This window comes from Stenotrophomonas sp. YJH_SMC_91 (assembly GCF_059368495.1).
In genome coordinates this window covers 513,711-571,381 of the sequence record NZ_JCAFRT010000001.1, presented here as the reverse complement: position 1 = coordinate 571,381, position 57,671 = coordinate 513,711, and the positions used below count along the sequence as shown (strand labels likewise).

43 protein-coding genes (2 of these 43 cut by a window edge) are annotated in these 57,671 nt (G+C 65.7%); 24 read left to right on the top strand and 19 right to left on the bottom strand.

The features are described from left to right. Positions 1–1,366, top strand: partial view of a helicase HerA-like domain-containing protein gene (locus AC5P5X_RS02455; protein ID WP_005410492.1) — the 3' portion only. The gene continues 140 nt to the left of window position 1, outside the view; only the last 1,366 of its 1,506 coding nucleotides appear in the window; the start codon falls outside the window, past its left edge; it ends in the stop codon at positions 1,364–1,366. A gap of 79 nt (positions 1,367–1,445) precedes the next feature. Further along, on the top strand, positions 1,446–1,952 hold the full coding sequence (gene greB, locus AC5P5X_RS02450; RefSeq protein ID WP_012480898.1) for a transcription elongation factor GreB: 507 nt from the start codon (positions 1,446–1,448) through the stop codon (positions 1,950–1,952). A 157-nt stretch (positions 1,953–2,109) separates the two neighbouring features. Here greB and AC5P5X_RS02445 read toward each other — a convergent pair whose 3' ends face one another. Together AC5P5X_RS02445 and rimO are read right to left on the bottom strand one after the other, a co-directional pair. Continuing rightward, complete coding sequence (locus tag AC5P5X_RS02445; RefSeq protein WP_111189604.1) at positions 2,110–2,946, bottom strand: DUF3025 domain-containing protein; 837 nt, start codon at positions 2,944–2,946, stop codon at positions 2,110–2,112. After that, positions 2,943–4,304 carry a 30S ribosomal protein S12 methylthiotransferase RimO gene (rimO, locus tag AC5P5X_RS02440; RefSeq protein WP_062606164.1) on the bottom strand — a complete coding sequence of 454 codons (1,362 nt, stop codon included), beginning with the start codon at positions 4,302–4,304 and terminating at the stop codon, positions 2,943–2,945. The genes AC5P5X_RS02445 and rimO overlap by 4 nt, the downstream gene beginning before the upstream one ends. Before the next feature lie 204 nt (positions 4,305–4,508). On the opposite strand from rimO, the gene AC5P5X_RS02435 reads away from it, so the two are divergent. From AC5P5X_RS02435 to AC5P5X_RS02425, 3 genes are read left to right on the top strand one after another with little or no spacing between them, the layout of a single operon-like run. Continuing rightward, entirely contained in the window at positions 4,509–5,180 is a 672-nt protein-coding gene (locus AC5P5X_RS02435) for a dienelactone hydrolase family protein (protein ID WP_024956336.1), read from the top strand. Beyond that, complete coding sequence (locus AC5P5X_RS02430; RefSeq protein ID WP_005410497.1) at positions 5,177–5,599, top strand: HIT domain-containing protein; 423 nt, start codon at positions 5,177–5,179, stop codon at positions 5,597–5,599. The genes AC5P5X_RS02435 and AC5P5X_RS02430 overlap by 4 nt, the downstream gene beginning before the upstream one ends. Positions 5,600–5,614: 15 nt before the next feature. Next, on the top strand, positions 5,615–5,782 hold the full coding sequence (locus tag AC5P5X_RS02425) for a LiaI-LiaF-like domain-containing protein (RefSeq protein ID WP_005410498.1): 168 nt from the start codon (positions 5,615–5,617) through the stop codon (positions 5,780–5,782). A gap of 106 nt (positions 5,783–5,888) precedes the next feature. On the opposite strand, the gene dcd is transcribed toward AC5P5X_RS02425, so the two are convergent. Further along, a complete protein-coding gene (dcd, locus tag AC5P5X_RS02420) occupies positions 5,889–6,461 on the bottom strand; it encodes a dCTP deaminase (RefSeq protein WP_005410499.1) in 573 nt (190 codons plus the stop codon). A 78-nt stretch (positions 6,462–6,539) separates the two neighbouring features. After that, entirely contained in the window at positions 6,540–7,394 is an 855-nt protein-coding gene (gene apbC, locus AC5P5X_RS02415) for an iron-sulfur cluster carrier protein ApbC (RefSeq protein WP_111189603.1), read from the bottom strand. Between the two features lie 213 nt (positions 7,395–7,607). Between apbC and AC5P5X_RS02410 the strand changes: the two genes are divergently transcribed. The 5 genes from AC5P5X_RS02410 (at position 7,608) to AC5P5X_RS02390 (ending at position 21,625) form a co-directional block, all read left to right on the top strand. Beyond that, positions 7,608–10,415 (top strand): TonB-dependent receptor plug domain-containing protein, encoded by a 2,808-nt coding sequence (locus tag AC5P5X_RS02410; RefSeq protein ID WP_005410501.1) that lies wholly within the window; start codon positions 7,608–7,610, stop codon positions 10,413–10,415. A gap of 361 nt (positions 10,416–10,776) precedes the next feature. Next, a complete protein-coding gene (locus tag AC5P5X_RS02405) occupies positions 10,777–13,599 on the top strand; it encodes a TonB-dependent receptor domain-containing protein (protein ID WP_005410502.1) in 2,823 nt (940 codons plus the stop codon). Between the two features lie 402 nt (positions 13,600–14,001). Further along, positions 14,002–17,088: a TonB-dependent receptor gene (locus AC5P5X_RS02400; RefSeq protein WP_005414103.1), complete on the top strand. Its 3,087-nt coding sequence runs from the start codon at positions 14,002–14,004 to the stop codon at positions 17,086–17,088. Between the two features lie 202 nt (positions 17,089–17,290). Continuing rightward, on the top strand, positions 17,291–19,393 hold the full coding sequence (locus AC5P5X_RS02395; protein WP_111189608.1) for a M13 family metallopeptidase: 2,103 nt from the start codon (positions 17,291–17,293) through the stop codon (positions 19,391–19,393). 222 nt (positions 19,394–19,615) lie between these two features. Continuing rightward, on the top strand, positions 19,616–21,625 hold the full coding sequence (locus tag AC5P5X_RS02390; protein WP_111189602.1) for a M13 family metallopeptidase: 2,010 nt from the start codon (positions 19,616–19,618) through the stop codon (positions 21,623–21,625). 130 nt (positions 21,626–21,755) lie between these two features. Here the strand turns inward: AC5P5X_RS02390 and AC5P5X_RS02385 are convergent, their stop codons facing one another. Beyond that, positions 21,756–24,779 carry a TonB-dependent receptor gene (locus AC5P5X_RS02385; protein ID WP_005410506.1) on the bottom strand — a complete coding sequence of 1,008 codons (3,024 nt, stop codon included), beginning with the start codon at positions 24,777–24,779 and terminating at the stop codon, positions 21,756–21,758. 316 nt (positions 24,780–25,095) lie between these two features. Here AC5P5X_RS02385 and AC5P5X_RS02380 point away from each other — a divergent pair, with 316 nt between their 5' ends. Together AC5P5X_RS02380 and AC5P5X_RS02375 are read left to right on the top strand one after the other, a co-directional pair. Next, entirely contained in the window at positions 25,096–25,590 is a 495-nt protein-coding gene (locus AC5P5X_RS02380) for a VOC family protein (protein ID WP_005414106.1), read from the top strand. Between the two features lie 76 nt (positions 25,591–25,666). After that, a complete protein-coding gene (locus AC5P5X_RS02375) occupies positions 25,667–27,250 on the top strand; it encodes a phytoene desaturase family protein (protein WP_062606189.1) in 1,584 nt (527 codons plus the stop codon). 139 nt (positions 27,251–27,389) lie between these two features. Here AC5P5X_RS02375 and AC5P5X_RS02370 read toward each other — a convergent pair whose 3' ends face one another. The 7 genes from AC5P5X_RS02370 to AC5P5X_RS02340 form a co-directional block, all read right to left on the bottom strand. After that, entirely contained in the window at positions 27,390–28,064 is a 675-nt protein-coding gene (locus tag AC5P5X_RS02370; protein ID WP_005410509.1) for a rhomboid family intramembrane serine protease, read from the bottom strand. A gap of 93 nt (positions 28,065–28,157) precedes the next feature. Next, positions 28,158–28,586 carry an MGMT family protein gene (locus AC5P5X_RS02365; RefSeq protein WP_371105605.1) on the bottom strand — a complete coding sequence of 143 codons (429 nt, stop codon included), beginning with the start codon at positions 28,584–28,586 and terminating at the stop codon, positions 28,158–28,160. Next, positions 28,493–29,413 (bottom strand): DMT family transporter, encoded by a 921-nt coding sequence (locus AC5P5X_RS02360; protein ID WP_012480911.1) that lies wholly within the window; start codon positions 29,411–29,413, stop codon positions 28,493–28,495. Before AC5P5X_RS02360 ends, AC5P5X_RS02365 begins: the two co-directional genes overlap by 94 nt. 118 nt (positions 29,414–29,531) lie before the next feature. Then, positions 29,532–30,890: a glutathione-disulfide reductase gene (gene gorA, locus AC5P5X_RS02355; RefSeq protein ID WP_005410512.1), complete on the bottom strand. Its 1,359-nt coding sequence runs from the start codon at positions 30,888–30,890 to the stop codon at positions 29,532–29,534. Next, positions 30,887–32,137: an NAD(P)/FAD-dependent oxidoreductase gene (locus AC5P5X_RS02350; RefSeq protein WP_012480913.1), complete on the bottom strand. Its 1,251-nt coding sequence runs from the start codon at positions 32,135–32,137 to the stop codon at positions 30,887–30,889. Before AC5P5X_RS02350 ends, gorA begins: the two co-directional genes overlap by 4 nt. A gap of 3 nt (positions 32,138–32,140) precedes the next feature. After that, positions 32,141–33,385: a DUF418 domain-containing protein gene (locus tag AC5P5X_RS02345; RefSeq protein WP_024956344.1), complete on the bottom strand. Its 1,245-nt coding sequence runs from the start codon at positions 33,383–33,385 to the stop codon at positions 32,141–32,143. Between the two features lie 99 nt (positions 33,386–33,484). Next, positions 33,485–33,967: an FKBP-type peptidyl-prolyl cis-trans isomerase gene (locus tag AC5P5X_RS02340; RefSeq protein ID WP_012480915.1), complete on the bottom strand. Its 483-nt coding sequence runs from the start codon at positions 33,965–33,967 to the stop codon at positions 33,485–33,487. A 73-nt stretch (positions 33,968–34,040) separates the two neighbouring features. Here AC5P5X_RS02340 and AC5P5X_RS02335 point away from each other — a divergent pair, with 73 nt between their 5' ends. Further along, positions 34,041–34,619: a C40 family peptidase gene (locus AC5P5X_RS02335; protein WP_012480916.1), complete on the top strand. Its 579-nt coding sequence runs from the start codon at positions 34,041–34,043 to the stop codon at positions 34,617–34,619. Positions 34,620–34,750: 131 nt separating this feature from the next. After that, entirely contained in the window at positions 34,751–35,524 is a 774-nt protein-coding gene (locus tag AC5P5X_RS02330; RefSeq protein ID WP_005410517.1) for a C40 family peptidase, read from the top strand. A 313-nt stretch (positions 35,525–35,837) separates the two neighbouring features. Here AC5P5X_RS02330 and AC5P5X_RS02325 read toward each other — a convergent pair whose 3' ends face one another. Beyond that, positions 35,838–37,172, bottom strand: coding sequence for a dicarboxylate/amino acid:cation symporter (locus tag AC5P5X_RS02325; RefSeq protein ID WP_005410518.1), 1,335 nt, complete (start codon positions 37,170–37,172; stop codon positions 35,838–35,840). Between the two features lie 153 nt (positions 37,173–37,325). On the opposite strand from AC5P5X_RS02325, the gene AC5P5X_RS02320 reads away from it, so the two are divergent. The 5 genes from AC5P5X_RS02320 (at position 37,326) to AC5P5X_RS02300 (ending at position 42,566) form a co-directional block, all read left to right on the top strand. Further along, entirely contained in the window at positions 37,326–39,032 is a 1,707-nt protein-coding gene (locus AC5P5X_RS02320; protein WP_062606158.1) for an alkaline phosphatase, read from the top strand. Then, positions 39,029–39,574, top strand: a complete 546-nt coding sequence (locus AC5P5X_RS02315) for a WG repeat-containing protein (RefSeq protein WP_062606151.1) — start codon at positions 39,029–39,031, stop codon at positions 39,572–39,574. Before AC5P5X_RS02320 ends, AC5P5X_RS02315 begins: the two co-directional genes overlap by 4 nt. A 540-nt stretch (positions 39,575–40,114) precedes the next feature. Then, positions 40,115–41,401 carry a tRNA lysidine(34) synthetase TilS gene (tilS, locus tag AC5P5X_RS02310; RefSeq protein ID WP_172711823.1) on the top strand — a complete coding sequence of 429 codons (1,287 nt, stop codon included), beginning with the start codon at positions 40,115–40,117 and terminating at the stop codon, positions 41,399–41,401. A gap of 36 nt (positions 41,402–41,437) precedes the next feature. Further along, a complete protein-coding gene (locus tag AC5P5X_RS02305) occupies positions 41,438–41,698 on the top strand; it encodes an exodeoxyribonuclease VII small subunit (RefSeq protein WP_005410522.1) in 261 nt (86 codons plus the stop codon). Then, the gene (locus AC5P5X_RS02300; protein ID WP_033835318.1) at positions 41,688–42,566 is read left to right on the top strand and encodes a polyprenyl synthetase family protein; all 879 of its coding nucleotides are present in this window, start codon (positions 41,688–41,690) and stop codon (positions 42,564–42,566) included. Before AC5P5X_RS02305 ends, AC5P5X_RS02300 begins: the two co-directional genes overlap by 11 nt. A gap of 81 nt (positions 42,567–42,647) precedes the next feature. Here AC5P5X_RS02300 and AC5P5X_RS02295 read toward each other — a convergent pair whose 3' ends face one another. Continuing rightward, entirely contained in the window at positions 42,648–43,022 is a 375-nt protein-coding gene (locus AC5P5X_RS02295; RefSeq protein ID WP_005410524.1) for a DUF4870 domain-containing protein, read from the bottom strand. Positions 43,023–43,109: 87 nt separating this feature from the next. Continuing rightward, entirely contained in the window at positions 43,110–44,477 is a 1,368-nt protein-coding gene (gene pmbA, locus AC5P5X_RS02290) for a metalloprotease PmbA (protein ID WP_099484059.1), read from the bottom strand. A gap of 68 nt (positions 44,478–44,545) precedes the next feature. On the opposite strand from pmbA, the gene yjgA reads away from it, so the two are divergent. Then, on the top strand, positions 44,546–45,133 hold the full coding sequence (yjgA, locus tag AC5P5X_RS02285; RefSeq protein WP_005414121.1) for a ribosome biogenesis factor YjgA: 588 nt from the start codon (positions 44,546–44,548) through the stop codon (positions 45,131–45,133). Between the two features lie 41 nt (positions 45,134–45,174). Here yjgA and tldD read toward each other — a convergent pair whose 3' ends face one another. From tldD to AC5P5X_RS02265, 4 genes are read right to left on the bottom strand one after another with little or no spacing between them, the layout of a single operon-like run. Next, entirely contained in the window at positions 45,175–46,620 is a 1,446-nt protein-coding gene (gene tldD, locus AC5P5X_RS02280; RefSeq protein WP_005410527.1) for a metalloprotease TldD, read from the bottom strand. Positions 46,621–46,680: 60 nt separating this feature from the next. Beyond that, entirely contained in the window at positions 46,681–50,535 is a 3,855-nt protein-coding gene (locus AC5P5X_RS02275; RefSeq protein WP_111189438.1) for a YhdP family protein, read from the bottom strand. A 30-nt stretch (positions 50,536–50,565) separates the two neighbouring features. Continuing rightward, positions 50,566–52,053 carry a ribonuclease G gene (rng, locus tag AC5P5X_RS02270; protein WP_005410529.1) on the bottom strand — a complete coding sequence of 496 codons (1,488 nt, stop codon included), beginning with the start codon at positions 52,051–52,053 and terminating at the stop codon, positions 50,566–50,568. Next, positions 52,046–52,654, bottom strand: a complete 609-nt coding sequence (locus tag AC5P5X_RS02265) for a Maf family nucleotide pyrophosphatase (RefSeq protein ID WP_005410530.1) — start codon at positions 52,652–52,654, stop codon at positions 52,046–52,048. Before AC5P5X_RS02265 ends, rng begins: the two co-directional genes overlap by 8 nt. A 131-nt stretch (positions 52,655–52,785) precedes the next feature. Between AC5P5X_RS02265 and AC5P5X_RS02260 the strand changes: the two genes are divergently transcribed. From AC5P5X_RS02260 to AC5P5X_RS02245, 4 genes are all read left to right on the top strand, one after another. Next, positions 52,786–53,523 carry an SIMPL domain-containing protein gene (locus AC5P5X_RS02260; protein WP_005410531.1) on the top strand — a complete coding sequence of 246 codons (738 nt, stop codon included), beginning with the start codon at positions 52,786–52,788 and terminating at the stop codon, positions 53,521–53,523. 213 nt (positions 53,524–53,736) lie between these two features. Then, the gene (locus tag AC5P5X_RS02255; RefSeq protein WP_062606139.1) at positions 53,737–54,387 is read left to right on the top strand and encodes an energy transducer TonB; all 651 of its coding nucleotides are present in this window, start codon (positions 53,737–53,739) and stop codon (positions 54,385–54,387) included. Between the two features lie 197 nt (positions 54,388–54,584). After that, on the top strand, positions 54,585–57,422 hold the full coding sequence (locus tag AC5P5X_RS02250; RefSeq protein ID WP_005410533.1) for a TonB-dependent receptor: 2,838 nt from the start codon (positions 54,585–54,587) through the stop codon (positions 57,420–57,422). 129 nt (positions 57,423–57,551) lie between these two features. Then, a protein-coding gene (locus AC5P5X_RS02245; RefSeq protein ID WP_329762636.1) for a basic amino acid/polyamine antiporter crosses the window boundary here: on the top strand, positions 57,552–57,671 show its start. The gene runs 1,302 nt beyond the window's last position; only the first 120 of its 1,422 coding nucleotides appear in the window; its start codon is at positions 57,552–57,554; the stop codon falls past the right edge of the window.

Below are 57,671 nucleotides of genomic sequence, written 5' to 3'. Positions count from 1 at the left end.
CTTCTCGCGGCTGGGCGTGCCGGTGTTCCTGGCCGATGTGAAGGGCGATGTGTCCGGCCTGGCGGTGCCCGGCACCGGCGCCGAGAACCTGCTCAAGCGCGCCGCCGAGATCGGCGTGGCCGACTACGCACCGGCCGCCAGCCCGACCATTTTCTGGGACCTGTACGGCAAGCTGGGTCACCCGGTGCGCACCACGGTCAGCGAGATGGGCCCGACCCTGCTGGCGCGCATCCTCGAGTTGAACGACACCCAGTCCGGCGTGCTCGACATCGTGTTCAAGCTGGCCGACGACCGTGGCCTGCTGCTGCTGGACATGGACGACCTGCGCGCCCTGCTCGGCCTGGTGGCCGAGGAGCGCAAGGACATCTCCACCGAGTACGGCCTGGTCAGCGCGCAGTCCATCGCTGCGATCCAGCGGTCGGTGCTGCGCCTGGCGCAGGATGGCGGCGAGAACTTCTTCGGTGAGCCGGCCCTGGAACTGGCCGACATCATGCGGGTCAATCACGACGGCCGCGGCATGATCGGCATCCTTGCCGCCGACCAGCTGGTGCTCAAGCCGAAGCTCTATTCCACCTTCCTGTTGTGGCTGCTGTCGGAGCTGTTCGAGCAGCTGCCGGAGGTGGGCGACCTGGACAAGCCGAAGCTGGTCTTCATCTTCGACGAAGCGCACCTGCTGTTCGACGATGCACCGCCGTCGCTGGTGCAGCGCATCGAGCAGGTAGTGCGCCTGATCCGCTCCAAGGGCGTGGGCGTGTACTTCTGCTCGCAGTTCCCTGATGACGTGCCGGGCAACATCCTCGGCCAGCTCGGCAACCGCGTGCAGCATGCGCTGCGTGCATTCACTCCGCGCGACCAGAAGGCAGTGAAGACTGCTGCCGAGACCTTCGTGCCGAACCCGAAGCTGGACGTGGCCAAGGTGCTCAGCCAGCTCGGTACCGGCGAAGCGCTGGTGTCCACGCTGCAGGACAAGGGTGTGCCGATGCCGGTGCAGCAGACGATGATCGCGCCGCCGCGCTGCCGGATGGGGCCGATCACCGAGGCCGAGCGTGCCCAGGTGCGTGCCGGCAGCCCGGTCGGCAGCCGCTACGACACCGCGATCAACCGCGAATCGGCCGCCGAACTGCTGGCCCAGCGTGCGCAGAAGACCGTCGAACAGGCGCAGGCACCGGCCGCGCGCAGCCGCGAGCAGGACGAAGCGCAGGAAGGCGGTTTCGGCCAGGCGATCAAGGACGCGATCTTCGGCACCAAGCGCCGCCAGGGCATGATCGAAACCATGGCCAAGCAGACCACGCGCACCGTCGGCACCAAGCTGGGCAACCAGATCGTGCGTGGCATCCTGGGTGGCATCTTCGGCGGCAAGCGCTGATCTGCCACTACTGGGGTCGGATCCCTTTCCTGCGGAAAGGATCCGACCCCATCGTCCCCCTGAAAAGAAGTCGCACCACATGTCGCGTTGGCGTCCCCCTGCAGAAAAGAGTACCGCCCTGATCACCGCCTCCGGCCACGCCCGGCTGAAGGCCGAGCTGGATGACCTATGGCGTGTGCGCCGCCCCGAGGTGGTGAAGGCACTGGCCGCGGCCGCTGCGGAAGGCGACCGTTCGGAAAACGCCGAGTACACCTATCGCAAGAAGCAGCTGGGCGAGATCGACCGTCGTGTGCGCTACCTGACCAAGCGGTTGGAATCGCTACGCGTGGTCGATACCACGCCGACCGATCCGCTGGCGGTGTTCTTCGGCGCATGGGTGGAACTGGAGAACGTGGACAGCGGTGAGACCAGCCGCTATCGCATTGTCGGGCCGGATGAGACCGATGCCGGGCTGGGTTGGATCAGCATCGATTCCCCCCTGGCGCGTGCGCTGCTGAAGAAGCGGCTGGATGATGAATTTTCGGTGGAACTGCCCGGCGGCCAGTTCACCTTCGCGGTGATCAGCGTGGAATACGAACCGCTGTAGCGTCGACTGTCAGTCGACTACCGCGCCAAGCGCGGCACAAACCTCCGCAGCCGGACGGCAAACGCACCGCGCTCCTCATCGCGGTTGATGACTCGCCGAAGCCATCTGTCGGGCGTTCACGGCCTCGGAACGAAGAGCAGTCGACTGACAGTCGACTCTACATAGCCCCGTGCAACGGCGGCGGGTACTGGCGGCCGGCACGCAGCGGGCGGAAGTACGCGGCATCTGCATAGAAGGCGGCATCCTGTCCCTGGTGCCAGCCCGGGATTCCCGCCAGCGGCAGCGGACGCAACTGCAGGGGATCGGTCACTGCCCTGCCCTCGGCGATGGCCGCGGTCACTGCGTCAACGCAGGCATCATCGACTTCACCGTGCACCACCACGCACTTGCCGACCAGCAGGCGCCCCGGTAGCAGCGCCTGCTCCATCAGCGCGTGCCCGAATATCGCAGCGATAGCGATGTCACCACTCTGCCAGCGCGCAGGCTCGAACAACGCCGGCCAATCATGCACGTCCCATGCGGCCAACACGTCCTCATCGCGCACACGCACGATCACACCGGTTTCGTCGAACTGGGTCAGCGCGGCCTGCGCGCGATTGCGCTGCCCCGGCGGCATGGATGCGATATGCCTGCACTGCTGCACATTGAGCACCTGCTTGAGCTGCGGGTAACGGGCCCACACCAGTGCATTGAACAGGTCATGCCAGTTGTCGGCGCGGGTGGCGATGCGCCCCTGTGCGATGCGGGCTTCGTAGTGCAGGCCGTCGGCCAGCAGCGCGGCATCCTGCTCGACCAGGTGCTTGCCGGGCAGCGTGAGGCGTGTCTCGAGCGCTGCAATGGACGGCCACTCAGGGCTGGCCAGCAGTTCATGGACGTCGCGCAACCCGGCAAACACCGGGTGCGCGAACACCTGCGGATCGACCGCCGCACGCGGCGGCGGCACGAAGCGGCGCACACCGCTGCCGTCACCGGCGGCGGTCGTCGCTGCGGTCACAGCATCTTGAGATCGAATGCCGGGCGGGTAGCGGCCGGCAGCGCATCACCGTACAGGTCGTGCTCATCGCTCTCGGTGATTTCCACGTCGACGAACTCACCCACGCGCAGCGGCACCTGGTCGGCATTCTGGATGTGCACCAGGCCGTCGATCTCCGGCGCATCGGCCTTGGAACGGGCCACGGCGATGTCACCTTCGATGGCATCGACCAGGCACTGCTGCACGGTACCGATCTTGGCTTCCAGGCGCGCGGCGGAAATCTGCGCCTGCTTCTCCATGAAACGGGCCAGGCGTTCCTGCTTCACTTCTTCCGGCACGGCATCGGGCAAGTCATTGGCGGTGGCGCCCTCGACCGGCGAGTAGGCGAACGCACCGACGCGATCCAGCTGTGCCTCGTCCAGGAACGACAGCAGTTCTTCGAACTCGGCCTCGGTCTCGCCCGGGAAGCCGACGATGAAAGTCGAACGCACGGTGATGTCCGGCGCGATGCGGCGCCAGTTCTGCACACGCTCCAGGGTCTTCTCGACCGCACCCGGACGCTTCATCAGGCGCAGGATGCGCGGGCTGGCATGCTGGAACGGAATGTCCAGGTACGGCAGGATGCGGTTCTCGGCCATCAGCGGCACCACCTCGTCCACGTGCGGGTACGGGTAGACGTAGTGCATGCGAACCCACGCATCCAGCTCGGACAGACCTTCGCACAGTGCCTTCAGGCGGGTCTGGTAGGCCTTGTTGCGCCACATCTTCTCGGCGTACTTCACGTCCACGCCATAGGCCGAGGTGTCCTGCGACACCACCAGCAGCTCGCGCACGCCACCACGCACCAGGCGCTCGGCCTCACGCAGCACCTCGTCGACCGGGCGCGAGACCAGCTTGCCGCGCATCGACGGGATGATGCAGAAGCTGCACTTGTGGTTGCAGCCTTCGGAAATCTTCAGGTAGGCATAGTGGCGCGGGGTCAGCTTGATGCCGTAGTCAGGCACCAGGTCCACGAACGGATCGTGCTTGGGCGGCAGTGCTTCATGCACCGCTTCCATCACGCTGTGGTAGTCCTGCGGGCCGGACACCGCCAGCACGTTCGGATACGCCTCGCGGATCTGCTCCGGGCGCTTGCCCAGGCAGCCGGTGACGATGACCTTGCCGTTCTGGTTCATCGCCTCGCCAATCGCGTCCAGCGACTCGGTCACCGCCGAATCGATGAAGCCGCAGGTGTTGACCACCACCACATCGGCCGAATCGTAGGACGGGACGATGTCGTAACCTTCCGAGCGGAGCTGGGTGAGGATGCGCTCGGAATCGACAAGGGCCTTCGGGCAGCCAAGGCTGACGAAGCCGACTTTGGGGTTCAGCTGGGACATGGAATCGCGGGACTCTGGGGGCCTGGGCCCCTGCCGGCATGGCAGGGGTTCCTGGGGGCCGGGGCCTGAAAGGGCGCCAGTATACCGGGGTTGGCGGCCGGGCTCTGAATGGCCAGCCGCCCGATCACGCACAGCCGCTGACACCGCGCTAACCCGCGCAGCACCGACAATGCAGTCCTGTCCCTGCAACGAGAGTAGATGACGATGGCCGAGTGGATCACCCTGGATACGCACCACGGCGCGGTACGGGCCTGGCAGGCACTCCCCGAGGGCACCGCGCGAGGCGGGCTGGTGGTGGTGCAGGAAATCTTCGGCGCGAACCCGCACATCCGCGGCGTGGCCGAACGCTTCGCCGCCGAGGGCTATGCGGTGCTGGCACCGTCGTTCTTTGACCTGATTGATGGCCCCGATGCCGACCCGGATGCCCTGCCCTACGACGCCGACGGCGTGAAGCAGGGCCTGGAACGGGTCAGCGCGCTGGGCATGGAGAAGGCGCTGGAAGTGGTCCGCGCGGCAGCCACCCGGCTGGCCCCCTACGGCAAGGTCGGCACCGTCGGCTACTGCTGGGGCGGTACGGTAGCGATGCTGTCCGCAGTGCGCCTGGGCCTGCCCTCTGTCAGCTACTACGGCGCGCGCAACGTCCAGTTCCTCGATGAGACGCCGAAGGCGCCGGTGATCTTCCACTTCGGCGCCCAGGACCGCAGCATCCCGCCGGAAGCGGTCCAGGCCCATCGCGAGAAGCTGCCGCAGATGGCCACCTTCGTCTATCCGGCCGACCACGCCTTCAACCGGGAGGTCGGACATGCGTATGATCCAGACAGCGCCGCCCTGGCGCTGCAACGCACCCTGGACTTCTTCTCGGAGCATCTTGGATGAGCGAATTCGAACTCGATTCACGCCTGGCCACCGATAGCGTGCTGGTGGCCGAAGGACCGTTGTCGCAAGTGCGGCTGATGAACGACGAACGATTCCCGTGGCTGGTACTGGTACCGCGCCTGGCCGGGGTCACCGAGTGGATCGAGCTGGACGGCGAGCAGCAGGACAAGCTGCGCACCGAGCTCAATCGTGCCTGCAAGGCCCTGAAGGGCGCCGACGGGGTGGAGAAGATCAACATCGGCGCGTTGGGCAACATCGTGCGCCAGCTGCACTTCCACGTGATCGGCCGCCATGACGGTGATCCGGCCTGGCCGGGCCCGGTCTGGGGCAGCGGTCCCGCGCACCGCTACGAAGCGGCGGCACTGGACCAGCATGTCGCCTACTGGAAGGAACGGCTAGGATATCCGGCCCACACCTGAGCCTTCGCCGACCCGATGCGATTCAACCTCGTTGCCGCCATCCTGCTGATCCTGATCGGCCTGTTCATGCTCGCCAGCAACCTCGGCTGGACGCACCTGAACCTGTCAAAGCTGCTGCTGACCTGGTGGCCGGTGGCGCTGGTGGGTGTCGGGATCGCGATGCTGTTCGGGCGCGGAAAATAACGAAGGCGGCGCATTGCGCCGCCCTCGTTCATGCAGAGCCGAGCCATGCTCGGCTGCCCCGCCTTGAAGCCGAGCATGGCTCGGCTCCACAAACCGCCTGCAATCTTCAGGTCCGCGGCAGGGTCACACCGGTCTGGCCCTGGTACTTGCCGCCACGATCGCGGTACGACGTCTCGCAGATATCATCAGCCGCGGCCTGGAAGAACAGCATCTGTGCAACGCCTTCGTTGGCGTAGATGCGCGCCGGCAGCGGCGTGGTGTTGCTGAATTCCAGGGTGACGTGGCCTTCCCATTCCGGCTCCAGCGGCGTCACGTTGACGATGATGCCGCAGCGCGCATAGGTGCTCTTGCCCAGGCACACCACCAGGGTGTCGCGGGGGATGCGGAAATACTCCACGGTACGCGCCAGCGCGAAGCTGTTCGGCGGAATGATGCACTCGTCGGCGGTGATGTCGACGAAGCTGCCCGAGTCGAAATGCTTGGGATCGACGATGGTCGAGTTGATGTTGGTGAACACCTTGAACTCGCGCGAGCAGCGCACGTCGTAGCCATAGCTGGACGTGCCGTAGCTGACGATGCGCTCGCCGTTGGCCTGCTTGACCTGCCCTGCCTCGAACGGCTCGATCATGCCGTGCTGCTCGGACATGCGGCGGATCCAACGGTCACTCTTGATGCTCATGCTTTGTCCTGGGGGATACGAGGGGCGCGAGGATTCTAGCAGGGGGCCGGGCATCGCCGACGGACCCGGCCGAGGTGCTTACAGCAGCGAAGACAGGATCGGAATCGACGCCCGCGGGCGCTTGCCCACTTCCTCGATCAGGCGCTGCGCGGCATGGCGGTAGGCCTGCGCCGGCACCGAATCGGGCTGCGCCACGGTGATCGGGGTACCGCTATCGCCCTGCTCGCGGATGCCGATCTGCAGCGGCAGCGATCCCAGCAGCGGCACGCCGTACTGCGCGGCCATGCGCTCGCCACCGCCCTCGCCGAACAGATGCTCGACATGCCCGCAGTTGCTGCAGGTGTGCACGGCCATGTTCTCGACAATGCCCAGCACCGGCACCTCGACCTTCTCGAACATCTTCAGCGCCTTCTTCGCATCCAGCGTGGCGATGTCCTGCGGCGTGGTGACGATCACCGCACCGGCCAGCGGGATCTTCTGGGTCAGAGTCAGCTGGATGTCGCCGGTGCCCGGCGGCAGGTCGATCAGCAGGAAATCCAGGTCATCCCACAGCGTGTCGTTGAACAGCTGGGTCATTGCCGAGGTGGCCATCGGACCGCGCCAGATCATCGGCGTGTCCTCTTCGATCAGGTAACCGATCGACATCGTGTCCACGCCGAACGCGCGCAGGGGCTCGATGCTCTTGTTGTCGGGACTTTCCGGCCGCCCGGACAAGCCCAGCATGGCGGGCACGCTGGGGCCGTAGATGTCCGCGTCCAGCACGCCGACACGTGCGCCCAGCTGCTGCAGCGCCACGGCCAGATTGACCGCGGTGGTCGACTTGCCCACGCCGCCCTTGCCGGAGCCGACCGCGATGACATTGCGGATGCGGGCATGTGGCGTCAGTCCCTTCCGGACCTGGCTGGCATGGGGGCGGCGGGGGGAACTGTTCACAACGGGCACCAGCTGTATCAGGGGGAATAACCCAACATCATACAAGCTGGACGTAGCCTGACTGAAATTCAGGATTGCTACAGATTCGTGCACAGATTGTTAAGTCCATGTTACGTTCCTGAAGCACTGTTTTGGGCTGCGGAGCTGGTTTCCAGCGCGCACGATGGCGCATGCGCAGTGCCGATTTTTGTTTTTGCTCTCTATTGGAACTACATGAAATACGCAAGCAACACCGCACGTCGCAACACGCTCGCCGTCGCCCTGATTTCCGCCCTGATGGCCGCCGCCCCGGCAATGGCCCAGGACAAGGCGACCAACCTGGACAAGATCACCGTCACCGGTTCGCTGATCCCGCAGACCCAGGTTGAAACCCAGACCCCGGTGATGTCCATCACCGCCGAAGACATCCAGACCCGCGGCTTCAGCAGCGTTGCTGAAGTGCTGCAGCAGTCCTCGCTGACCACCGGCGGCCTGCAGGGTGGCCAGACCTCGGGTTCGTTCACCCAGGGCGCTGAAGCAGCCGGCATGTTCGGCCTGAACCCGGGTTACACCAAGTACCTGATCAACGGCCGCCCGATGCTCTCGTATCCGGCGCTGTACAACGGTAGCGACACCTTCAACAACATCAGCGGCATTCCGATCGACATCGTCGAGCGCATCGAAGTGCTGCCCGGTGGCCAGTCCTCGCTGTACGGCTCGGACGCGATCGCCGGTGTGGTCAACATCATCCTGAAGGAGCGCATGGACGGCGGTACGATGACCGTCCGTGGCGGCACCTACACCGAAGGCGGCGGCAGCAATATCCGCTTCAGCGCAGCCAAGGGCTTCAACGCGTTCGACGACCGCTTCCACGCGCTGGTCAACGTGCAGATCGAGAACGGCAGCCCGATCTGGGGCTACCAGCGTGACATCACCAAGCAGAACAACCCGGTCGGCTACACCGCGCAGGTGCCGTCGAACGACTTCGCCGTCATCACCAATGCAGACAACAAGCTGCTGATGATGGACCCGAGCCGCTGCGCCAACGTGGCAGGCCTGTACGACGGCACCACCGTCGTCGGCAAGCGCGCGTCGGGCGAGTCCTGCGGTTCGGTGTACAGCGCCGGCTACAAGACCCTGAAGAACGGCAAGAACAGCGGCCAGTTCTACTCGTCGATGACCTTCGACGTGAACGACAACTTCCAGCTGTTCGCCGACGTGCTGTACAGCAAGGAAAAGACCGAGTTCACCTCCGGCTCCAGCGCCCTGTGGTGGGGCACGAAGTCGGTCATGGGTGGCTTCTACGACCAGGGCGCAGGCAAGGTCGTGAACCTGCAGCGCGCCTTCGCGCCGGAGGAGATCGGCGCGGGCGACTACAACAACATCCTGAACTCCGATGAGAGCCGCGCCTACCAGGTCACCCTGGGCGGCAAGGGCATGGTCGGCGACTGGGATTACAGCGCCAGCTTCACCCGTGGCGAGTACCGCCTGGACCAGAACCGCTTCGTGCGCTGGAAGGACAAGATCGAGGACTTCTTCGGCCAGACCGTGCTGGGCCCGCGCCTGGGCACCTACACCGACCCGAAGGACCCGACCGCCACGTTCGGCATCTACAACCCGAACTACGCTGCCTTCTACTCGCCGATCACCCCGGACCAGTTCGCCAGCTTCACCGGCTACGGCACCCACCGCAGCAAGACCTGGCAGAACCTGGGTCGCGTGCAGGTGACCAACGGCTCGCTGTTCAGCCTGCCGGGCGGTGACGCCGGCCTGGCCGTCGTGCTGGAAGGTGGCAGCGAAGGTTGGGACTACTCGCCGGACCAGGCCTTCGTCGACGGCAACGTGTGGGGCACCACCGCCGTCGCGGGCGCCGGCCACCGCAGCAACTACGCGGTCACCAGCGAACTGCGCATGCCGCTGCTGGAGAAGCTGACCGTCAGCGCCTCGGGCCGTTATGACGCGTTCAAGATCGCCGACAAGACCGTCGACAAGGCCACTTACAGCATCGGTCTGGAATTCCGTCCGATCGAGAGCCTGCTGCTGCGCGGCAAGTACGGCACCGCCTTCCGTGCACCGACCCTGTCCGATGCCTTCCAGGGCATGAGCGGCTCGTACTCGTCCGGCCAGAACGACTACTACCGCTGCAGCCAGCTGGGCTACGGCCTGCGTGACGAGGCCTGCTCGTTCTACAAGAACACCTCGGTGTACAGCGAAAAGTCCGGCAATCCGGACCTGAAGCCGATCACCGCCGACGTGTGGAGCGCAGGCGTGGTGTGGGCCCCGGTGAGCAACTTCTCGCTGTCGGCCGACTACTACAACTGGAAGATCAAGAACGAGGTCAAGACCCTCAGCACCGACCAGCTGCTGCTGGCCGAGTACCAGTGCCACAACGGGCTGCCGAACAACACCTCGGCCAGCTGCCAGAACGTCACCGACTGGGTGTCGCGCGATGCCGGCGGCAACCTGACCCGGGTGTACACGCCGAAGCTCAACGTCGCCAGCCAGAACCTGGAAGCGGTGACGGTGGCGGCCAAGTACCAGCAGGATATCGGCCGCTTCGGCTCGCTGATGTTCTCCGGCAACTACACGAACATGCTGAAGCGTGAAGTGCAGCCGATGCCGGGCGCCGCCAAGCTCGACCTGCTGAGCGATCCGTACAACATGTGGTACTACGACAACTTCGCCAAGGTCCGTGGCGATCTGTCGGTAGCCTGGAACATCGCCAAGTTCACCACCACCGTGTACGCCAACTACGTCGGCAGCACCCCGAACTACCTGGCCTACACCGGCCGCAGCTACGGCTATGTCCACTCTTCCGGTGCCAAGGCCGGCAAGTGGGGTTCGTACACCACGTACAACCTGAGCATGAACTATCAGGCACAGGACGATCTGGTCCTGTCGCTGATGGTCAACAACGTGTTCAACAAGCTGCCGGAAGGCCAGCGCTACAACTACCCGGGCAACGAATCGACCCCGTTCAATGACGGCTTCTACAGCGTCTACGGCCGCCAGATCTCGGCCCAGGTCAAGTACAACTTCTGATCCCGTCGTTTCCCGGACTTCGTGTCTGGATCAGGCCCCGCTTCGGCGGGGCCTTTTTTTTCCTTCTATGCGGCATGGGGAAAGCCCGCGACGTATCGATTGTTAATGTCAGTTGAATTTATCAAATATTCATTTTCCCTGCTTTCCGATAATCCGGAAAACGGCAGAAATGCCCGTGGAGAAGGGCCTTTTTACGAAGCGCGCAACCGTCCGTCACCGACCGTTACAGAACTGCGCAAGGCACGTTAAGCGTGTGTTACGTTGACGCCACGCCGCTAAACCGCATAGGCAAAGTAGCTGAACAGAATCGAAATCCCAGGAAAGGGATACACGCGTCATCACGATCACACGGAGTAATCGCATGTCTCGTCGTCGCTTCGCATTCTCGCACCACCCGCTCACCCACGCCGTCGCCTGCGGCTTGTTGCTGGCCGGCAGCAGCGCCACCGTACTCGCCCAGGACAGCAGCAAGGCCGCGACCAACCTCGACCGGGTCACGGTCACCGGCTCGCTGATCCCGCAGACGCAGATCGAAAACCAGACGCCGGTGCTGACCATCAGCGCCGAGGCGATTCAGGCGCGCGGTTTCTCCAGCGTTGCCGAAGTGTTGCAGCAGTCCTCGTTGACCACCGGCGGCCTGCAAGGCGGCCAGACCTCAGCATCCTTCACCCAGGGTGCTGAAGCGGCTGGCATGTTCGGCTTGAACCCGGGCTACACCAAGTACCTGATCAACGGCCGCCCGATGCTCTCGTATCCGGCGCTGTACAACGGCAGCGACGCGTTCAACAACATCAGCGGCATCCCCATCGACATCGTCGACCGCATCGAGGTGCTGCCCGGTGGCCAGTCATCCCTGTACGGTTCGGACGCGATCGCCGGCGTGGTCAACATCATCCTCAAGGAACGCATGGACGGCGGCACGCTGAACGTGCGCGGCGGCGCCTATTCCGATGGCGGTGGCGCCAGCTTCCGCGTGAGCGGCGCCAATGGCTTCAACAGCAAGGACGATCGCTTCCGCGCCCTGGTCAATGTGCAGTATGAAAAGACCAACCCGATCTGGGGTTACCAGCGCGACATCACCAAGCAGAACAATCCGCATGGCTACACGCGCCAGCTGCCCTCGAACGACTTCCTGGTCTTCGACGCGGATACCAATGATTTCCTGATGATGGATCCGAACAACTGCGCCGGCGTTTCCGGCCAGTTCGGCGGCACCACCATCCTCGGTACGCGCCGCGCTGGACAATCCTGCGGCTCCGCGTTCGGTGCGGGTTACAAGACGATCAAGAACAGCAAGGAAAGCAGCCAGTTCTATTCGTCGCTGACCTACGACGTGAATGACAACCTGCAGCTGTTCGGCGATGTCCTCTACAGCTACGAAACCGTCAAGTACAACACCGGTGCCGGCTACAACTACTGGGGCACGGACATCAGCATGGGTCCGTTCTTCGATCAGTCCAGTGGTCGCTATCTGGGGCTGCAACGCGTGTTCGCACCCGAAGACATCGGCGGCATTGGCTACCGCGACATCATGAATACCGACCGCAGCAAGTCCTATCAGGTCACGCTCGGTGCACGCGGCGCGATCGGCAGCAACTGGGACTACGAGGCCAGCGTCACCCGCGGCGAGTACAAGCTCAACGAGCGTGGCTATGCACGCTGGAACGACCCGATCAACAACTGGTTTGCCGACAACGTGCTGGGACCGGTGCTGGGCCAGACCGACGACGGCTACAACATCTACAACCCGAACTGGGGCGCTTTCTATTCCCAGCTGCCGCAAGGGGCCTTCCAGAGCTTCACCGGCTTCACCACCAGCCGCAGCCGCACCTGGCAGACCCAGACCCGCGCGCAGATCACCAACAGCTCGCTGTTCAAGCTGCCCGGTGGCGACGCCGGCTTTGCCGCCGTGGTTGAAGGCGGCAGCGAAGGGTGGAACTACACGCCGGACGTGCGCCTGACCGACGGCACGGTGTTCGGTACCACCTCGGTGGCGGGCAACGGCCATCGCAGCAACTACGCTGTCACCAGCGAACTGCGTCTGCCGTTGCATGACATGCTGACGGTCACCGCTTCCGGCCGCTACGACAACTTCAAGATCGCCGGCCATACCGTAGACAAGCCCACCTACAGCATCGGCCTCGAGTTCCGCCCCTTCGAAAGCCTGCTGGTCCGCGGCAAGTACGGCACCGCGTTCCGCGCCCCGTCCCTGCCCGATGCCTTCCAAGGCAAGAGCGGCTACTACGCCAATGGGTCCAAGGATTACTACCGCTGTGGCCAGCTCGGGTTCGATCCGTCCAACACGGTCGACTGCCGCTACGGCAGCGTGTCGGTGTTCGGCACCCAGTCGGGCAATCCGGAGCTGAAGCCGATTACCGCCGATGTGTGGAACGCGGGCCTGGTGTGGGCGCCGATCAACAACCTGTCGGTGTCCCTGGACTACTACAACTGGAAGATCAAGAACGAGGTCAACACCCTCAGCTCCGACCAGTTGCTGCTGGCCGAGTACTACTGCCGCAACGGCCTGACCAACACCGCCGGCGCCACCTGCGAGGAAGTGGCCAACTGGGTCACCCGTGATGCCACCGGCGCGCTGGAGGAGATCTACACGCCGAAGCTGAACGTGGCACGGCAGAACCTCGAGGCGGTCACTGCCAGCTTCAAGTACGTACAGGACATCGGTCGCTTCGGTTCGCTGCAGTTCTCCAGCAACTACACCAACATGCTCAAGCGTGAACTGCAGCCGCAGCTCAACGACCCGTTCCTGGATCTGCTGGGCAACCCGTACGCAATGTGGGTGTACGACTCCTACGCCAAGGTCCGGGCTGACGGCTCGATCGGCTGGGCGATCGACAAGTTCACCACCACGCTGTACTTCAATTACATCGGCCGCACGCCGAACTACCTGTCCTACCTGGGCCGTGGCTATGACTATGTCGATCCGACGTCCGGCTACAAGGCTGGCAAGTGGGGCTCTTACACGACGTACAACCTGAGCGTGAACTACCGCGCGATGGACAACCTGACGTTCTCGCTGATGGTCAACAACCTGTTCAACAAGGTGCCGGACAATCAGCAGCACTCCTACGCGGGCAACATCGACGTGCCGTACAACAACTCCCTGTACAACGCCTACGGACGGGCGATCTACGTCCAGGCCCAGTACGACTTCGGCAGGAAGTAAGCGCAGCCAAGCGCACATGGAAGCAGAAGCCCCGCTCCGGCGGGGCTTTTTTTTGCCTGCGTGGGTCTTCCACCGCATCTCTCCGGATGCTGCGCGTCGGTGACCATCCTTAATCGTTCGCGGCCGGATTCAGGAATGTCAGAAAAATGACAATTCCACCTCATGCGGCGATCGCGTCGCCCATCACACGACAATTATTTTAGATGCACTTTCCCAGAACTTAGCTTCAGTATGGCGAATTTTACCAACCCAGGGCTTTTCCAAGTCTTTTCACCTAAAAAATTTCATTCAGGATTCATTGCATTTTTGTTCACGAGGCATTTATAAATGAGGCACGCCGTTTGTGACCGCGTTCCTGTTTGGCCACGAGGCGCACCCACTACACCCCCGGAGAGAGTCCTGATGCAAACGAAGTTCTGGCGCCGCGCGGCGCTGGCTACCGCCCTGTCTGGTTGCCTTTTCTCGATCGCCCACGCTCAGTCCGTGACCGGTTACATCTACGGCCAGGCGCCGGCCGGCGCGGGTTCGAGCGTGGTTGTCCGCAACCTGGGGACCGGCGCCACGCGCACCCTGCCGGTTGATGCCAATGGTCGTTACCGCGTGTCCGACCTGCCCAACGGCCGCTACTCGGTGGAACTGCGCCGTGACGGCGCCACGGTCACGACACAGAATGACGTGGCGGTCAACATCGCCTCCGGCACCGAGGTCTCCTTCGCCGGCGGCAAGGCGACTGATCTGGACGGCATCGTGGTGCGCGCCGCGTCGATGGCATCGATCGACGTTTCGCAGGTCGATACCCGGACCGTCTTCAGCTACGAAGACCTGCGCAGCCTTCCGCTGCCGCGCGACATCACTGCTGTTGCCCTGCTGGCACCCGGTGCGATCGCCAGCAACAGCTACAGCGGCGTACCCAGCTTCGGCGGTTCTGCTGCGTCGGAGAATGCCTATTACATCAACGGCTTTGCGGTAACCAACCCGCTGACCAGCATCGGCTCGACCACACTGCCCTTTGAGGCCATCGCCCAGGAACAGGTCCTCACCGGCGGCTATGGCGCGGACTTTGGGCGCTCCACCGGTGGCGTGGTCAACATCGTGACCCGTCGCGGCACCAACGAATGGAAGGCCGGTGCGTACGAGATCTGGAGCCCGGAATCGCTGCGCGCATCTCCGCGCAACATGTATTACGCCAACACCGGCCACTTCACCGCCAATGATCCGCGCGGCGCGGCTTACCAGACCGATGGCAAGCTGTATCAGTACCGCAACAAGAACAACTCCTGGCAGAACACCACCGGTGCCTATGTCGGCGGCCCGATCGTCCAGGACAAGCTGTTCTTCTTCGTCAACGGCGAGTTCACCAAGACTGACGGCACCAGCGCCCGCTACGCGACCAACACCAGCCCGGCCAACCTGACCCGCGGTTGGAACGAGTACACCTATGAATATCCGCGCTGGACGGCGAAGATCGACTGGAACATCACCGACAACCACGTCATCGAGCTGACAGGTGTGTCTGACGTTACCAAGTACGACGCCGAGTACTACTCGTTCGACTACAACAAGTTCACACATGGCGACGTGCAGACCGGCGGCATCAGCACCAAGGAAGACTCCAAACTCTACATCGGCAAGTACACCGGCTACCTGACCGACAACCTGACCCTGTCGGCGCTGTACGGTCGCCAGAAGATCGAACACTCGCAAGGCCTGTACAACTACGACGCAAGCTGCCCGTACATCAGTGCCGGAACCACTGCACGCGTGCCGGGCCTGAACTACAGCGGCTGCCAGAGCACGACCTCGCTGGTCAACGCCGACGGCGCCTTCGACGAGACCAAGGGCGGGCGTATCGACCTGACCTGGCGTCTGGGCAACCATGAACTCCGCTTCGGCTTCGACCGCCAGGATGCAGAGTCGCTGACCGGCACCGAGTATCCGGGTGGCTACGGCTGGATCTATCGTCGCTCCACCAACCCGAACACCCCGATCGATGCATCGCACGGCGTGAGCTCGGCAGCTTCCGGTGGCGGCCTGGGCGCACAGGGCTACTACGTCTATCGCCTGTACAGCACCAAGCTGGCACAGCCGAAGACCGAGCAGGCCTCGCAGTACATCGAAGACCGCTGGCAGGTTTCGGACAACGTTTTGCTATCGCTGGGTCTGCGCAACGAACAGTTCACCAACTACACCGGCACGGGCGAGAAGTATGCGAGCCAGAAGACGCAGCTGGCACCGCGTCTGGGCGTGGCCTGGGACGTTCATGGCGACTCGTCGCTGAAGTTGTTCGCCAATGCCGGTCGCTACCACCTGGCCATGCCGAACAACGTGGCAGTGCGTGCAGCCTCCGGCTCGCTCAACACCAACGAGTACTTCACCTACACCGGCGTCGATCCGACCACCGGTGCACCGACGGGGCTCAATTCCATTCCGGTCGATGCCTCGAAGGGGTACCTGTGCCCGGGCACCAACGCTGTCGCCAGCAACCTGGAATGCGGCAGTGCGCCGAATCCGCGCACCTTGGCCGCAGTGGACATGAAGTCGCACTACCAAGACGAGTACATCATTGGCATGGAGCAGCAGCTTGCGGCTGATACCGTCTGGGGCGCGAAGTTCACCTACCGCGAACTGAAGAGCGCGATCGACGACACCTGCACCCCCGCGCTGGGCGGCGCATGCTTCCTGTTCAACCCCGGCGTGGGCAACACCTTCTGGGAAGAACAGGCCGATGGCAGCTACGAGAAGGTGCACTATTCGGCAGCTGACCTTGGCCTGCCCAAGCTCAAGCGCAAGTACTACGCGCTGGACCTGTTCCTGGAGAAGCGTACGGACAACTGGTACGGCAAGGTCATGTACACCTTCAGCCGCAACTACGGCAATACCGAAGGCCAGCTGAACTCCGACCTGGATACCGGTACCGGTGGCCAGGAAGATGTGTCGGTCACCCAGGACTGGGATCTGCCGCAGCTGATGCAGGGCGCCAATGGGCTGCTGCCGAACCACCGTGGCCATGTGCTCAAGGCGTTCGGCTACATGAAGCTGACCCCCGAGTGGCGCGTGGGTGGCAGCCTGACCGTTGCCGAAGGTCGTCCGAACAACTGCACCAGCATGTACCCGACCCCAGACAAGGGCCTCTACGATGGCTCCTACTATTGGTACTGCGGCCTGCCGGGCAGCGGCACCACACCGGGCACGGCCGGTTACGTGCCGCCGTCGGCGGACTACGGTTCTTCGCCGCGCGGTTCGCACGGCAAGGCGCCGTGGCAGTTCAACCTGGGGCTGAATGTCGCGTACACGCCGGATTGGGCGAAGGGCCTGACCCTGCAGGCCGATGTGATCAACCTGCTGAATCGCCAGGTGGCTGGCAGCACGTACTCGCGTTACGCCGCCTCGCCGTACCGCGGCGCAGCGGACTACAACCCGGAGTACGGTCGTGACCTGAACTACTCGACCCCGCGCTACTTCCGCTTCACTGCCCGATACGATTTCTGATCATCCGGCAGCATCGTTGACCCCGAGGGCCCGTGCGATCCGCACGGGCCCTTCTTTTTTCCTTTCGTGGCGCGTCGCCGTCGCCCCCTTGCGCCCGCCCATGACCTTCGACACCCTTGCAGGGCAGGCCGGCGGCGTATCGTTCGGCCCACGGCCGTCCCCGCGGCCCTTCCCTGACTCACTCGGCCTGGAGGCCATCAAAGTGACCCGTACTCCCAAGATCGTGCTGCTGACCCTGGCCGTTTCGGCCGCGCTGGTCGGCTGCGGCAAGAACGAAACCCCGGCCAAGGACGCCACCGCCTCCACGCCGGCTGCCACCGAAGCCACCCAGTACACCCTGGACGAGAGCAAGCTGCCGGCCTACAACGCCTTCCAGCCGAGCGACCTGGACACCAGCAAGGACGCCTGCGGCGCCTTCGGCGACTACGTCAACAGCAAGTGGCTGGCCGCTAATGAAATTCCGGGCGACCGCACCAGCTGGGGCGCCTTCACCATCCTCGACGAGCGCTCGGTGGCCGTGCAGCACCAGCTGGCCGAACAGGTGGCGCAGGTCAAGAACCCGAACCACATCGAGAAGATCGTCGGCGACCTGTGGGCCACCGGCATGGACGAAGCCAAGATCAATGCCCAGGGCATCGAGCCGCTGAAGGCCGACCTGACCGCGATCGACGGCCTGCAGGACAAGGCAGCCATCGCCAACTACCTGCGCAGCAGCGCCGCCAAGGGCGACAACATCCTGTTCGGCTTCGGCGCCGAAGCCGACTTCAAGAATTCGGCCGTGAACATGGCCTACGCCAGCCAGGGCGGCCTGGGCCTGCCGGACAGCACCTATTACACCGACGCCAAGAACGCCGACAAGCTGAAGGCCTATCAGGCGCACGTCGCCAAGGTGCTGGAGCTGTCCGGCGTCGCTGCTGCCGACGCTGCCAAGCAGGCCGAGGACGTGGTCAAGTTCGAGACCCGCCTGGCCAAGGCGTCCAAGTCGCGCGTCGAACTGTCGCGCAACGTCGAGCTGTACTACAACCCGGTCGCCGTGGCCGACGCGGACAAGCTGACCCCGAACTTCAGCTGGACCGAGTTCTTCAAGTCGCAGGGCGTGGCCGCACCGGAGAAGTTCTCGCTGGCCATGCCGGCCTTCCATGAGGAAGTGAGCAAGGCGCTGGGCGACACCGATCCGTCGGTGTGGCGTGCCTACCTGCGCTTCCACACCGTGGACAGCGCCTCGCCGTACCTGGCCGATGCCTTCGTGCAGGAGAACTACGAGTTCTACGGCAAGACCCTCAACGGCCAGAAGGAGCAGAAGCCGCGCTGGAAGCGTGTGCTGGGCACCATCGAGAATGACGCCGGTGAAGCCTTCGGCCAGCTGTACGTGAAGGTGGCCTTCTCGCCGGAAGCCAAGGCGAAGATGGAAGAACTGGTGAAGAACCTGGCCGCCTCGCTGAAGGACCGCATCCAGGGCCTGAGCTGGATGAGCGATGAAACCAAGGCCAAGGCCATCGCCAAGTGGGAAACCTTCACCCCGAAGATCGGCTACCCGGACAAGTGGCGTGACTGGTCGGGCCTGCAGACCCAGCGCGACAGCTTCCTGGGCAACGTGCGCGCGGCCAACGAATTCAACTACAAGTTCAACCTGTCCAAGATCGGCAAGCCGGTGGACAAGACCGAGTGGGGCATGACCCCGCAGACGGTCAACGCCTACTACAACCCGCTGCAGAACGAGATCGTGTTCCCGGCCGCCATCCTGCAGCCGCCGTTCTTCGATCCGAAGGCCGACGACGCACTGAACTACGGCGGCATCGGCGCGGTGATCGGCCACGAAATGACCCACGGTTACGACGACCAGGGCGCACGTTTCGGGCCGACCGGCAACATGGAAGACTGGTGGACCGCCGCTGACAAGAAGAACTTCGAAGGCCTGACCGGCAAGCTGGTCAAGCAGTTCGACCAGTACAAGGTCGACGGCCAGGCGGTGAACGGCCACCTGACCCTGGGTGAGAACATCGCCGACCTGGGCGGCCTGGCTACCGCCTACGATGCCCTGCAGAAGGCCAGCGCCGGCAAGGAAGACCCGAAGGTGGACGGCTTCACCCGCGACCAGCGCTTCTTCTTCAACTGGGCCACCGTGTGGCGCACCAAGTACACCCCGGAGAACGCCAAGGTCCGCCTGGCGACCGACCCGCACGCCCCGGCGCAGTTCCGCGCCATGGGTGCGCCGTCGAACCTGCCGACCTTCGCGGCCGCGTTCCAGTGCAAGGCCGGTTCGCCGATGGCCCGCAGCGGCGACCAGCAGGTGGTGATCTGGTAAGCCACGGCTGACGCCGCGGCAGACCTGCAGAGGCCCGGGAATTCCCGGGCCTTTGTTTTTCCGGGGTGTTTTTCATCCACGCATGGTGTGGATCCAATGATCTCGGCGCTCCCCGCTAGCGGCCGACCCTGGTCGGCGAAAGCAGCGTGATGCGTGCATGCCGCGTCGATGCGCGGCTTGCTATAGTGCGCGCGCCCTCAATCCATCACGGATTCGTTCCACATGCCCAATTTCCGTCCGCTTGCCATCGCCCTGGGCATCAGCCTGGCGACCCTGGTCCCGACCCATGATGCGTTCGCCGCCGCCAAGAAGAAGGCCGCGCGCGCCCCGGCCGTCAGCGCCCAGTGCAGCGACTTCTATGACGCCACCAACGCAGGCTGGCTGAAGGCCAACCCGGTGCCACAGACCGGTGCCACCACCGCGCTGGGCCAGCTGGTCGACCGCAGCCGTCAGCAGCAGCGTGAACTGCTCGACGCAGCGATGAAGGCGCCGCAGGGCAACGTGCAGAAACTGCTGGGCGACTTCTGGGCCAGCGGCCTGGACGAAGCCGCCGTGGAAGCCGACGGATCCAATCCGATCGCCCCGCTGCTGACCCGCATCAACGCGATCAAGAAGGCCAAGGATGTGCCGGCCTCGATCGCCGCGCTGCACCAGGTCGGCATCCCGGTGGCCTTCAACTTCGGCCCGGACGTGGACCTGAAGGCGCTGGACCGCCACATCGGTTACTTCATGCAGGGCGGCATGGGCCTGCCGGACCCGGCGTTCTATACCCGCACCGACGCCGACACCGTTGCGCTGATGGGCCGCTACCGCAATTACGTCAAGCAGATCCTGGCACTGACCGGCACTCCGGCCGCCAAGCTGGATGCCGAGTCGCAATCGGTGATCGCACTGGAAACCGAACTGGCGCGCAACGCGCAGTCGCTGGCCGGCATCAACAACCCGTTCAACAACTACGCGCCGATCTCCACCAAGGAGCTCAACAGCCGCTACCGCAACCTGCAGCTGGATGCCTTCCTGAAGGCCCAGGGCGTGGATGACGATCTGGTCTCGCTGGCCGACCCGGGCCTGTTCAAGCAGCTCGACGGCATGGTCACCAAGCTCAAGCCGGACCAGTGGAAGGCCTACCTGCGCTGGCGCGTGGGCGACTCGATGGCGCCGTACCTGTCCAAGGCCTACCGCGACGCCGAATTCGAATTCCGCGGCCGCGTGCTGCGTGGCGAAACCCTGCCGCCGCAGCGCTGGGAAGACGTGCTGGAGGCGATCAACGTGGCCGCCGGCCCGATGCTCGGTCGCGAATACGCCGCCCGTTACCTGTCGGCCGAAGACCGTCGCCAGGCCGCATGGATCGTCGACAAGGTGCGCGAAGTGCAGATCGAAGCGGTCAAGAACAGCAGCTGGATGAGTGCCGAAGCCAAGACCGAAGCGCAGGCCAAGCTGGCCGCGCTGAAGATCGAGATCGGCACCCCGTTGCGCGACCTCGACTACAGCGTGCAGCCGATGGGCCGCGGCTCGTTCGGCGGCAACATGCTGATCGCGTCGACCTGGCGCCATCGCGAGGAAATGAAGCGCATCGGCAAGGGCAACGCCGACCGCCGCTGGGACGTGCTGCCGCAGCAGCCGTCGCTGGCCTATGACCTGGCGCAGAACCGCCTGATCGTCACCGCTGCGATCCTGCAGGGGCCGGTGTTCAACGCCAAGGCCGACGCTGCCGACAAGTTCGGCAGCTTCGGTGGCCTGGTCGGCCACGAGCTGACCCGTGCGATCGATGCCAAGGGCGCACTGGTCGATGCCAAGGGCGAACTGCGCAGCTGGTGGACGCCGGCCGACAAGACCGCCTGGACCCTGCTCGGCAATCGCGTGGCCGCGCAGTACAGCGCGTACGACTTCCCGGGCGTGAAGGGTGCCAAGGTCAACGGCACGCTCACCCAGGAAGAGAACCTGGCCGACATCGCCGGTCTGGAACTGGCGTGGGCCGCGTACACCGCGCAGGAGCCGAAGGCCAAGCCGGCACAGCAACAGAGCTTCTTCCGCGCGTGGTCGGCGTTGTGGGCGCAGCAGCTGTCGCCGAACGAGGCCGTGCGTCGCCTGACCGCCGACATCCGTGCACCGGGCCTGTGGCGCAGCAACGGCACGCTGGCCAACCTGCCGGCGTTCGGTGCCACCTTCAGCTGCAAGGCCGGCCAGCCGATGCAGCGCAGCGAAGCCGAGCAGATCAAGGTCTGGCGCTGAGCCAACTGCTGCAACTGGTAATGCAGAGGGCGCCTTCGGGCGCCCTTTTTTCGCTTGGCGACCCAAAAAAGGGACCCCGGCATGGCCGGGGTCCAGGTCGTTTTCTGGAGAGATCGATCAGGTGCTGCGATCAGAAGTCGTAGGACGCACTGACACGAACCGAACGAGGCGCGCTGAAGTAGGTACCCATGCCGTAGGTGTTGGACACCGTGTAGGGGCCATCTTCATAGACCGCGTCAGACTGCACCGCGCGACGCTGGTTCAGCACATTGAAAACATCCAGGCTGAAAGCCAGCTTGTGATCGGCAAACGAAGGGCGATACATCACGCCCAGATCCAGGCGGGTCGTCCAGGGCTGCCGGCCGGCGTCACCCGGACGCGACGGCTTGCCACCGCAATAGTGATAGGCCGCGTCGTAGCCCAGCGGATCACTCTCATCGGTGCCGTAGTAGCCCAGGCAGCTCTTCGGCGCCCCCGACATGATCCGCAGGGTGGCCGACGCCGACCACTCGTCGTTGAACATATAGGCGCCATAGCCCTTCAGCTGGTGACGGCGGTCGTTCGCCAGATAGCCACCGGCGTATTCCATCAGTGCCGCGGCATCCCAGTCCTGGGTCTTGGAGACGTCATCCTGGCCGATATCCGACTTCACCTGGCCTTCGGTATTGCCGAAGCTGCGCGACCAGGTGTAATCCAGACGTCCGTACCACTTGTCGCTCAGCGGGTGCTCGATGAACAGATCGACGGCGATGTAGTCACGCTTGGCCTTCTTGTTGCCGTAACCCCAGTCGGCGGAGCTCATCTGCACCGGCGTGTAACCCGAGCCATCCGCGTGTCGGATCATGAAGGTGTTGGTCTTGCCCGGATTGAAGATCACACAGCCCGGGACATCGAGATTGCTGTCGTCGACGCCCATCGCGGCAAGCTTGTCGTGGATGCGATCGGAGTCACAGGTATCGTCGATGGCCGTCTGCAGGCGACGATAGGTGAACTTGGCACCGGAGCTCCAGCGCTCGCCCAGCGTCTTCTCGAAGCCAAGGATCAGCTCGTCCTGGTACTGCGACTTCAGGTCGGTCGGCGCAATCGACAACGGATCAGGGGTCTGGCCATATTCATTGTTGGCTGACACCGGGCCCGGGCCCAGAGCGGTCAACCCGGTCGGGTTGCCGTTGGCATCAATTCCGCTATAGGTGAAGTACTCGCGGGTGAACGTCGAGGCGGAAGCACCACGAATAGCAACGCTGTTGGGCAACGCCAGGTAGTAGCGGCCCAGGTTGGCGAACACCTTCAGCGACGAATCGCCAAACACATCCCAGCTCGCGCCCAGACGCGGCGCCCACTGGTCACCGCTGTCGACGTAAGGCTTGGCCGCACTGTTGTAGTTGGTGAACTTGTCATTGCGGATGCCGAGGGTCACCAACCAGTTCGGCGTGACCTGCCAGCGGTCCTCCAGATAGTAGGCCTTCTGCTTGACCGACATGCTGGTGGTCGTGGAGAAGATGTACTTCTGCACGAAGTAGCCATTGCCGCCCGGCGGGGTGATATCAAAGCCCGGATTCGGCGACGAGGCCGGATCAACACGACCATAGATCCAGGCATACCCCGGCCCGGTCATCGCCTGACCTTCGTTATGCCCCTGGAAGTACATGTTATCGATACCACCGGTCAGCTCGTGGTTGCCGATGCGGTACTGCAGGTCTACACGCAGGCCTCGGGTCTTGCTGCCCGCATCTGACGACTTGGTATAGAGCGCCGACTGGTCGTTGCGGATGGGGCGGCCACCGGTAATGGACGGATCCTGATTGCCCGGGCTGCTGAGATAGGGGTTGGCCGTATCCAGCGGATTCGACTCCAGATTGCTCTCCTTGCTGCGACCCCATACCGCACTCAGGGTCAGGTCATCGTTCAGGTAGCCGGTGTACTTGAAGATGTCAAAGTCGTCCTTGAGCTTCGTGGTGTTCGGGAACGTGCCGGTGCGATCACCTTCGGCCAGGTCCTCGTAGTCGAACGATCGGTAGTAGCCACCGTTGCGATCGGTGTTCTGCACGCGGGTGTATTCCAGCGTATTGCTATCGTTGATGTTCCAGTCGATCTTTCCATAGAACTTCGGCGCATCAATGGTGTAGTGGTTGCGCACCTGCTGCGTTGCTGCAGAGCTGTTCGTGGACACACCTTCGGTGCGGTCCTTTTCCGCAGCCAAGTGAATGAACAGACGATCCTCGATCAGCGGGCCACTGGCATAGCCACTGTAGGTGGTACGCGTGGCGACATCGTCCTTGCGGTAGCGATAGAGCGAACCAGGCAACGAGTCATCGGTGTAGCTGTATCCATCTGGCAGCTGGCGATTGGGATAGATGACAGTGGCCGCAGAAGCCGACAGCGAGTCCGGGGCCCAGGTGGCCTGCACGCCGAAATGCCATTCATTGGTGCCGCGCTTGCCGAGCTGGTTGATCACACCACCGGTGGAGCGACCGTATCCCGCTCCGTAGCCGCCCATGAACGTTTCCTGCTGGTCGATCGACCCATAGGGCAGGCTGATACCACCCAGGTTGCTGAGCGGATTGTTGGCCAGGAAGCCATTCAGATAGTAGGCATTCTCAGTAACACTGGAACCACCGAAAGACAGCACCGAACGCGAGCCGTTGCTGAACGCGCCACTGCCTGCGACAACACCTGGCGCGAGCAATGCGATGGCTTCGGCGCTACGCCCCAGTGGCAACACATCCAGTTGCTCGGACGTAATGACCGACTTGGACACCGTATTGGTGACATCGATCTTCGGCACATTCGCCGCGACGACGTTCACGGCCTCCAGCGTGGTGGCGGCACTGCTGCCACCGGCAAACGACACCTCGGTGCCAACGCCGACCTTCAGCAGAACATTCTCGCGCTGATCGACGGTCTGGCCGTCACGCTGCTGGATGATGGTGTACTTGCCCACCGGCAACGAGCCGAGGTTGTAGCGGCCATTGCTGTCGACGGTCGCCGAGCGTTTCAGGCCCGTATCGCTCTGCACGACGATGGTCGTGCCGGCAGGCGCACTGCCGTACAACGAACCGGTCGTGCTCTGCGCGGCTGCGGCGCCGATGAAAGAAGTCAGGACGACCGCCAAGGCGGTACGCTTCAACCTTGCGACGTGCTTGCTGCTGGTCATGGAGTTTCCTTGATTCGGTGAAGATCAGGCTGCAGTTGCAGAATTGCTGCACGGAAGCGACAGCTCCATGTAGCTGAACCAAATATTAATTTCATCAATTCTTAATTTGCAATGGCAGCTGAACAAAAATAACCAATTGAAATTGAAGGAAAAGTTTTGATACAAACATGAACTTTGTTCAAGTTTTGTTTATTAATCAGCCGCTTGCAGCCCGCTCCTCCCGTTTCCGCCCCCAGTCTCCGGTCACCGTGATACCCATCCCGGCTTAACACCCGGCGTGCTATCGCTGCGGCCTCGTCCATCGCGGAGCCCCGACATGGCACACAAGAACACCATCTGTGTCTGGTACGACAACGGCGCGCTCGAGGCCGCCACCTTCTATGCCAGCCTCCTGCCCGACAGCGCGGTCACCGCCGTGCATCACGCGCCGGGCGACTACCCGGATGGCAAGGAAGGCAACGTGCTGACCGTCGAATTCACCGTCTGCGGCGTTCCCTGCGTCGGCCTCAACGGCGGCAGCGCGTTCAAGCACAGCGAAGCGTTCTCCTTCCAGATCCAGACCGAGGACCAGGCCGAGACCGACCGTCTGTGGAATGCGATCGTCGGCAACGGTGGCCAGGAGAGCCAATGCGGCTGGTGCAAGGATCGCTGGGGCATCTCCTGGCAGATCAGCCCGCGCATGTTGATCGAAGCAGTGACCAGCAAGGACAAGGCACTGGCCAAGCGCGCCTTCAACGCGATGATGCCGATGAAGAAGATCGACATCGCCACCATCCAGGCCGCAATCCAAAAAGGCGACGGAGGGGATTAAGTCGTTTCTTCCCATCGCCGCTGGTCCCGTGCCAATTGCGACTTAATCCCCTCCGTCCCTTTTTTCAGAGGTGCTGATGTCCTGGGATGCAATCATCATCGGGGGTGGCCACAACGGTCTGGTCTGTGCGGCCTATCTGGCGAAGGCCGGCAAGAACGTGCTGGTCCTTGAACGGCGCGGCGTGCTCGGCGGAGCGGCGGTCACCGAGGAGTTCCATCCCGGCTTCCGCAACTCGGTGGCGTCGTACACGGTGTCGCTGTTGCAACCGAAGGTGATCGAAGACCTGCAACTGCATGCGCATGGGCTGCGCATTGTCACGCGCCCGGCCAACAACTTCCTGCCATTGCCCGACGACCGCTACCTGTTGTCGGCACCTGGCCGCACCCAGGCCGAAGTCGCTGGATTCTCCGCTCGGGATGCACAGCGCCTGCCAGCGTACGAAGCACGCCTGGAGATCTTCGCCGATGTACTGCGCGCGTGGGCTCTCCGCGCGCCACCGGACATCGGCGTCGCCGGCGGCTGGCGCGGCCTGCCCGCACTTTGGCAGATGGGGAAGCTCGGCCGCGAACTGGCGGCGCTGGATGCACCGCTGCGGCAGGAGCTGCTGGACCTGTTCACTCTGTCGGCGGCGGAATACCTGGACCGCTGGTTCGAGAGCGAGCCGATCAAGGCGCTGTTCGGCTTCGATGGCATCGTCGGCAACTATGCCAGTCCATACACACCGGGCAGCGCCTACGTGTTGCTGCATCACGTGTTCGGCCAGTGCAATGGCGTGAAGGGTGCATGGGGCCATGCGATGGGTGGCATGGGCGCGATCAGCCAGGCCATCGCCAGCGCCGCGCGCGAGGCCGGGGCCGAACTGCGCGTGGATGCCGGCGTGCGACGGATACTGACCGAACAGGGCCGCACCGTGGGGGTGGAACTGGCCAACGGCGAAACCCTGCGTGCACGCGCGGTGGTCGCCAACGTCAATCCGAAGCTGCTGTACGAACAGCTGCTGGAGCCGGCGCAGGTACCGGCTGCCACACGCGAACGCATGACGAACTGGCGCTGCGGTTCCGGCACCTTCCGGATGAACGTGGCGCTGTCGCGGCTGCCGGAGTTCCGCGCCCTGCCCGGTCCGGGCGATCACCTCAGCGCCGGCATCATCATGGCACCCAGCCTGGACTACATGGATCGCGCCTGGCTGGATGCGCGCCGCGACGGTTGGTCGCGCGAACCGATCGTGGAAATGCTGATACCCAGTACGCTGGACGATTCACTGGCACCGCCCGGGCAGCATGTGGCCAGCCTGTTCTGCCAGCATGTGGCGCCGGTACTTCCTGATGGGCGTCACTGGGATGACCACCGCGAGACGGTAGCCGACCTGATGATCGCTACCGTTGAACGCTATGCGCCCGGCTTCGCTGACAGCGTGCTCGGTCGTCAGGTGCTGTCCCCGCTCGATCTGGAACGCACCTTCGGCCTGGTCGGCGGCGACATCTTCCACGGCGCACTGAGCGCCAACCAGTTGTTCTCGGCGCGGCCGATGGTCGGCCAGGCCGGCTATCGCGGCGCCCTTCCCGGCCTGTATCTGTGTGGGTCGGGTACCCATCCCGGCGGTGGTGTTACCGGTGCACCGGGGCACAATGCGGCGCAGGTGGTGCTGCGGGACCTGTAGCGGTGTGCCGACCAACGGTCGGCACCTGGGCGTCAAGTGATCCCATTCAAAGCGTGCCAACCAAGGTTGGCACCTACCCGCGTGGGAAAAGGTGTGCCGACCAACGGTCGGCACCTACGGCGTCAAATGATCCTTCGGATCATTTGACGCTGCGCAGATGGTTCGGGCGCTTCGGTGGGCCGGGCGGGCGGCGCTTGTTGAACGGCGGCTGCCCGCGCCAGTAACGGATCAGCAACCAGCCGAACAGCATGCCGCCCAGGTGCGCGAAATGGGCCACGCCCGGCTGCCAGCCGGTCATGCCCAGCACCAGTTCGCCCACGCCGAACAGGATCACGAAGGTCCGCGCCTTCATCGGGATCGGCGGGAACAGCAGCATCACCCGCTGGTTGGGAAACAGCATGCCGTAGGCCAGCAGCAGGCCAAACACGCCACCGGAGGCGCCCAGCACCGTCGCCGGGTTTTCCAGCAGCGTGCCCACCAGCAGCTGGCAGACGCCTGCACCAGCCACGCACACCAGGTAATACAGCAGGAAGCGCTTCTCGCCCCAGGTCTGCTCCAGCGGCGCGCCGAACATGAAGACCGCCAGCATGTTGAAGAACAGGTGGCCGAAGCTGCCATGCAGGAAGCCATAGGTCAGCAGCTGCCACGGCTGGAAGTTGCCGCCCGGCGAGAACGCATCGAAGCCCTGCTGCAGCGGTTGCAGCATGAACGGCTCGAAGGTCTGCATGCCGAGCAGGAACGGCTGCTGCAGCAGGAACAGGATCGCATTGGCGATCAGCAGGGCCTTGGTGACGGTTGGCAGTCGCGGGAACATGGGAGTACCGGCATGGAACGGCCTCCATCATAGCCGCAGCACCGTGTCTTGTTGGCGGCCCTCAGGTCCGGCCTGTTCAGTCGCCAGCGGTGCTCAGCCCGGGCCCCACACAGCGGCATCCAGTGCCGCTGCCGGATCAGCCGCCGGCATCCGCACCCGGCCGTTCTCCACCACCACGCCCTCCGCGCGCAACCGCTGTGACTGCTCGCGCCATCCGGCCGACCCTTCTTCCATGGCGATGCGCCCATCCGAGCGCAGCACGCGGTGCCAGGGCAGGTCCGGGTCGTCGTTCTGGCCCAGGATGCGCGCGGTCAGGCGTGCACGCCCGGGCAGGCCCGCGCGCATCGCCACCTGGCCGTAGCCCATCACCTGCCCCACGGGGATCGCGCGGATCACCGCCAGGATGCGCGCACGCGCCTGCTCCGGCGTCAGCGCCGCAGGCGGGTCACCAGCAGAACGCCGATCAGCACCAGCACGGTGCCGGCGATCTGCGCCGGCCCCATCGGTTCGTCGAGCAGCCATAGGCTCATCACGATGGTGGAAACAGGGCCCAGCATACCGACCTGCGCGGCCAGCGACGAACCCACGCGCTGCACCGCCAGCATGATCGCCAGCACCGGCAGCACCGTGCACACGGTGGCATTGACCAGCGACAGCCATTGCACTGGCGCCGGTGCCTGCCACAGCAACGGCAGCGGATGGGTCACCGCGAAATGCAGCAGCACCAGCACGCTGGCCACGCAGCTGGCATAGGCGGTCAACCGCACCGCGCCGATGCGTGCGACCACCTGCCCACTGCCGAACAGGTACAGCGCGTAGCTGAGCGCACTGCCCAGTACCAGCAGGCTGCCGACGATGATCTGCCCGCCCTCGCGCTGCAGATCGTGGCCGAAGGCGAGCAGCACGCCGAGGTAACTCAGCACCAGCGCGCCGATCTGCCACCGACCCGGCCGCTGGCGCGTCAGCAGCACGTTGATCAGCAGCACCAGGGTCGGGTTCAAGTAAAGAATCAGGCGCTCAAGGGTCACGCTGATGTACTGCAGGCCCTGGAAGTCGAGCAGACTGGACAGGTAGTAGCCGGTGAAGCCCAGCCACAAAACGCGGGCACGGTCGGCCCAGGTCAGCGGCTCGGCCCGGCGCGCGGCCCACAGTGCCATCAGCACGAACAGCGGTAGCGCCATCAGCATGCGCAGGGCGAGCAGCGTGGTGGCATCCACGCCGTGACGCAGTCCGAGCTTGACGATGATGGCCTTGCCGGAGGCGGCGATGGCGCCGATGGCGGCCAGGCCGATGCCTCCCAGCGCGATGCGTGGGGAAGCGGTGGCGATACGGGAAGCGGGGCTGGACATCAGGACGACGGCGGGCCGCACGGGGCGGCCAGGGAAGGCGTAAGGGCGTCCATTGTCGCATGGGTGCGCCTGGTGACCTGGAGAGCCGAGCCTGCGCTCGGCTCTAAAACCGTCCAGCTCAGCGCATCAGCACGACTTCCTCGGCCGAGGTCGGGTGGATCGCCACGGTGTCGTCGAACTGGGCCTTGGTCGCGCCCATCTTCACCGCCACCGCAAACCCCTGCAGGATCTCGTCGGCCGCTTCGCCCAGCAGGTGGATGCCCACCACCCGTTCTTCCGGACCAGCACAGACCATCTTGAACAGGCTGCGCTGGGTGCCATTGGCCAGCCCCTGCAGCATCGGACGGAAACGGCTGTGGTAGACGCTCACCTGATCGAACCGTGCGCGCGCCTCTTCTTCGCTCATGCCCACCGCGCCCAGCGGTGGATGCGAGAACACCACGCTGGCCACGTTCTCGTAATCCATCTTCGACTGCGGGCGGCCACCGAACAGGCGGTCCATCAGCCGCCGCGAAGCGGCCACCGCCACCGGGGTCAGGCCGACCTTGCCAGCGATGTCGCCCACCGCGTGCACGCTCGGCACACACGTGGTCTGCCATTCGTCCACCTGCACCTGCTGGTGTTCGCCGATACCGATGCCGAGCGCTTCCAGGCCCAGATCGCGGCTGTTGCCACGGCGGCCGGTGGCAAAGAACACCGCGTCGAACACGCTGTCGAGCGGGCCATCATGGCCGAATGCACGTACGCGTTCGCCATCGCGCTGCAGTTCGCGCAGGCGATAGCCGAAATGGATGCGCACGCCCTGCTGCTTCAGGTTCTCGGCCAGCTGATCGGTCAGCTCGTAATCGAAGCGATCCAGCAGCCGCTGGCCACGCACCAGCAGGCTCACCTTGCTGCCCAGTGCCTGCAGCAGGCCGGCCAGCTCCACCGCGATGTAACCGCCACCGATGATCGCCACCTCGGCCGGTGCCGCGCGCAGATCGAAGAAATCATCGGAGACCAGGCCCAGTTCGGCACCGGGGATGTCAGGCCGCAGCGGGTGCGCGCCGGTGGCGATCAGGATGTGTTCAGCGCTGTAACGCACGCCATCGCTGCAGGCCACGGTATGCGCATCGAGCAGATGACCGCGCGCCGGAATGCGCACCACGCCGGTTTCGTCCAGGCGCTTGTGGTAGCTGGTGTGGATGTTGCTGATGTAGGCCTGGCGATGGATCACCAGCTCCTTCCACGACAATGCCGGGCGTGCCTTGACATCGAAACCCATCGCACTGGCCAGGCCGATGCGCTCGTGCAGGTCGGCCGCCAGCCACATGGCCTTCTTCGGCACGCAGCCGACGTTGACGCAGGTCCCGCCCAGTTCACCAGGCTCCAGCAGCGCCACGCGCTTGCCGTGCTGCGCGGCGCGGATCGCGCCAGCCAGGCCGGCGGAACCACCGCCAAGGACGATCAGGTCGTAATCATAGGGTGCAGTGCTCATCGGAATCGCTCGGGTCGGTAAGGGGCAGGATCGATCGCCGGCGTGCGGCCGCAGACGAGATCGGCGATCAGCTGGCCGGTGCCGGCGCTCATGCTGATGCCGAGCATGCCATGCCCCGCTGCAAGCCAGACGTGAGGATGCGCGGGCGCGCGGCCGATCAACGGCACGTCGTCCACGCTCATGGGGCGCCACCCGCACCACTGCTCCTGCAGCCGCGCACCACGTGGCGCGCGCAGGTAGTGGTCGGCGGCCTGCTGCAAGGCCTGCAGGCGGGTCGTGCGCAGCTGCGGATCGGCACCGGCGAATTCCATGGTGCCGCCCAGCCGCAGCGCTTCGCGCCAGGCGATCACGAACACGGAATGGTCCTTCAGCACGACTGGACGCTGCGGCACCTGCGCCGGTCGTGACCAGGTCAGCGAGTAGCCCTTGCCGGGTTGGATCGGCACGCGCAGATCCAGTTGCCGCGCCCAGCGCGGTGACCACGGCCCGGTCGCCAGCACCAGCTCGCGCGCCTGCAGCATGCGTTCACCGGCACGCACGCGCACACCCTGCGCGTCGGCGCTGAAAACCTCCACGTCCGACTGTTCTTCGATCACCACGCCCTGTGCGCGCAGCACGCGCGCCAGTTCGGCGGTGTAGCGGTCCGGACGCAGCTGGGCATCGCCGGGGAAGTGGATCGCACCGGCAAGGCGATCATGGAACGCCGGATTGTCGCGCGCGTAGTCGGTGCCATCGATGCGCGCCGAGGCAATGCCCTGTGCGTTCAGCGCCTCACACTCGGCAGCGTGGTGATCGAAATTGCGGGCGTCACCGAACACATAGTCCAGACCGCGCGCCTCGAACTCGCAGTCCAGCGCATGCGTCTGCACCCACTGCGCCAGGCGCAGCCGTGAATCATTCAACAATGCGCCGCGTGCCCGCGTGGCGTGCAGCCAGTCGCGTGCGTTGCAGCGCGCCCCGAACTGCAGCAGCCAGCGCCACAATGCTGGGTCCAGGCGTGTACGCACGTACAGCGGCGCACGCGGATCGAGCATCCAGCGCAGCGCGCGCAACGGCACGCCGGGCGCTGCCAGCGGTGGCGCGTGGCTGGGGGTGATGGTGCCGCAGTTGCCATGCGAAGTCGCGCCGCCGACACGCCCACGGTCGATCACGCGTACCTGCCGGCCCTGTGCACGCAGCGCGAGTGCGGCAGCCAGTCCAATGGCACCGGCGCCGACCACGATCACATCCTCGCGCGCGCCCTGCATCGATCAGCCCTGGCCGGCCTCGCGCCGCATCGGCGGCCACTGCCGATAGGTCATCGCGCGCCACAGCCATTCCATCGGCCCAAAGCGGAAGCGGCGCAGCCATACGTGCGAGATGCCCACCTGCACGGTGAACAGCAGCAGCGCGAACATCAACTGCACGCTGCGTGGCATCGTTTCGAACGCGCCCAGGCCGTAGTGGTAGAACAGCCAGGTGCACAGCAGCGACTGGCCGAGGTAATGGGTCAACGCCATGCGCCCGACCGGCGCCAGCCAGCCCAGCCGCGCGCGGCAGTGTACGATCCAGGCCAGGTAACCCAGGCACATCGGCAGGCCGCCGATCGTCACCAACGCCATCGCCGCCGTAACCGGCAGATCGTAAGCGCCCGGCGCCAGATACGGCTTCCAGGCAACACCCAGCAGCGTGACCAGCAGGCCGAAGGGCAGCGCCCCCCAACGCAACACCGCATACAGCCGCGGGAAGCGATCCGGCGTGGCCAGCGCGCCGCTGCCGGCAAACCAGCTGCCGATCAGGAACATGCCCAGCACTTCCGGGCCGGTGATCAGCATCGCCCCCATCGACGTGCCGAACTCGCTCAGCCGCTGCGCATTGGCCTGCATCCAGCTGCCCTGCCCGTACACCAGGCGCTGCAGATCGATGCTCTGCTGCGCGTCGGTGAGCATCTTCCGCACGTCCTCCGCCGAAGCCATCGACACCATCGCGCCGACCAGCAGCATCATCGCCACACCGCCGAGATAGACCGTTACACCCATCCACGGCAGCCAGCTGCGCGGCGCCTCGCGGCAGGCCAGCAACGGCAACGAGACCAACGCGTACATCACCAGGATGTCGCCGGACCAGACCAGCAGCGCGTGGCACAGGCCGATCAGCAGCAGGCCAGCGCTGCGGCGCAGGTAGAACGGGGTGAAGTCACGCCCGGCCGCCTCGGCGCGCTGCGCCATCACCGCGAAGCCGGCGCCGAAGAGCAACGAGAACAGGGTGAAGAACTTCCCCTGCACGAATACGTAGACAAAGGCATCGGCCCAGTAGTCGATACCCTGCCAATGCACGTCGATGCCGGTGAAGGCCAGGTCCAGCGGTCCGCTGAAGGCCTCGATGTTCATCAGCAGGATGCCCAGCAGCGCAGCACCGCGCAGCACGTCCAGCACGGCGATGCGTTCGCCGGAAGCCACCGGCTGCAGGGAAGGAGAAGCGGCGTTCACGGGGCGTCCGTCGGGCAGGTCCGCCATTATGCCGCCGGCCCGCGTGCCATGGATGGCCGCGCCGTGTTCCAGAAACGCAATGGCCCGCCGAAGCGGGCCGTTGCTGCCATCATGATCGCGCTGCGATCAGTGGTGGTGACCGCCGTCGCCGTGGACGTGGCCGTGGTCGATCTCTTCCTTGCCGGCTTCGCGCACATCGACGATTTCCACGTCGAAGTGCAGGTCCTTGCCAGCCATCGGATGGTTCAGGTCGACGTCGACGACGCTCATGCCGACCTTCTGCACGGTCACCGCACGCGGGCCGAAGTTGGTCTGCAGCACGACCTGCTGGCCCGGAGCCAGCTTGGTGTTGCCGAAATGCTTCTTCGGCACGCGCTGGGACAGGCCCTCGCGGCGCTCGCCGTAGGCATCGGCTGCGTTGACGTCAACGCTGAAGGTCGCGCCGGCTTCCTTGTCCATCATGGCGTTTTCCAGGCCCGGGATGATGTTGCCGTGGCCGATCAGGATCGCCAGCGGCTCGCCGCGGTCCTTGGACGATTCGATCGGCTCCTGGCCGACTTCGGAAACGGTGTAGTGGAAGCGGACAACGCGGTCTTTTTCGATCTTCATGCGCAACTCTGTCTGGATCTGCCGGAGGCAGGCGGGTTGGGGCGGGTTGTCGCCCGGCGGGGACGCCGCCATCATGACGGCCAATCCCAAGGTGGCGCATTATCCGGAGAACATGCACATCACGCCAGTTTCGTCCGGCCTGCGCCGGCTCCTCGCCCCGGCCCTGCTGCTGGCCCTGCCCGTGCTGATGACCGCCTGCGGCGGCGGCAAGGCCACCCGCCCCGCTCCGCCCCCGCCGACCGCGAACTGGCCGAAGACCGTGCCGGACAACCCCGAGGCGGCCAACTCGGTGCTGATGCGTGCCATCAGCCTGGTCGGCACCCCCTACCGCTATGGCGGCAACACCCCGGATTCCGGCTTCGACTGCAGCGGCCTGGTGGCCTATGTCTATCGCGAGATGCTGGACCTGAAACTGCCGCGCACCTCGCGCGACCTGGCGGCGGTACAGGGTCCGAAGATCGATCCGCAGCGCCTGGCCACCGGCGACCTGGTGTTCTTCGGCAGCCGCGGCAGCGTCACCCATGTCGGTATCTATGTCGGTGAAGGGCGTTTCGTGCATGCGCCGAGCACCGGCGGCACCGTGCGCCTCGACTCGATCAGCGGTCCCTACTGGAAGGACCACTACACAGGGGCGAAACGCGTCCTTCGCTAAAATGAACAGGCGATATGTTCAAAACTGTGACGAACATCACCATGCAACTAACGAATTACTAACGGAATTTTTAACTTATCCGCGCTTTTACAGGGCATGATGCCCCATCGTTTTTTTCCTGTGACCGACGCGTGACGACTGACGACCTGAAAAGCGAAGGCCAGACTTCCGTATCTTCACGTAGTGCCCGCCCGCTGTTGCTTGGCCTGGCACTGTGTCTGACCAGCCTTCCGGCCTGGTCGCAGACTGCTCCGAACCGTTCCGATGTGAGCCCGGCCCCGGTGGCCGAGAGCACCGCCCGACCGGCCGCCAAGGCCGAGGCTGCCGCTCCGCAACGCAGCCGCGTCGACGCCGCCGCCAGCGCTACCCTGGCCGCCCTGCTGCCTCACCTGGCCGCCAACGACACCATTCCGCTGATGGACCGCTCGGCCGTGGTGGCCGGTGACCTCAGCCGCCTCCTCGCCAACTACGACACCAGCAGCGCTGCCAATGGCAGCGTTGTCGGCACCGCGGCCGACAATGGCAAGGTGCAGTCGCTGCTGCGTCGCGCGATGACCCTGCTGGGCACCCCATACCGTTGGGGCGGCAGCAACCCGGACAGCGGCTTCGACTGCAGTGGTCTGGTCGGCTACGTGTTCCGCTCGGCCCTGGGCATTGAGCTGCCGCGCGTCTCGCGCGAAATGGCACACGACGACAACGCCGAACTGATCAACGACCGCACCGCGCTGGCCGCCGGTGACCTGGTGTTCTTCGGCCGCAAGGGCCGCGTCGATCACGTCGGCATCTATGTGGGTGATGGCCGCTTCCTGCACGCACCGAGCTCGGGCAAGGACGTGCGCGTGGACACCCTGCTCAGCGGCTACTGGGGCAACAAGTTCATGCAGGCCCGCCGGGTCGATCTCTGATCTGACACCACGCCGCCTGACACGAGAAAGCCGCTGCCCTGCAGCGGCTTTTTTGTTAGGCCCGCGCAATGGTGGGTAGCTGCCGATCTTGGTCGGCACCGCCTTCATCCACGCATGGCGTGGATCTACCGACCTCTGGTGGGTACTGACCTTTGGTGGGTACTGACCTTTGGTGGGTGCCGACCGTTGGTGGGCACCGCCTCCATCCACGCATGGCGTGGTTCTACCAGACCCGGCATGACCGCCACCGCCCCAGCCAGCTCCCAAACAAAAAGCCCGCCGTTCAGGGCGGGCCTTTCGTCTCCACACACCCTCAGCCGCGTGGCGGCGTCGGATCGGGGTCGTCCACACCCACATTGCTGGACGGATTGTCATACACCGCCTGGTCGAGCAGCCCGGTTTCCTTGGCCACGATCACCGGCACCAGCATCTGGCCGGTCACGTTCGTCATCGTGCGCATCATGTCGAGGATGCGGTCGATGGCATACAGGTAGCCGATCGTCTCCAACGGCAGGTTGGCCGCGCTCAGCACCACCGTAGCCATGATCACCGCGGTACCCGGAACACCGGCCGTACCGAAGCTGCCCAGCACCGAGGCAATCAGCACCACCACGTACTGTTCAGGGGTCAGCGGCACACCGCTGTACTGCGCGATGAACACCGCGCACAGCGCCGGGTAGATGGCACCGCAGCCGTCCATCTTGATGCTGGCGCCCAGCGGCACCGCAAACGAACCGTAGTCCTTGTTCACGCCCAGGTTGTGGGTGATCGAACGCAGTGCCACCGGCATCGCCGCGAAGCTGGAAGAGCTGACGAACGCAACCTGCATGCCCGGCGCCGCACCACGGAAGAACTTCAGCGGGTTCAGTCCGTGCGCCAACAGCAGTGCGCTGTAGACCACCACGATGTGCAGGGCGCAGGCCACGTACAGGGCCAGCACGAAATGCCCCAGCGGCAGCAGCTTCTCGAACCCGTAGCTGCCGACCAGACCGGCGATCAGGCCAAAGGTGCCGATCGGGGTGACTTCCAGCACGAAGCGGGTCACCTGGATCATGATGTCGCTCATCTGGCCGACCAGCTTGCGCGCCTCGGTCACCTTCTCGCCGAGCTTGACGATGGCGAAGCCGACCAGGCCAGCGAAGAAGATGACCGGCAGGATCGAGCCACGGCCGGCGGCCAGCACGGTTTCGCCGGCCGCGTTGACCTTGGTGCCGATACCAGACAGCGCATAGAAGACATTGGCCGGTACCACGTCCAGCAGCACCTGCACCACGCTGGGCACTTCGCGCGGCACGTAATTGCTGGCCATCGTCAGCTGCAGGCCACCGGCGCCGGGCTGCAGCACGGTGCCCACGCCCAGTCCGACGCACACCGCCAACGCAGCAGTGATCACGAACCACAGGAAGGTGCGGCCACTGAGCGCGGCAACCGACTTCTGGCCGTGCAGCGAGGAGATCGCATTGATGACCGCGAAGAACACCAGCGGCACGGCGATCATCTTGATCAGGGTGACGTACAGCTCGCCAAGCGGGCCGAACCACGTTTCCGCGGCCGGGCCGAGCGCCCAGCCGGCCAGCGCGCCGAGCACGAAGCCACCGACCACGCGCTGCCAGAATGGAATCCGCAGCCAGGCAGAGACCAGCTTCATAGGCAATCCAGAGGGAAGGAAGGGATGCTGGCACGATAGCCCATCAACGGCTGGGGAACGACCGCCCGACCGGCAAATCAGTGTGTCATCGGCGTGCCTTGCGAGGGCGGGCATAATGAACGTCCCGTTACAGTTTGTGAGATCCCAGCGTCCATGCGCCGTTCCGTCTCCCTGTTGGCCGCCTGCGCCACCACCCTGCTGCTGGGCGCCTGCGCCAGCACCCCCCCCGCCACTGCCCCGGCCAGCCTCAAGGTCGCCGTCGACCCCGTCGCCCACCCGGCCGGCGAGACCCCGCAGTGGTGGTACCGCAGTGGCGCCGCCCAGGCCGCCGCCAACGGTGCGATGTCCGGCAAGGCCAAGAACGTCATCCTGTTCCTCGGCGACGGCATGAGCCTGACCACCGTGGCCGCCTCGCGCATCTACGAGGGCCAGCAGAAGGGTGGCTCCGGTGAAGAGAACCTGTTGTCCTGGGAGCGCTTCCCGGCCACGGCATTCAGCAAGACCTACAACACCGATTCGCAGACGCCCGATTCGGCCGGCACCATGACCGCCATCACCACCGGCGTGAAGACCCACATGGGTGCGATCGGCGTCAGCGCCGGCAGCCGCACCGACTGTGCCGACAGCCTGTCCAAGGGCCTGCTGACCTGGCTGCAGCTGGCCGACAGCGCCGGTCTGGCTACCGGCGTGGTCTCCACCGCGCGCCTGACCCATGCCACCCCGGCCGCCACCTACGCGCACTCGCCCGAGCGCAACTGGGAAAACGACACCGACCTGACCGAAGCGGCCAAGGCGGCCGGCTGCAAGGACATCGCCCAGCAGCTGCTGTCGACCTCACGCTATGGTCGCGGCCCCCTGGTCGCCCTCGGTGGCGGCCGCGGTGAATTCACCACCGTGGAAGAGCGCGATCCGGAATACGACGACAAGGTCGGCCAGCGCCTGGATGGCCGCAGCCTGGTGCAGGAATGGCAGCAGGCGCACCCGCAGGGTGCCTACGTGTGGAACAGCAAGCAGCTGGCCGCCGCCGCCAACGCACCGGCCATCCTCGGCCTGTTCGAGCCGGACCACATGCGCTACGAGTACGAGCGCCCGCAGGATCCGGGCGGCGAGCCGAGCCTGGCCGAACTGACTGCCGCAGCGATCAAGAATCTGTCGAAGCACCAGGAAGGCTACGTGCTGATGATCGAAGGCGCGCGCATCGATCACGCCAACCACAGCGGCAATGCCTACCGTGCACTGACCGAGACCGTGGCCCTGTCCGACGCAGTGCGCGTGGCCAACGAACTGACCTCCGCCGACGACACCCTGATCATCGTCACCGCCGACCACTCGCACACGCTGAATTTCGTCGGCTACCCGGCACGTGGCAACCCGATCCTGGGCAAGGTCAAGGACAAGGGCGGCGAAGACGGCGCCGGCAAGCTGGACTACGCCCTGGACGGCACCGGCCAGCCGTACACCACGCTGAGCTACGCCAACGGCCCGGGCCATACCGGCAGCAGCAACCAGCAGCCGGCCGGCCCGAAGCGTTACCCGCACAACCCGAGCAGCTTCGAACCGGCCAACGGCCGCCCGAACCTGCGCGAGGTCGACACCGAGCATCCGGACTACATGCAGGAAGCGCTGGTGCCGATGAAGTCCGAATCGCACGGTGGCGAGGACGTCGGCATCTGGGCACGCGGCCCGGGCAGCAAGGCGATCCGCGGCACGCTGGAACAGAACGCGATCTATCACATGATCGTGCAGGCCACCCCGGCCCTGCGCGAGCGCCTGTGCCAGGCCGGCACCTGCGATGACAAGGGCGTGCCGGTGCAGCTGCCGGCACCGACCGCGTTCGAGCGCAAGGCCGAGGCCAAGTGATCGCACGGGAGGCCCGCCCTGACGCTGCCAGCGGCCGCTTCGCGCGGTCGCTGGCCCTGCTTGGCATGCTGGTCAGCGCCACTGCAGCGGCACAGGCACCGGCATGCAAGCTGCTGACCGACGAACACGGGTTGTGGCCACTGCCCAACTGCGAGGTGATCGATCACCGGCCGAAGATCAGTGCCGACACGCTGAAGGCCCTGAATTACGACGACCACGGCCTGGCAGTGGTGTACGCCGACCAGGGTTTCCACTACGTCGACCGCAAGGGCCGCAGCCTGCCGGTGCTGACCTGGGACAACGGCCCGGAAACGCCGCAGGAAGGCCTGCTGCGCGCCCGCGTAGGCAACCGCGTGGGTTACTTCGACCTGACGTTCCGCCAGGTGGTGCCCGGCACCTTCGATTTCGCATGGCCGTTCCAGGACGGCGTGGCCGAGGTCTGCAATGGTTGCCGTCGTGGTACGCCGGATGCCGATGGCCACACGCCGATGGAAGGCGGAGAGTGGTTCCGCATCGACCGTTCGGGTCGTCGGGTGAAGTAGGGTTTTCGGCAGGGCTGCCCCCTGCACCTGCAGACGCCAAAGCAAGATCAAAAGCGGCTCTGGTTTTCTGTGAGTTGGGTGGGGCGGTGTGGGTGGGCAGGACACGCCGTAAACCCATCCCTGGGGGCTCGATGGCGCCATCCATGGCGCCAACGGTCCTGCCCACCCACACCGCCCCACCCCCGACAGTTTTCCGGTGACGGTTGGACCATCCACGCTTTGCGTGGATCGTATCTGTCAGATATCGAATTGAATCCGGGGTCAGATCCGTTTTCCGCAGGAAAACGGATCTGACCCCATGAGCAACCCGACAGTTCGCAGGAAACTGTCGAAGGCGGGGTGGGTCCGGTTGCGGGAGTGTCCGCGGCATGGATGCCGCGGCCAAGCCCCCAGGGACGGGTTTACGGCGTCTCCCGCAACCGGACCCACCCCGCCAACCTTCAGGAAACCAGCTTCTGCCGTTGCTGTTGCTGTTGCTCTGGCTCGTAGCGGGTGCAGGGCGCAGCCCTGCCAAGTAAACCCCACCCTATACTTGCCACCGTGACTGCCTTCCCTGCCCTCGTTCCGCTGGATGCGCCGCTGCTGGTGGGCTACAGCGGTGGCGTCGACTCCACCGTGCTGCTGCACTGGCTGTGGCGCTGCGCGCAGACTTCCGGCACCGCCCTGCGCGCGGTGCACGTGCATCACGGCCTGCAACCCGATGCGGATGACTGGGTGCTGCACTGCCGGCAGCAATGCGACGCCTGGGGCATTGAGCTGGCCGTGCACCGCGTGCAGGTCGAGAACGGCACAGGCCTGGGCACCGAAGGTGCCGCGCGACAGGCACGACGCGCCGCGTTCGCGGCTGAGCTGCGCGAAGGCGAAACGCTGGCGCTGGCGCAGCACCAGGACGACCAGGCCGAGACCTTCCTGTTGCGCGCCCTGCGCGCTTCTGGCGTCGATGGCCTGGCGGCGATGTCCACGCACAGCCGCCTTGGCGAACATCCCTTCTGGCGCCCGCTGCTGGCGGTACCACGCAGTGCACTGCTCGACTACGCGCGCCAGCACGTGCTGCGCTGGATCGAAGACCCCAGCAACGCGGAAGACCACGCCGATCGCAACTTCCTGCGCCTGCAGGTGTTGCCGTTGCTGCGCCAGCGCTGGCCGCATGCGGCTGCAGCATTGGCGGGCAGCGCGACGCATTGCCGGCAGACCCGCGAACTGCTGGACGAGGAAGACGCCGAGCTGATCGCGCATCTGGAAGTGGCACCGCGCGTGCTGTCACTGGAACTGCTGCGCCAGATGTCGCCGCGCCGCGCAGCACGCGTGCTGCGCGCGTGGGTGCTGGGCCATGATGCGGCACCGTTGCCGGCCTCGGTGTTGCAGCAGGCGCTGGAGGAGCTATTGCCGGCCGACACCGACCGCCAGGCGCGTGTGCGCTGGCAGCAGCACGTGATCCAGCAATGGCGCGACCACGCCTATCTGCTGCCGGCCCGGCTGCCCTCGCTGCCCCTCGACTGGCAGGCCGAGTGGGATGGCCGTGCACCGCTGCCATTGCCCGACGGTGGCCAGCTGAGCCTGCTGGGCGCCGGCGCTTTCGAACAGCCACTGCAGGTCCGTGCACGCGTGGGCGGCGAGCGCATCCTGCTGCAGGGTCGCCAGCATTCGCACGCGCTGAAGGACTGCCTGCAGCGCGAGCACCTCGCCCCCTGGCGACGCGCGCAGCTGCCGTTGATCTTCGATGGCCCGCAGTTGCTGGCCGCCGCCGACGTGGTCATCGCCGCGCCCTTGCAGGCCTGGTTGCAGGCCAACGAGGCACAGCTGCGGTGGCGTCCCGGCGGCTGGTGAATTGACCCCCGCGCGCGGCCCGTCCACACTTGCCGCATGGCCAAGAAGTCCCCCGAAAACGCCTCCCCCGTCGCCCAGTTCGAGCAGTCGCTCGAATCGCTGGAGCAGCTGGTGGAACAGATGGAAACCGGCGAGCTGAGCCTGGAAGCTTCGCTCAGTGCTTACGAGCGTGGTGTCGGTCTGTACCGCCAGTGCCAGCAGGCGCTGGAGCAGGCCGAACTGCGCGTGCGCCTGCTCAGTGATCCGGCGCAGCCGGAAGCCTCCGAGCCCTTCGACCCGCCCAGCCATGACGGCTGAGGTTCTGTTCGCGCGCTGGCGCGACCGTATCGAAAGCCAGCTCGATGCCGCCCTGCCCTCGCCTGCCGAGGCGCCGCAGCGCCTGCACCAGGCCATGCGCTATTCGGTGCTGGGTGGCGGCAAGCGCATGCGGCCCCTGCTGGTCTACGCCAGTGGTCACCTGTTCGGTGCGCAGCCGGAAAGCCTGGATGCGGCGGCCATGTCCGTCGAGCTGATCCATGCCTATTCGCTGGTGCATGACGACCTTCCGGCGATGGATGACGACGCCCTGCGTCGCGGCAAGCCCACCACCCACGTCGCCTTCGACGAAGCCACCGCGATCCTTGCTGGCGACGCCCTGCAGACCCGCGCCTTCGGCCTGCTGGCCGATGCGCCGCTGCCGGCCACGTTGCGCGTGGCCTGCCTGCAGACCCTGGCCCACGCCTCCGGCGCGTCCGGCATGTGTGGCGGCCAGGCGCTGGACATCGATGCCACCGGCCAGCAGCAGACGCTGGCGGCGCTGACCCGCATGCACGCGCTGAAGACCGGCGCGCTGATCCGCGCGGCAGTGCGCATGGGCGCGCTGTGCGGCCAGGCCCACGAACCGCAGCTGGCCCAGCTCGACAGTTTCGCCGATGCACTCGGCCTGGCCTTCCAGGTCCGCGATGACATCCTCGATGTCGAAGCCAGTTCCGAACAGCTGGGCAAGACTGCCGGCAAGGACCAGGCGCAGGACAAGAGCACCTTCCCCGCCCTGCTTGGCATGGACGGCGCAAAGGCCCAGCTGCACGAGCTCGCAGCGCGCATGCAGTCGATCCTGGCCGGGTATGGCGAGGAAGCCGACGCGCTGCGCGCGCTGGCGACGCTGGCGGTGGAACGCGATCACTGATCGCTGCACGCGGCCCGGCATTCCCCGCACACGAAAACGCCCGGCAGTGCCGGGCGTTTTCAGTTCCGCGTGCGGACGATCCTACTTGATCAGGCGCAGCGCGAACGGGTAGCGATAGGCTTCGCCGTTGTTGGCCTTGACCGCAGCGATGATGCTGAACACCAGGCTGATGATGCCGACGATCGGGGCCAGGAACACGCCGATGATCACGATGGTGAGGATCATGCTGATGACCATGGCGATGGTCACGGTGATCTGGAAGTTCAGGGCTTCCTTGGCCTGGTCGGTCACGAAGGCCTTGCCAGCATCGTCCTTGTTGATCAGCCAGATGATCAGCGCGCCGATGAAGCCGGTGAAGATGCCCAGCAGGTGCGCGGCCAGGGCCATGGTGCGCTGGTCGGCCGGAACGTCGGCGGTGGCCGGTGGCGGCGGCGGGACGTTATCGAATTCACTCACGACAAAACTCCTTTTCATTGGGTGGTCTTGACCAACCAGCACCCAGCTGATTGCGTCAGGCGGGCATAGCTTACGCCATCGACGGCATCAATCATTACCTGCGATGGTCATCCGCCCCAACAGGATCGAACCGGTCCGGATGTGCGAGCGGGGATCGACGTCGCTGCCGACCGCCTCGATGCTGCTGAACATCTCGCGCAGGTTGCCGGCGATGGTGATGCCGTCCACCGGGTACTGGATCTCGCCGTTCTCGACCCGGAAGCCACCCGCGCCACGCGAATAGTCGCCGGTCACGCCGTTCACGCCCTGCCCCATCAGCTCGGTCACCAGCAGGCCATCGCCCATCTGCCGCGCGATGTCCTGCAGCGGGCCGGCATTGGCCGCCAACTGCAGGTTGTGCACGCCACCGGCGTTGGCGGTGGTCTGCAGGCCCAGCTTGCGTGCCGAGTAGCTGCCAAGCACATAGCGCTGCAGCACGCCGTCCCGGACCAGAGCCGAGGCCCGGGTGGCCACGCCGTCGCCATCGAAGGCTGCCGAGCGCAGGCCACGGCGCAGGTGCGGCAGCTCCTCGATCTGCATCCAGTCCGGGAACAGGCGTTGGCCAACGCTGTCCAGCAGGAAGCTTGCCTGGCGATACAGAGCACCGCCGGACACCGCCGACAGCAGGTGCCCGACCAGGCTGCGCGCCACTTCCGGGGCGAACAGCACCGGCATGCTGCCGGTGGCCAGCGATCGTGGCTGCAGGCGGGCGACAGTACGCTCGGCGGCACGACGTCCGACCAGGCCGACGTCCTCCAGGTCCTCGCGAGCCAGCGCACTGGTGTACCAGCCGTCACGCTGCATGCCATCGCCCTGCCCGGCGATCAGCGCACAACCGACCGAATGGTGGGTGCCGCGCTCACGGCCGATGAAACCATGCGAATTGGCATAGACCGACAGGCTCTGCATGCTCGACACCGAGGCGCCGTCGGAATTGCGGATCTGCGCATCGGCCTCACGGCCTGCGGCTTCGCAAGCCAGGGCCAGGTCCACCGCCTCGTCGGCCTGCAGCGCCCACGGGTGCCAGCCGTCCAGGTCCGGGAAGTGGGTGGCCATCAGGGCCGCTTCGGCCAGGCCGGCGGCCGCGTCATCTTCGGTATGCCGGGCGATGGCACAGGCCTGCTCGACCGTGGCCGCCAGGCTGGCCTCGTTCAGGTCGCCGGTGCTGGCGCTGCCCTTGCGTTGGCCGAAATACACAGTGACGGCGATGCCGCGGTCGCGGGTGGACTGCACGGTTTCGACCTCGCCGAGGCGGACATTCACCTCCAGTCCACGGTCTTCGCTGCAGCTGACTTCAGCCTGGCTGGCGCCCAGCGCGCGGGCGCGGTCGAGCAGCTGCTGGGAGAGGTCGGCCAGCCGTTCCAGCCGGGCCGGGCTGTCGTCGCCGACGGCGGCTTCAGGGGCGATCACGTTCAATGCTTTATCCTGTACGGGTTGGGCCCGGCATCACGCCGGGCGACTTTTTTTGAAATCAGGTATGGACGATGCGCGGACGCGACGAAGAAACCGGTGAATTCCACGACAAGAGCCGCAGCCAGAACCGGCGCGACGCGCTCGACGTCCTGGCCCTGGGCGAAAAACTGGTGTCGCTGACACCGGCCCAGCTGGCGCGCCTGCCGATCCCGGAAGACCTGCTGCCGCACATCGCCGAGTGCAAGCGCATCACCGCGCACATCGCCCACAAGCGCCAGCTGGCGTTCCTGGCCAAGCACATGCGCCGCGAAGAAGAAGCCACGCTGGATGCGATCCGCGATGCGCTGGATGCCAACAGCGAAACCGGCCGCCGCGAAGTGGCGATGATGCACCGCGTGGAAGACTGGCGCGAGCGCCTGCTGGCCGAAGGTGACAAGGCGCTGGCCGCCCTGCTGGACGATTACCCGCAGGCCGACCGCCAGCAACTGCGCACGCTGGTGCGCAATGCGCAGGCCGAGAAGGCGAAGAACAAGCCGCCGCGTGCCTATCGCGAGATCTACCAGGTGCTGCGCGCACTGATGCTGCCGGCGGCGCTCGGCCTGAAGGCCAGCGCCGAAGACGCTGGCCACGTCGAAGCCGACGAGGCCGACGAGGACTGAGCCCGCGCTGGAGCGGGCGGTGGCGCTGGCCATCGCCCGGCTCAGGCCTGGGTACCGCCGACGGTGATGCCCTCGATCAACAGCGACGGCTGGCCGACACCCACCGGCACGCTCTGCCCGTCCTTGCCACAGATACCCACGCCCTCGTCCAGGGCCAGGTCGTTGCCGACCATCCGCACCTTCTGCATGGTTTCCGGACCGTTGCCGATCAGGGTCGCCCCCTTCACCGGCGCGGTGATGCGGCCATCCTCGATCAGGTAGGCCTCGGTGGCCGAGAACACGTACTTGCCGCTGGTGATGTCGACCTGGCCGCCGCCGAAGTTCACTGCATACAGGCCCTTCTTCACCGAGCGGATCATTTCCTGCGGGTCGTGCTGGCCGGCGCGCATGTAGGTATTGGTCATGCGCGGCATGGTCAGGTGCGCGAACGATTCGCGACGCCCGTTGCCGGTCGGTGCCATGCCCATCAGGCGTGCGTTGAGGCTGTCCTGCATGTAGCCGACCAGGATGCCGTCCTCGATCAGCGTGGTGCACTGGCTCGGGTGGCCTTCGTCGTCGATGTTGAGCGAACCGCGACGCCCGTCCAGGGTTCCATCGTCGACGATGGTCACGCCCGGTGCCGCCACGCGTTCGCCGATGCGGCCGGCGTACACGCTGGTGCCTTTGCGGTTGAAGTCGCCTTCCAGGCCGTGGCCGACCGCTTCATGCAGCAGCACGCCGGGCCAGCCAGGTCCCAGTACCACCGGCATCACGCCGGCCGGCGCCGGCACGGCGTCCAGGTTCACCAGCGCCTGGCGCAGGGCCTCGCGCGCAAACGCTTCCGGGCGGCCATCAGCGAACAGTTCCCCGTAGCCATAGCGGCCACCGCCACCGGCATAGCCCGACTCGCGGCGGCCGTTGTGTTCGACGATCACCTGCACGTTCAGGCGCACCAGCGGGCGCACGTCAGCGCCCAGCACGCCGTCGCTGCGCGCGATGAGCACCGTGTCCACGCCGCCGGACAGGCTCACCATCACCTGCTTCACGCGCGGGTCGGCGGCACGCAGGTAGCCGTCCAGGCGCTTCAGCACCTCGACCTTTGCCTCGTTGCCGACGCCATCGATGGGATCCAGCGCCGGATACAGCGCGCGTGAATTGCCGCGCAGCAGCGAGCGCCCGGACTGCGCGCCACCCTCGCGCGAAATCGCACGCGCCGACTGCGCCGCGGCCAGCAGCGCGTCGGCATGGATGTCGTCGGAGTAGGCGAATCCGGTCTTCTCGCCGGACATCGCCCGTACGCCCACGCCTTGCTCGATGGAATGGGCACCGTCCTTGACGATGCCGTCTTCCACGCTCCAGCTCTCGCGGCGGGCGTGCTGGAAATAGAGGTCGCCGAAGTCCACACCGGGGCCGAGCAGCTGGCCGAAGGTGCGCTCCAGGCCATCGGTATCCAGCCCGCCGGGGCGCAGCAGGCGATCTTGGGCAAGCGTCAGGGCGATATCAGTCATGGTTCTCGATCTGGGGGTGCTGGGGCGCTCAGGCAAGCCCCGTGAACAGGAGGTCCACGCTCAGCGTGAGCGTGGCAGGTCGGTAACGGGCGGCGGAACGGCCGGGGCCGGGCGCGGCGCGGGCGCTGGCGGGGTCTTGTCGCGGCTGCGTTCGATCACTTCCACCTTCGGCTCCTTCCATGGACCGGTCACCTTGTAGGTGCGGGCGCCGATCTCGCCGAGCGGTTTGGACAGTACCGCATTGGTGGCCGCGCCGAGCGCCGCGCCCACCGGGCCACCGGCCACCGCGCCGACCACCGTCAGCAGGTTGCCGGCGCGCGGGTTGACATCGATGGTCTGGTCGAACCGCTGGTTGCGCAGGTCGGCCTGGCCGCGGATGGTGATGTTCGCCGCCGGGCCCTCGATCAGTACCTTGTCGGTGCGGGCCATGCCCTGCCCGAACTGCACGCTGCCGTCGACCTGGTTGAACGCGAAGCCCTTGGAGAAGAAGTCGCGGAAGTCGAACATCAGGCGCCGCGGCAGCTGGGTCACGCTGAGCAGGCCCAGCACACGGCCAGCGCCCGGCTCCAGCTCCAGCAGCTGGCCATTACGCGCGTGCAGATCAAGGCTGCCCTGCAGATTGGCCAGCTGGAAGTCCGACGGCCCCCCGCTCCAGGAGGCCTGCAGCTGCGCCTGGCCAGAGCCGCCACGCAGCTGGCCGCCGTAGTCGAGGTTCTGCATCAGGCCGCCCAGGTCCTCGCTGCGCACCTGCGCGGTCAGCTCGGTGCGGGCACCACCGGTGCGACCCAGCCAGCGACCGCTGATGTCGATTTCCTGGTCGGGCGCGCGGAAGCGCAGCTCGTCCACGTTCAGGCCATTGGCCAGCGGCCGCGTACGCAGCACCGCCTGGCCCAGCACCACCTTGCCGAACTTCAGGTCGGCGATGTCCAGCGCGAACGGCGGCAGCTTGGCCGGGTCCATGTCGTTGGCGCCGGCCTGCACCCGGGCTGGCGCGGCCGCGCCCGGCGCCGGCGGCAGCGACTGCCAGTGCACACGGTCGAGTCGGCCACTGATGGTGCCTCCTTCGGCGTTGGGTACGGTCAGGCGACCGGCCAGCGAAGGTCCATCCAGGCGCACGTCCAGCGCCTGCGGTCCCGGCTGCAGCTGCAACCGGGTCTGCTCGAAGACGCCGCCGATCAGCATCAGCTTGCCGACCTGCACGTCCACTGCACGCAGCGGCATGCCGTCATCGTCGTTGCCACCACGGGCCAGACTGATCCACTCCAGCGCATCCAGAGTCGGGCTGCGGCCATTGACGGACAGTCCGCTGGGCGGCGGCTCGCGATTGGCATGGTCGCTGCCCAGGGTGACCTGCACACCGGTGCGGTTGTTGTGGCTGCGCGCGGCCAGGGCCAGACGCTGGCCAAAGGCCACATCGATGCGACCAGCGCCCATCGGCAGCTGCGCGGCCACCGTGGTCGCCAGCGGCTCGGTGGCCGGCTTGTCCAGCGGTGCCGGCAAGTCCAGGCGGGTTCCCACCAGATCCGAACTCAGGCGCAGTTCGCTGGGCGGTGCGGGCGCTCCCGGTGCGACTTTGGGCAGGTTGACCGCGATGGTCCAGGGCGAGTTACCCGCGATATAGGGCTTGAGCCACGCCATTTCCGGGGCGCGGTCAATCAGCACACCGGCGTCGAGGTTGGCCGTCAGCTGCGACTCGAACGCCAGCCTGCTGTCGTGCACGTAGCCGCCGGCACGCAGGCTCAGGCGGCCGTCCTGGCCGAGGTGGCGCACCGCCAGTTCCTCGGCACCGAAGCCGCCATTGCTGTAGCGCGCCTGCCCATGCATGTTGTCGAAGGCCAGCTGGAAGCGCTTGTCCACCAGTTTCACACCATTGAGGTCGACCGTGCCCTGCAGGTGACCGCCGCCTTCATCGTGGTGCAGCGGCTGCAGCAGGTCGAAGGTCACATGCGCCGGGCCCGCAGCCGTGAGGTTGTCCAGGGTGTCGCCATAGTCCTTGTGCAATGGGCTCTGCCGCAGCATTGCCAGCAGTCTGCCGGCCTCGCTCTGCGCATCGGCACGCACGTACAGCGGCTGCTGCCCGAAGTCCTGTATGCCCGCCTCGAATTTCTGCACCGCTACACCGGCCAGGTCCCCGCGCCCATGCATGTCGAAGCCGGGGCCGATGAAGGCGATATCGGCGTCGACCTGGCGCATCAGCGGCCAGTCGTGCTGGAAGCGGATGTCGCCGTTGGTGATATGGCCGGTGGCCTCGAAACGGCCATCGTTGTTGTCGAACGGCCAGTCGTCCAGGTCACCGCTGACCAGGCCGATGCCATTGCGCACCTGGCCGCCGGCCAGCGCCATGTCCAGCCAGTCGGTGGCGCCCTTGCTCATCTTGGAGTGGATCCAGAAGCGCTTGGCCGCCGTCATCGGCACATCGTCCAGCTTGGCCGCCAACTGCAGCCAGGGCCGCGTGCCGTCGCCCTGGAACCAGACACCACCGCGCACATCGGCCGCGTAGTCGGTGCCTTCCACGCGCATCGCCGCAGTGCCGATACGCCAGCCACCGCCCTCGTCACGCCAGCCCACCACTTGGCCCGCCAGGTGCAGGTCATGCCGCACGCCAAAGCCGGTGGGCCAATCGAACTGCAGCTGCCGTTGCGGTTGCAGCTGCAGGCTGAAGCCATCGGCGTCGCCCTCGAAATGTCCCCCCAGGCCGCGCAGACCCGGAGAATTGCCAACGCTGGCAAAGCCCAGCGACTGCAGCTCGCCCTGTGCCCGCAACGGGCCATCACGCTCGCCGGCCAGTTGCAGCTCTCGCACATCCAGCTGCGGTTTGGACAGGAACAACCAATGGCGCAGGCCTGCCTCGAGGCGATCACTCAGCGCCAGCGCACGCAGCGCCGTACCGGCCTGTACTTCGCCGGAACTCACCCGCAGCTGCCTGCCAACCTGCAACTGCAGGCCATCGAGCTGTTGTTCGCCGTCTTCGGTCTTCAAACGAAGGCGCGGTACCTGCAGCGCCCAACCATCGGCCTGGCGCTGCCAGCGCAGGCGCGCCTGCAAGCGCTGCAGCTGCAACCGCGGCGTTGCCACGTCGGGCATCGGTGCACCGTCGACGCGCACGTCACGCAGGTCCGAATCGGTGGTCAGCGCCACCGGCGCGAAGTCGCGCAGGGTCAGCCACAGGTTCAGCTCACCCTTGCCTTCGCGCAGGCGCACGCCACCAGCTGCCAGCAACGGCGACCAGGCATGGAAATCAACAGGATCGGCACCCAGCCAGGCCTGCCCGTTGCCGCGCGCGCGGTCCACGTCCAGCACTGCGGTCAGCGGCAGGGCATCGGTCTGCGCCCAGGCACGCACGCCCACACGCAGGCGGTCGCCATTGACGCGCAGGCGCAGATCGATACGCGGCAGGGTGGTATCGATACCCAGTCCCGGTGCATGCACACCCAAGCGGCCATCGATCACCTGCAGCTCGCCCAGCCGGCGCAGCGCGTCCAGCGGGTCACCGCCCGTGTCTGACTTCGGCAGGCCACGCACCGACCAGCGGCCGTCCTTGCCCTGCTGCAGGTCCAGTGCCAGGCCACGCAGGCGCAGCTCGGTCAGCGAGCGACCAGGCAGCATCCCGCTGTACATTGACACCAGCACTTCGGCCTCGCCGATGGCCAGGCCCTGACCGGCGCCGATGCGCAGGCCCTTCAGCTGCAGCAGCGGACCACGCCGGGTCCAGGCCGTCTGCAGCTGGTCGAAATGCACCGGCTGGCCGGCACGCTCACTCAGCCAGGCGGCAATCCTGTCGGGGTGACGCTCGGCCAGCGGCAGCAGCTGGCTGAGGGTACCCACCAGCAGTGCCAGCCCGACCAGGCCTACCGCGCAGGCGGCAATGAAATGACGGCGGATCCTTCGCAGTCGCAGGCGCGGCGGCGCGCTCATCGGCCACCGCCGGCCTGCGGCCGGCGAGGATCAGAGCAGAACGACATCGAATTGCTCCTGCAGGTACTGCTCGTCCGCCTGGAAGCGGATGCTCTTGCCGAGGAATTCCTCCAGCTCGGCCACCGCCGAGGATTCCTCGTCGGTGATGCGCGCGACCACCTTGGTCGAGGCGATCACCAGCAGGCGTGCGGCATCGAACTGGCGCACGGCACGGGTGATCTCGCGGAAGATCTCGTAGGTCACCGTTTCGGTGGTCTTGATGCTGCCACGGCCACTGCACTGCGGGCACGTTTCCGACAGCTGGCGCTCCAGGCTTTCCACCGTGCGCTTGCGCGTCATCTCCACCAGCCCCAGCGGAGAGAAGTCGTACACCGTGGTCTTGGCATGGTCGCGGGCCAGCGCCTTTTCCAGGGTGCGCAGCACCTGGCGGCGATGCTCGGCATCGTCCATGTCGATGAAGTCGATGATGATGATGCCGCCCAGGTTGCGCAGGCGCAGCTGGCGGGCCACCGCCTGTGCCGCTTCCAGGTTGGTGCGGAACACCGTCTCTTCCAGGTTGCGCTGGCCGAGGAACGAACCGGTATTGACGTCGATGGTGGTCATCGCCTCGGTCTGGTCGATCACCAGGTAACCACCGGATTTAAGCGGCACCTGCTTGTCCAGCGCACGGCCGATCTCGTCCTCCACCCCGAACATGTCGAAGATCGGGCGATCGCCTGAATACAGTTCCAGCTTCTCGGCCAGCACCGGCATGTACTTGGCCACGAACGCCTGCAGCTGCGCGAAGGTTTCCTTCGAGTCCACCTTCACCTTGTCCACGTCCTTGCGGATCAGGTCGCGCACCGAACGCAGCGGCAGGCTCAGGTCTTCATAGATGTTGCTGCACGAGGCCGCTTCGCGGCCGCGGCGCTCGACCACGTTCCAGACCCGCGACAGGTAAGCGATGTCCTCGGCGATGGCCTCGGCCGGCTGGCCCTCGGCATTGGTACGCACGATGTAGCCGTAGCCGCCATGCTGCGCAGACAGCTCGGTCACCAAGGCCTTCAGGCGGGCGCGCTCGGCTTCATCCTCGATGCGCGCGGACACCCCCACCACCTTGGATTGCGGCAGCAGCACCATGTAGCGCGACGGGATGCTGATCTGGGTGGTCAGGCGTGCGCCCTTGGTGCCGATCGGGTCCTTCACCACCTGCACCACGATGTCCTGGCCGTCACGCAGCAGCTCGACGATGGGCACGCTGGCCGGCGGCGGAAGGGTCGTGTTCTCGGTGTCTGCACTGGCCACCGGGGCCGGGCGCACCACGTCGTTGGCGTGCAGGAACGCGGCGCGCTCCAGGCCTACCTCGACGAACGCGGCCTGCATGCCGGGCATGACCCGCTGCACCTTGCCCTTGTAGATGTTGCCGACCACACCCCGGCGCCAACCGCGCTCGATGTGCAGTTCCTGCAGCATGCCGTTCTCGATCACCGCGACCCGGGTCTCGCGCGGGGTCACATTGACCAGGATTTCCTCAGACATCGGCAGCCTCCCTGGCGGCATCGGCAGTGGGGGCCGGCACGCCACAGCGCGCCAGCAGACGATCGGTATGCAGCAATGGCAGCCCCATGACGCCGGAGTAGCTGCCGGAAAGATGTTCGATCCAGCGCTCGGCCCCGCCCTGGATGGCGTAGGCCCCGGCCTTGTCCAACGGCTCGCCGGTGGCGACATAGGCGGCGATGTCGGCGGCGGCGATCGGGGCGAAGGTCACTTCGGAAATGACCAGTTCGCTGTCCAGCCCGTCGGCGCCGACCACCACCACCGCAGTCATCACCTGGTGGGTGCGCCCGGCCAGGCGCGCCAGCATCGCGCGTGCGCCGGCGGCGTCGGCCGGCTTGCCGAAGACCTCGCCGTCCAGCACCACTTCGGTGTCCGAGCCGAGCACCCGCGCCTGCGGATCATTGGCCAGCACCCGGGCCAGGCCGGCGCGCGCCTTGTCGGCGGCGACCCGGCACACATACTGTTCGGCGCTTTCAGCGGGCGCGCGCTGCTCGACGACCTCCAGGTCCAGGGCCTGGAAGGGGCGTCCGAGTCGGGCCAGCAACTGGTTGCGTCGGGGGGAGCGGGAAGCAAGATAGAGCATCGGCACAGCATAACCTGAGGCTGCCACCTGAATCGTCGGCAACCCGTCCCGGAACGCGTTCAACCCCGAACGGGCTCACAGCGCGTTCATCGCTACGACACCACCCTCAACGGCACAACAAGGAGTTCTCCATGCGCCTGACCGCCACCCCGCTGCTGCTTGCCCTGTCCCTCGCCCTTGGAACCTCGATGACTGCCCATGCCGCCCCGTCGTCGCCGTCGATCGCCGCCGCGGCCGAAGGCACGCTGCTGAACATCTCGGCCAATGCCGAAGCCACCCGCGTACCGGACGTGGCCACCCTGTCGGCCGGCGTGGTCACCCAGGCTGCCGATGGCAACAGCGCCATGCGCCAGAACGCCCAGCAGATGGACAAGGTGCTGGCCGCGATCAAGGCCGCCGGCATCGCCGAGCGCGACGTGCAGACCAGCGGCGTCAGCCTCAACCCGCAGTACCGCTATGCCGACAACGAAGCGCCGAAGATCACCGGCTACCAGGCCAGCAACACGGTCAGCCTGAAGGTCCGTGACATCGCCAAGCTCGGCAAGGTGCTGGACGCGCTGGCCGCTCAGGGCGCCAACCAGATCAACGGCCCCAGCTTCGAGATCGACCAGCCGGAACCGGTCTATGACGAAGCGCGCCTGGCCGCGCTGAAGAAGGCCCAGGCCCGCGCCCAGACCTATGCCAAGTCGCTCGGCCTTCAGGTGCGCCGCATCGTCAGCATCTCCGAGAATGCCGGCGGTGGTTACCGCCCGATGCCGATGATGCGGACCATGGCCGCCGGCGCGGCGATGGACAAGGCCACGCCGGTCGCCCCGGGCGAATCCACTGTCTCGGTCAACCTGGACGTGGTGTTCGAGCTGGGTCGCTGATCCCATCCGTTCCGGTAGACGGAGGCGGGTCCCGCAGGGGCCCGCCTTTTTCATGGGCCAGGGCGGCTGGCTGAAGGCCAGCCCAACGATCCTGCCCCTGCCTCTAGGCAGTGGCCGGGGCCTGGCGCTAATGATTGGCTGCCAGCCGCGTGCGGCAACCCCGCCACGTGCCCTGGTGCGTTGAGGACTTCGTCACTGGCATGGAGGTGGACCATGGTTCGTACGTATCCCGTTGCATCCCCGCACTTCGACCCCGCCCGCGTTGCCGCTTGGAGCGCGGCCATCGCCCTGCACCTGCTCGCGTTCCTGTTGCTGCTGATCCCGGCGACCTACCAGGCCGTGCAGGTCCCGCGTGACAAGACCACGGTCAGGCTGATCGAGAAGATCCCGCCAACGCCGCCCCCACCGGTGCTGCAGGAACCGAAGGAAGTCGCCCGGGTCGTGCCGAAACCGCAGGCACAGCCGGCGACACCGCCACTGCCGGCCCCAACCGCGACCGTGGAGGAAACGCAGGGCATCACGCTGCCGGCCGCTGAACAGGCCCCACCGCAACTTGCGCCGAGCATCGACACCCATGCACCGCTGTCCGGCGCCCAGCTGCAGTACCGCAGTGCACCGCCACCGGCCTATCCAGTCGCCGCACTGCGCAACCATGAGCAGGGCACGGTGCTGCTGCGGGTGGAGGTCGACAACAGCGGTCAGCCGGTCGCGGTCAGCATCGAGCGCAGCAGTGGCTCGCGCCACCTGGACCAGGCCGCACGCCAGCAGGTGCTCAAGCGCTGGCGCTTTGAACCGGCCCAGCGTGATGGCGTAGCGGTACCGGCCATCGGCCTAGTGCCGGTGCAGTTCTCGTTGCCGGACTGACGATCCGGGGCCGGTCCGACCACCTGTCGGACCGGCCTTCGGGACCGAACTGCCAAACTCGGCAAAGTTCCAGTTCAAGCGTTACGGATTAAGCAAAATTTCACGACTTCGTCACCCGTCGGAAACCTAGATTGGCCCGTCCCGGACACTCCGGAGACAGCCCTCAACGCTACGGTTTTCCAGTTAGGAGAGAAGCTGTGAAACACCTGATCCAACGGCCCGCCAGCCGCCGCCGCTGCACCCTGGCATCGTCCATCACCCACATCCTTACCGGCGGCACATTGCTGCTGGTTGGCGCCGTGGCTTCCACCTCCGCCTTCGCGCAGGAGAAGGCCACCAACCTGGACCGCATCACGGTTACCGGTTCGAACATTCCGCGCACCAACACCGAAACACCGTCCCCGGTGCAGGTGGTGACCCGCCAGGAAATCGACCGCACCGGCAAGACCACGGTCGCCGAATACCTGCAGACCATCACCGCCAACGGCGCCGGCTCGATTCCCAAATCATTCGGCAACGGCTTCGCCGGCGGTGGCGCCGGCATCTCCCTGCGCGGTCTTGGCGCGGGCTCGACCCTGGTCCTGTTGAACGGCCGCCGCATGGCGACCTATGGCCTGGCCGATGATGGACAGAAGGTCTTCACCGACCTGAGCACCATCCCCCTCGACGCCGTTGAACGCGTGGAAGTGCTGAAGGACGGCGCCTCGGCGATCTATGGCTCCGATGCCATCGCCGGCGTGGTCAACATCATCCTGCGCAGTGATTTCCAGGGCGCCATTCTGCGTGGCTCCTATGGCGTCTCCGGCGACGGCGACGGCGATACCCGCAAGGCGACCCTGACCGCCGGTACCGGCGACATGGCCACCGACGGCTGGAACGCCTTCTTCAGCCTGGACGTCGGCAAGAGCGACGCGATCAAGATCAGCGACCGCAAGAACCGCAAGTGGATCGGCACCGGCGACACCCGCCAGTGGGGCTACGGCAACAATGCGCAGTTCCTGGGCGGCGCCTTCCTCAGCGGCAGGACCCGTGGCGGTGTCGGACCGAACGGTTCGGTGTATGACGACCGCAATGTCACCGAGACCAATCCGGCGACGCTGGTACCGCTGCCGGGCTGCCAGGGCCTGACCACCATTGGTGGCCAGACCGATGCTTCGGTGGCCGCGCAGGGCTGCCTGTGGGATCCGGCGCAGCTGTACCGCGACATTTCGCCGGAAGAGAAGTACGTCAACGTGTTCGGACGTGCCAGCTTCGCCTTCGGCGAGGGCGGCGAGATCTACACCGAGATCGGCTACTCGAAGAAGGAAACCACCTTCAGCAACACGCCGTCCGGTGTTTCCGGCGGCTGGGGCTACCCGGGTGGCCCGGTCAACGCCAACAGCGGCGACGGTGCCGTGGTGCTCGGCCCGAATCATCCTGACCGGCCTGCCGGCCTGGGCAACGGCCCGTTGCGCCTGCGCTACAGCGCCTGGGATGTCGGCCCGCGCGTGACCGACAACACCAACGAGTTCAACCGCTTCCTGGTCGGCGTCAAGGGCAACTGGGGCGACTGGAGTTATGACACCGCCTACCTGCATTCGGGCACCGACCTGGTCAACGAGCGCACCGGCTTCCTGCGCTACAGCGCCGTGAAGTGCGCGCTGGGCGACGCGAACTGTGCCGGTGGCGTGTGGCGCATCGGTGACAATGCCAACCTGAACTCCAAGGCACTGTACGACTACATCTCGCCGAAGATCAGCGCACGCGCCAAGTCCAGCCTGGACATGTTCGACTTCACCGTGTCGCGCAGCCTGATGGATCTGAAGGGGGGGCCGCTGGGCCTGGCGATCGGTACCGAATGGCGCAAGACCAGCAACAGCCTGACCCCGCAGACCTACACCGACACGGGTGACATCATCGGCCTGGGCTACTCGGCCTATGACGGCACGCAGAACGTCTACGCCGGTTACGTCGAACTGTCGGCACCGGTGCTGGAGCAGTTGGAACTGTCCGCTGCACTGCGCTACGACAAGTATGAAAGCGGTGAAGGCAAGGCCACGCCGAAGCTGGGCGTGAAGTGGACGCCGGCCGACTGGATCGCCTTGCGCGCCAGCTACGCCGAAGGCTTCCGTGCACCGAACCCGGCCGAGAACGGAGACGGTGGCCTGGCCGCCTTCTCCACGGCCTCGGATCCGATCCGTTGCCCGGACGGTGAAAACCCGGCCCCGGGTGCTTCGCCGGACGACTGCGGCTCGCAGTCGGTTGCGATCATCACCCGTCCGAACAAGGACCTGAAGCCGGAAGAGTCTAAGAGCTACTCGGTGGGCATCGTATTGCAGCCCACCAGCTCCACCTCGCTGACCGTCGATGCCTGGGAAATCAAGCGCACCAACGAGATCGCCCAGGGCGATACCGATGACGCGATCCGTGCCGGCAATGTCCTGCGCGACAACAACCTGCTCAACGGCGTCGCAGGCACCGGCAGCATCCTGGCCGTCAATACCGCCTACATCAACGCAAGCTCCTCGCGCGTTCGCGGCATCGACACCGACATCCGCCAGACCTTCGACATCGGTCCGGGCCAGCTGGAGATGGATCTGCAGTGGAGCCACCTGCTGAAATTCGAGCGCACCAGCGGTGGCAGCACCGATGACTTCCTGGGCACGCACGGCAACTGCGACGTGACCAACTGCATCGGTACGCCGAAGGATCGCATCAACTTCGGTACCACCTGGAAACAGGGTCCTTGGAGCGTGAGCGGCGTTGCCAATTACATCTCCAGCATGGACAACACCGACAAGCGTGGCGGCAAGTACCAGTTCTTCTACTTCGACGGCACGCCGGTGAAGAAGATCTCCTCGTTCACCACCTTCGATCTGTCCGGCCGTTGGGCTGTTACCGACGAGTTCGAGCTGAGCGCTTCGGTCGAAAACGTGTTCGATCGCATCGCTCCGCTGGATCCGCTGACCTATGGCGGCGTGAACTACAACCCGATGCACTTCAGCGGCGCCATCGGCCGTTACTTCACTGTCGGCGCCAAGTACACCTTCAAGTAATACCGTTCAACGCACCACCTTCGAAGGCCCGGGCATCTGCCCGGGCCTTCGTCGTTGCGGCCCCTTGCGTGCATGTTCACGGGCACACCGCTACCGTGGGTCGGCGTCATCAGCGCCGCAGGGGACATCATGGCCGCGACATCACAACGCCTCGGGCTGCCCGCGTTGACCGCACTGGTGGTCGGCTCGATGGTCGGTGCCGGCATCTTTTCATTGCCGCAGAACGTGGCGCGCAGCGCCGGTCCGGCG

Bases quoted from the DNA above. Each gene is read 5' to 3' on its own strand.
- greB (WP_012480898.1), top strand. From the start codon at position 1,446: ATGTCGCGTTGGCGTCCCCCTGCAGAAAAGAGTACCGCCCTGATCACC.
- rimO (WP_062606164.1), bottom strand. From the start codon at position 4,304: ATGTCCCAGCTGAACCCCAAAGTCGGCTTCGTCAGCCTTGGCTGCCCG.
- AC5P5X_RS02435 (WP_024956336.1), top strand. From the start codon at position 4,509: ATGGCCGAGTGGATCACCCTGGATACGCACCACGGCGCGGTACGGGCC.
- AC5P5X_RS02430 (WP_005410497.1), top strand. From the start codon at position 5,177: ATGAGCGAATTCGAACTCGATTCACGCCTGGCCACCGATAGCGTGCTG.
- AC5P5X_RS02425 (WP_005410498.1), top strand. From the start codon at position 5,615: ATGCGATTCAACCTCGTTGCCGCCATCCTGCTGATCCTGATCGGCCTG.
- dcd (WP_005410499.1), bottom strand. From the start codon at position 6,461: ATGAGCATCAAGAGTGACCGTTGGATCCGCCGCATGTCCGAGCAGCAC.
- AC5P5X_RS02410 (WP_005410501.1), top strand. From the start codon at position 7,608: ATGAAATACGCAAGCAACACCGCACGTCGCAACACGCTCGCCGTCGCC.
- AC5P5X_RS02405 (WP_005410502.1), top strand. From the start codon at position 10,777: ATGTCTCGTCGTCGCTTCGCATTCTCGCACCACCCGCTCACCCACGCC.
- AC5P5X_RS02400 (WP_005414103.1), top strand. From the start codon at position 14,002: ATGCAAACGAAGTTCTGGCGCCGCGCGGCGCTGGCTACCGCCCTGTCT.
- AC5P5X_RS02390 (WP_111189602.1), top strand. From the start codon at position 19,616: ATGCCCAATTTCCGTCCGCTTGCCATCGCCCTGGGCATCAGCCTGGCG.
- AC5P5X_RS02385 (WP_005410506.1), bottom strand. From the start codon at position 24,779: ATGACCAGCAGCAAGCACGTCGCAAGGTTGAAGCGTACCGCCTTGGCG.
- AC5P5X_RS02380 (WP_005414106.1), top strand. From the start codon at position 25,096: ATGGCACACAAGAACACCATCTGTGTCTGGTACGACAACGGCGCGCTC.
- AC5P5X_RS02375 (WP_062606189.1), top strand. From the start codon at position 25,667: ATGTCCTGGGATGCAATCATCATCGGGGGTGGCCACAACGGTCTGGTC.
- AC5P5X_RS02370 (WP_005410509.1), bottom strand. From the start codon at position 28,064: ATGTTCCCGCGACTGCCAACCGTCACCAAGGCCCTGCTGATCGCCAAT.
- AC5P5X_RS02365 (WP_371105605.1), bottom strand. From the start codon at position 28,586: ATGGCTGCTCGACGAACCGATGGGGCCGGCGCAGATCGCCGGCACCGT.
- AC5P5X_RS02360 (WP_012480911.1), bottom strand. From the start codon at position 29,413: ATGTCCAGCCCCGCTTCCCGTATCGCCACCGCTTCCCCACGCATCGCG.
- gorA (WP_005410512.1), bottom strand. From the start codon at position 30,890: ATGAGCACTGCACCCTATGATTACGACCTGATCGTCCTTGGCGGTGGT.
- AC5P5X_RS02350 (WP_012480913.1), bottom strand. From the start codon at position 32,137: ATGCAGGGCGCGCGCGAGGATGTGATCGTGGTCGGCGCCGGTGCCATT.
- AC5P5X_RS02345 (WP_024956344.1), bottom strand. From the start codon at position 33,385: ATGGCGGACCTGCCCGACGGACGCCCCGTGAACGCCGCTTCTCCTTCC.
- AC5P5X_RS02340 (WP_012480915.1), bottom strand. From the start codon at position 33,967: ATGAAGATCGAAAAAGACCGCGTTGTCCGCTTCCACTACACCGTTTCC.
- AC5P5X_RS02335 (WP_012480916.1), top strand. From the start codon at position 34,041: ATGACGGCCAATCCCAAGGTGGCGCATTATCCGGAGAACATGCACATC.
- AC5P5X_RS02325 (WP_005410518.1), bottom strand. From the start codon at position 37,172: ATGAAGCTGGTCTCTGCCTGGCTGCGGATTCCATTCTGGCAGCGCGTG.
- AC5P5X_RS02320 (WP_062606158.1), top strand. From the start codon at position 37,326: ATGCGCCGTTCCGTCTCCCTGTTGGCCGCCTGCGCCACCACCCTGCTG.
- AC5P5X_RS02305 (WP_005410522.1), top strand. From the start codon at position 41,438: ATGGCCAAGAAGTCCCCCGAAAACGCCTCCCCCGTCGCCCAGTTCGAG.
- AC5P5X_RS02300 (WP_033835318.1), top strand. From the start codon at position 41,688: ATGACGGCTGAGGTTCTGTTCGCGCGCTGGCGCGACCGTATCGAAAGC.
- yjgA (WP_005414121.1), top strand. From the start codon at position 44,546: ATGCGCGGACGCGACGAAGAAACCGGTGAATTCCACGACAAGAGCCGC.
- tldD (WP_005410527.1), bottom strand. From the start codon at position 46,620: ATGACTGATATCGCCCTGACGCTTGCCCAAGATCGCCTGCTGCGCCCC.
- AC5P5X_RS02275 (WP_111189438.1), bottom strand. From the start codon at position 50,535: ATGAGCGCGCCGCCGCGCCTGCGACTGCGAAGGATCCGCCGTCATTTC.
- rng (WP_005410529.1), bottom strand. From the start codon at position 52,053: ATGTCTGAGGAAATCCTGGTCAATGTGACCCCGCGCGAGACCCGGGTC.
- AC5P5X_RS02265 (WP_005410530.1), bottom strand. From the start codon at position 52,654: ATGCTCTATCTTGCTTCCCGCTCCCCCCGACGCAACCAGTTGCTGGCC.
- AC5P5X_RS02260 (WP_005410531.1), top strand. From the start codon at position 52,786: ATGCGCCTGACCGCCACCCCGCTGCTGCTTGCCCTGTCCCTCGCCCTT.
- AC5P5X_RS02255 (WP_062606139.1), top strand. From the start codon at position 53,737: ATGGTTCGTACGTATCCCGTTGCATCCCCGCACTTCGACCCCGCCCGC.